The sequence below is a fragment of the Blautia sp. 1033sp1_1033st1_G9_1033SCRN_220408 genome (assembly GCF_040929965.1).
Classification (GTDB): Bacteria; Bacillota; Clostridia; order Lachnospirales; family Lachnospiraceae; genus Blautia_A; species Blautia_A ammoniilytica.
On record NZ_JBFKZO010000012.1, the window covers coordinates 57,672 to 107,037 of the forward strand.

Sequence of the window (49,366 nt, forward strand, 5' to 3'; positions counted from 1 at the left end):
AGGACACACACTTATCCTGATCGATCTCTGCCCTTCCATATTGATCTGAATGGATCGCTCCCATTCCACAAGCTGCAGCACAGGGGCGTTCCTGCTTGATAATAGCATTGTATGGGCAGGCACTAACGCATTTTCCACATTTGATACACTTTTCCTGATCAATATAAGAATGGCCCTTCACCATAGATATGGCCTTCTTGGGACAGACCTCCACACAGGGATGTTCCAGGCAGCCCTGACATCCTTCTGTTACCATCACTTTCTTCTCTGCACAGGAATTGCATGCAAACTTGATCACATTAATCAGCGGGGGTTCATAATACTTTTCCTCGATTACACTTGCCTCTACCCCCTGAGAAATAGGGGCATGCTCTGAAATACTCCGAAGGGACATTCCCATGGCAACACGAAGACGTTCGCCTACAACTGCACGCTCCAGGAAAATACTGTCCCTGTATGTGGCAATCTCGCCTGGAATGATCTTGTAAGGAAGCTTTTCCAGATTTTCGATTCCGTCTTCTTCATATGCCATGCGGGCAATTTCCGTGAAGATCTGATGTCTTATTTTCGTCTTAGACGAATATAATCCTCTCATTTAATTCTCCTTTTTGTTTAATATCCGCAATCTGTAGTAAATTATCCTCCGCTATAAAAATACTAACACATTTCTATCCGGTCTGACAAGGGCATCTGTTACATCAAAAGCATCACACCTGCAGCTTCATCTGACCGTCTTTAATATAGCCCATATTTTTCATGCCCCGATAGATCACATAGGAAACTACTGCTGGAAGAATGAAATGGAAAACAAGAATCTTCAGAAGTACCATCAAAGGCTCTTCTGCTGCAGTCATAGTCTGATAAGTCATGATCTGTCCTACCAGTCCGGAAGTACCCATTCCTGCGCCTGTAGGATTATTCGTCATATGAAAAGGCCCTATGATCGCAATCGGTCCTAAAATAGCAGATGCCAATGTAGGCGGCAGCCATATCAAAGGTCTGCGTACAATATTGGGAATCTGCAGCATAGACGTACCAACGCCCTGGGCAAACAGACCACCTACTCCGTTATCTTTAAAACTGGTTACAGCAAAGCCGATCATCTGACAGCAGCATCCTACGGTAGCTGCACCTGCTGCTACTCCGTTCAATCCCAGAATGATCCCAAGGGCTGCAGAACTGATGGGCAGTGTAAGAGCCATACCCATAAGGACAGAAACCACGATTCCCATAAGGATAGGCTGCTGCTCTGTACCCCAGTTGATCATTCCTCCGATCCAGCTCATAAACTGAGAGATACCAGGCCCTAACAGCATTCCAACAGCACCACCGGATATAATGGTCACTGCAGGAGTGATCAAAAGATCCAGTTTGGTCTTTCCTGCTACCAGATGTCCTACCATAATTCCTACATAAGCAGCAATAAAGGCACCTAAAGGCTCTCCAGGGCCGGACAGCACCATGGCTCCCTGCTCTGAAAAAAATGTACCTGCCAGAATATTGGCAGCATAAGCACCGATCATACCTGCAGCTGCCGCAGACAGAAGAACATAGGTGGATTCCTTAAACTTATAAGCTACTCCAATACCAATGCCTGCACCTGTAAGTCTCTGTGCGATCACTGCAAAGGCACTAAGATAATGGCCATAGGTTCCTCCCATCAGATCACCGATCTGTTTTAAAATGGTACCGATGATCAGCGTGGAAAAAAGTCCCAGCGCCATACCGCTTAATCCGTCAATAAAAATATTGGACAGGATTTTCTTAAATGATTTCATTTTTCTCTCCTTTTCCTAATTATCCGGCATTTTTGCCGGGAAATCCGTTTGATTGTATCATACTTTCTGCGGATATCCAATACTCAGTTGGCAAAGGAAAGAAGAGTGCTTGTGAATTGCTGATTTTTTCACATTTTTTATCTTGTACGAAAGCCTGATTTTTGCTAGAGTGTATAGGAAATGGTCGATTCAGCTGTTGTATTTTCATACAACCTTTTAAACTTACAGGAGGTTCTCATGATCATAGATTTTCATACCCATATTTTTCCGGATAAGGTGGCTGCTGCCGCCATCCCCAAGCTTGCTTCTGTTATAAATATCTCTCCCAGCATGGACGGTACCATCCAGGGGCTTCTTGATTCCATGGACAGGGCCAAGGTAGACACAAGCGTGATCCTGCCGGTGATCACAGATCCACATCAGTTTGATTCCATCATCCGCTTTGCTTCCAGTATCAATGAAAGCCAGGACAATACCCATCCCAGACTGATCTCTTTTGCAGGAATCCACCCGGCTATGGATAATTACAAAGATCTGCTCCACCTGATCGCAGCCCAGGGGTTTTCCGGAATCAAGCTTCATCCCAATTACCAGGACACATGCTTTGACGATATCCGGTATCTGCGGATCGTCTATACGGCTTCCGAACTGGGGCTGATCGTGCAGGTGCATACAGGAGAGGATCCCTATACTCCCGGAGAACAGTTCTGCTCCCCGGATATGGTCCTCCATGTAATAGAAGAAACAGCCCCGCCCAAGCTGGTGCTAGCCCATATGGGAAGCAACGAACACTATGACGAGGCTGAAGCCAAGCTGTGCGGTCAGAATGTATATCTTGATACCGCCTATTCTATTTTGCATATGTGCGAAGAGCAGCTGGTACGCATGATCCATCTTCATGGCGCAGACAAAGTACTGTTCGGCAGCGATGCCCCCTGGACAGACCAGAAGGCAGATATTGAACGCTTTATGTCTTTTTCAGGACTGTCCCTTTCAGAAAAAGAGCAGATCCTTCATGAGAATGCACAGCTTCTTCTGGGCATTTAACCAGACCTGCCATGTGGCAGCACAAAAAAAGAGCTGTTACATATGCAACAGCTCTGATTAAATCCGATTATTTTTTGTTCTCTTTCTATTACTTTACAATTCTTTCTGTTTTCTAACAATTCTCATAGCCGTAAGCAAGATCGCACCCATAGCCAATAATAATAACGTCTGCCACAAAGCGGCATCGCTGTCATCTCCTGTCTTGGGAGAATTGGTGCTGTAACCTGAGCCGCCATTTCCTGAACCACCGGCACCACCGTTTCCTGAGCCGCCGGATGGTCCTTCGGTCACAGTTACTGTAACTGTAGGCTCCGGAGTATCAGAGGGCTTTGGTTTTTTAGTAGGTGTGGGTGTCTTGGACACAGTCACAGACGGTATGGGTGTGGCAGATACTTCCGGTGCAGGTGTGGTTGTAATCTGCGGGGTTGGTGTATTCGTTGGTGTAATTGTTGGCTCGACCGGCGTTGGGGTTGGCTCCTGATACCGGTTGGTCACTGTCACATCACAGTCTGTCGGAAGAAGCTCTGTCACATTTCCTTCACCGCTCTTGCCATTTGTGGAGGCCCATCCTGCGATCCAGTTCCCCTGCTTTGTTTCAGTTACACGGTAAGCGGTGCACTCCTGCAAGGTGCTGAACTGGATGGGCTCTCCTGCTTTTAACTGGAACTGATATTTTCCTGTTCCGTTTTCTACAGGGGTACGCTTTCCATCCTTCAGCTGATACAGATTGCCGGTGTAGGCATTTCCCTGTCCATCCAGAAGCTCCATTTCAAATCCAAAGCTTTCCTGGGTATCTTTTCCTTCTACTGCCTTTGTCACTGCAAAATCCTTAAATACAGGAAGATTAAACTTAATGGAGCAGTCAGACAGGGTTCCTCCTCTTTCCAGGTAGAAGAAGCTGAAGGTATGCTTTGTTCCTGCTGCCCATGCAGAATCATCCCACTTGCCGATGGCTTCCGGATAATCTGCAAATACAGAGGATAATGCCTGTGTCCTGGTGTCTCCGGTAACACTGCTGGTCACAGTAAAGGTTCCCTTGGTAAAGTTAATGCTTCCGGATACCGCTTCATGGATACCGCCCATATCAAGCACCATCTGTCCGTCCACAAACAGCCAGGCATCATCATCACCGCTGAAAGAAAAGACCATATCTTTCTGTGCAGAAATATTTCCCTGAGCATCCGTAATAGCTACCGTGCCCTTTTCCGGAATGATAAAATCCTTCTCCATGCTCATCCCGAAATGGTAATCTACGGTTTTCAGCTGATCCAGCAGATAAATACCCTTAGTATTTTTCTCACTGGTTCCCCATACTCCTTCGTCCTCAAAGCTGTTGAATGGGAAAAAGCCTGCCCCTTTCTCATCCCAGCCCTCAATACCGATGGCCTTATCATACTGATAGATCTTGTTTGCTCCCGGATCATAACCGGCATGGTTGACGCTGCTCTGGTAGCTGTACTCATTGGTTGAAGGATCATATACAAAATCAAAGCCAACATTCTGGTATACGCTCTTGGTACCGCCGTTTACAGCAGCAGGCACCACTGAAGTATCAAACAATGAAAATGGCGTTGTGTAATTAAATACAGGCAGCCCGTCCTCTCCCAGCTGATTCTTCAGGATTCCTGGGAATATATTATTGTGCCAGGTATTTACTGCTGTGTTTTTAACATTTTTAGGATCATACCGGAATCTGTACTGTGCAGTCTGCGCCCCAAGTACAAAATGCGCCCATTCACCAAAATCATAGTCAAAAAGCGTAACCGGCAGGGATCTTACATTGGTCAGCCTGCTTACTGTCTCACTGCCTCCTGCATCCACATTTTTCGGGGAGGTAGCGATCACCAGATGTTCTGTCTTTGGACCTTCTGTCGGGAAATGGGAAAGTGTTCCGGCAAATTCATGTCTGCCAGGATGCTGTACATCCGAAGGGATCTGACAGGACCCATACACCACATCATACTCTCTGGTATTGCTCAGCCAGACCCTGTAGGAGAATGTATACAGATCAAATTCCGGTACAATAACGATAGCCTCGTTATCCTTCAGGTGAGCATGTACCCTATAACCATTCTTTGCATAAAGCCATCCACCTGTTTGATAGTTTTCTGAATCCAAAATATTAATCCAGTCACTGGTCTCGTTCTTTTTCTCTATCTTATGCCAGTTTCCTTCTTCATCCTGTCGATACAACCATGCATTGAAATACATAAATCCATAGCTTTCGTTGCCACAAACTCCATCCTCCGCCATATTAAGTTGTACATTAAATTCAGCAAGTTCCTTGGAACTTCCGCCAATATTTTTATTCTGTATTACAAGACCATTCTCTGGAAGACTATTTTCAGGAAGCGTCTGCTTAGATAATGACACTGTTCCTGTGTCTAAGCCCTGCAATACAACCAATCTTTCCTTTTCCGAAGTATAATTGACTTCTCCGGTCACTCCATAGGACACGTTTAGTGTATATACAGTTTCAGGTGATGTATTCTGCCAGTCTGTCGTGTGCCAGCGATTTGTCTTTTTCAGGTACGTATAATATTTTGGCTTGTTATCTCTTGATATTTTATTGATCAAATAAGCGTAACTTACTGTTCCAGTCTGAGGATAAATAACATTGCCATTCTTGTCTGTTGTCTCATATGCTCCATCTTTACGGTAATTATTCCACGACAGATAATTGTCATTTTTCATTAATGAAGTAGCTTTTTTACTTGGAAATATGGGGCGCAAAACCTGAATAACCTCACTACTGCTTTCTAAATAAATCGCCTTCTTTCCTTTAGGGATTCTATATATTTCCACTTTCGGTCCATAATCTCCTGAAACAATCGTATATTTGCCATCATCACTCAACTGATACTTTTCCTTTACATACCAGCTATATTTTTCTCCGTTATTCAAAGCTGGCTCAATATATGTTTCTCCGGACTCCCCAGGCAGAAAAATGAAGCCGTAATTAGGAAGACCATTCTCCAGAAGCCCACACCCCTGTATCTTTTCACCGGTACTTACTGATAAAACTGCTTCCTGTAAATATTTTCCATCATCACATACCGATTCTTTTCCATAAAAAACTTTTGCCTCGTTTTCAATTTCAGTTCCATTCTCACCGATAACAGATAAAATGTCTCCAGTTCCATTCAGAGAAAGACTGTAATCAAAATTAAAGTATCGGATCTTCTGCGTACTGCCATATAAAGTGTCTGGAAAGACTTTGTTATTATCCGGATCATTTGATTTTAATGCGCTTTCGTATTTTCCATAATACCCCTTTCTTGTCAAACCAGTGTATTCCGGTGAATATGGAATGATACACAAAATATCTCCTGTCTGTAAATCCATTTCAGCAAGATTCAGACTTCCTCCATTTTCAGCAGTCACAGAAGTATTTTGGGCATCCACTACAATGTATGTACCATCTCCTTGATTCCGGAATAATACAGCCGCCATTCTGGTTCCACCTTTTCCAGTGATTTTGTATGTCCAGTAAATCCCATATTTAAAATCTCGGTATTGATCATCTGTAGAATATCCCATGCCAGCCTCACCGTTTTTATAATCTTCCGGTACTGTAATATTAACCTTCAGCATTCCTGTCAAACCATCTGCCGGTATTTCTCCAATTTTCATCTGAAATCCTATATTAGGAAGACCATTTTCGCCCAATTCATATAGCCTACCATCCGTTTGAAGCTGTGTTGAAATTTCCAGATCCGCTCCCACTGTTCCTTCATGTTCTGCGGTTCCGTTTCCACAAGTAAGCCATGCTCCCTTTACCATACCATCTACCAGGGTGGGACTGCTCTGTCCATCCAGGGCTTTCACACCTGTGATTGACCATTCCTGTGTGCTGTTCAGAAAAACCTGATACTGGAAACAATAATTACGGCTTTGTGAATTTTCATATCTTTTTGCACCACTTACTCCGGATGTATAGTGATAAGTATAACTATCTCCCTTGCACCTTAATGGTATGATTGCTGCCACTTCATCAGGCTTGGGATTAACATAAAAACAATGATAATAATCGGACGTATCCTCATAGTTTTCAATATCCTGGATGATGTTCCAACCTCTATTTTCTCTATCTTCGTCGCTAACTTCATATTTTCCTGTATTCTGATTCCATTTGTAATAAAGGCACGCTGCCCACAGCCCTGGAGTTTGGTAATTTTCAGGCTGGGAATTATGCAGCTTTTCCCAACATGGGTTTACTCTTACAAAATATCCCGGATATCTGGTTTCATCGGCATAACCTGTCACTGCTTCCGTCTGTGCATTTCCGTGGATCAGAAGTGCATAATTAGGCAGACCATTTTCTTTGAAAGATGGAACTGCAGCCTCTTTTGACGTTACGTTAAGCTGTGGATTTGTTATATCGGTTACATCCGAAGATACCTCCGTGCTCCAGTATTGTCCCTTTTGTGTCCATTCTCCTTGCACAGCTTCCACGGATTCTGTGATAGTATCCTGACCGACATAATGGTTAAATTCCACCAACAGCTGATAATGATATATTTCTGAAACAATTGGATAAAGAACCAGGCATTCTCCAGGAGACAAATATCTTCTTGTTTCTGATCTGTATAATTGATGCCATTTTTGTCCGTTATCTGTATTTTTCCATTTTCCGTCTTCATTCTGTGAGTATTTTTCAGCACCAATCTCAAATCCATAATCGTCTGATTCGCATTCTTTAACAACGTCTTCATAGGCATAATGGTAGATATATTTACTCTTCCCTGTCAGATGTCCTGTCACCGACACAACTGTCCCTACCTCTCCTGCATTATGAATGACCACAGCTCCCTTAGGCAATCCGTTCTCCTGGTATTCAAGAACCTGTTTAGAAACAGCATTCCGTATTCTGATGACAGATCGTAGATTTTCTGTTGTCAGCTGCTCTATAGGGTGCTCCCCATCTCCTTCATATGTGGTCCACTGGCCTGTATCTGGAAGACTGCCCCCTTTTCCTCCTGCATCGGAAACCTGTTGTATTTCACAGGTCTTAATTTGTTCGCCTTGTAATTTGAAAGTTGCTTTCCCAACCCACGACGAACTGTTCTGTGCCAGTATACTATCGGTAAGAAAGTAAGATTTTCTTTTGTAACTATCCCAATAATAATACTTTGGCAAGACAACCATTCTTATGGAGCTATACTTTCCCACATAGCTTTTTGCTTCCCTTATCACATTGAAAGAAGAAGCACTATTCATTGTAATGTATTCATACCGGTTATCGATTTTCCCATATAGAAAACAATACCAATCGCCATCATAGCTTCCCTTGTACCATATATCATCCACTTTACCTTCATTGTAAGAAAAGTTGATCTTACTGTAAGCTTCCAGTAATGAACCATCCAGTGTAAAATCCACAATCATTCCGCAGGCCGGATTCGCCGGATCCTCTATAATCTTAGTGCTATCATTTACAGGCTGCAGATCCTCGCCCTCCAACAGATCTGTTTCTGCATTTTCTTCTTCCACATCCTCAATTTCCATATCTTCTGAAGCAGAATCTGAAGCATTATCATCAGCTTCATCCACATCCAAATTCTGGGATTCTGTCACATCCTGAAACTGCGGTTCATCACCTTCCGGAGTTTCTGCCTGGTTCTTATTATTACCGTCCTCTTCGTCTGTAGATTCTTCCGGAAGAACTACTTCCTCCGGTTCATCTTTACTTTGTTCCTCTGTTAATTCTGTCGGTTCATCTTCGCCTTGTTCCTCGGTTAATACTGCCGGATCCGCTGCTCCATCTGTAATCTCCCCACCATCGTAAAACTCGGCACCATAGCTTACATTTCCTGCCACTGCACCTTGGAAATTGCCGCCAATAACCATGGAAAAAACAATCGTCATAGCCAACAGCCTGCTTATTCCTTTCTTCCTCATACACCTTTCCTCCTTTATAATGCCTTTCTTTTTTAACTCATTCTCTGTTGCTGTCCCAGATTTTCATTTTAAATTATACGTCTTTACTATAATCTGTTCTATATCACATTTTTCATTTTTATAAAATTTTTTCGTATAAAAAGAGTACACAATCCATGTATTCACAATTTCCCGGCTAATTTACCTAGTACAGTGAATATTGGATACGTGGATGTTAAACTCGAAGCCTGGTACAGTTATTTGCAGAACGCTGTACCAGGCGAAATTCAAGAATGCCTCCGGCAGGATTGCAGAGGCTATATCAGCTGGGAGATGACTCCCAGCTGATATAATTGAAAAACCGTCCAAATATTCCTCCGAGCCATAAACACTCAGAGAAACCTGGACGGTTATTTTCATATCTGCTTATTTACTTAATCCTCATAATGTCCCCTGCAGGCAATAATCCACAGAAAACCATTCTCATCTATATTGTAAACCAGTCTGTTCACATCATCAATCCGCCTGCTCCATGCTTTTCTATGGCGTAATGGTTCCGGCTTTCCAATGCCTTCAGACAAGCCTTCTCTTTCAATAGACTTAATGAGTTCGTTTATGCGCTTCAAAGTCCTTTTGTCTTGTGTTTGCCAATAAAGATAATCATCCCATGCTCTGTCAGCCCATAACTTTTTCATTCATCTACCTCAAGCAGTTCATGTTCCTTCCCCATGCCTGCAGATAATTGTGCAATTCCTCTGTCAATCATAGCAAGATATTCTGCATTACGAGCAGCTTTTTCAAGCTGATTGTATCTTTCAAGGCTCATGATTACAACATTCTTTTCGCCTTTACGTGTAACAATAACAGTCTCGTGATTATCTGTTGCTTGATCGCAATAATCTTTTAAATGATTTCGGATTGTAGAATAATTCACAGCTAACATAATCTCACCAGCCTTTCATAATTATTCAACTTCTTGTACTATTTATTGTGCTATTTTCTGTACAATTATTTTACCCTATTATTCTATGGCAGTCAATCCAATTATTCTACATTTCTCTCATTTTTATGATTCCCCTGTCTGAAAACCTATCATATGAAAGTTCAAGAATGCCTCGGCATTCTTGCTGCGAGGTGCGCCGGAGGCTTATTTACTTAATCCTCATAATGTCCCCTGCAGGCAATCATCCCATGCCTCACTTGCGTTCAGCCTGCTGATCATCCGGCAAAGCAATCTTCTGCTTAACAGACACTTTCTCATCATAGCAGGTAAAGATCTGATCCACTTTCTGTTTGTTCAGCTTTGGTGTAAGCAGACTTACCACCGGCACAACGATCAGTCCGGCTACCATGGCAACAGCCCCTGCATTGATAGGGGATGCAATAAATTTAAAGAACATATTTGCAACTGTGATGCCTACCCCTGTGATAAAGCTTGTCCAGACAGCCAGCTTAGTGGTGCCTTTCCAGAAAAGCCCATACAAAAACGGTGCCAGAAATGCACCTGCCAGTGCTCCCCAGGAAATACCCATCAGCTGGGCAATAAATGTAGGCGGATCCAAAGCCAGGATCACAGAAACAGCAATAAAAAACACGATCAGGATACGCATAAGCAAAAGCTGCTTTTTCTCGCTTAAGTTTTTTGCAATATTTCCCTTGATAAAATCCAGTGTTAATGTGGAACTGGAAGTCAGCACAAGAGAAGACAGCGTAGACATAGATGCAGAAAGCACCAGGATCACCACAATACCAATCAGCACATCCGGCAGGGTAGATAGCATAGCCGGAATAATGGCATCATAAGCAACTGCACCTTCAGCCGTGTAGATCCCGGCTCCGTCAAAAAGTCTTCCAAAGCCTCCCAGAAAATAACAGCCGCCGGAAATGATCACTGCAAAAACAGTAGAAATCACTGTACCTGTCTGTACTGCTTTCTCGCTTTTGATGGTATAAAATTTATGTACCATCTGTGGAAGCCCCCAGGTTCCCAGAGAAGTAAGAAGGATCACGCCAAGAAGATTCAAAGGATCCGGTCCAAAAAAGGATGTAAAGGCTCCTGGCTGGCCAAGAGTAGCAGGCACATCACTGGACAGCTGGGACAGGCTTTTCACCGCATTCATAAATCCACCCTGTCCGGCCAGTACTGCCCCGATCACTGCAATGATCCCGAAGATCATAATGATTCCCTGGATAAAGTCATTGATGGCAGTGGCCATATATCCTCCAAGGATCACATAGATGCCGGTAAGGGTAGCCATAAGGATCACACACACAGAATAAGGAATGTCAAAAGCCATCCCGAACAGTCTGGACAGGCCATTATATAAAGATGCTGTGTATGGGATCAGGAAAATAAATACGATGGCAGAAGCAGCGATCCTAAGTGCATGACTGTCAAACCGCTTGCCGAAAAAGTCCGGCATGGTAGCTGCCTGCAGATGGTGGGTCATGATCCTTGTCCTTCGTCCAAGCACCACCCAGGCCAGAAGACTTCCAAGAAAAGCATTCCCAAGTCCGATCCAGGTAGATGCCAGTCCATATTTCCATCCGAACTGTCCAGCATATCCAACGAATACTACTGCTGAAAAATAAGAAGTACCATAAGCAAAGGCTGTGAGCCACGGTCCCACATTCCTTCCTCCAAGTACAAATCCTGTAACACTGGAAGCATGCTTCCTGGACATCACTCCTACTGCGATCATGATCCCGAAAAAGATCACCAACATGATCAGTTTTACAGCCATAAAAAAATCCTCCCTCATTTACCTGTTTGATGCTGCATTCTTGTTGCTGCACTTTTGTTATTTCATTTTTGTTGTTACATTTTTTATTGAACTTTTGTTATTTCATTTTGTTTTGTCGCGTTAAAGCGTTGCGCTTTTACTTGTTAAATTTCAAGTAGAAACAGTATACCATTGATCTCCTGGTTCCGTCAACTGTTTTTCTTCACTTTTTTGTGCATTTTATCTTGTTGAATCCATGATCCTGCCGATTCTTTTGTTGACATTTTGTGATAAATCGGATATGATTACTTCAATGAACCGACGCTTTAACGCGCGAATATTTTATAAAATGTTTTAAACAAAAAGGAGTTATTTGAAATGCCTATTACTGAGCTTCTGGAAAAGAATTGCCGTCTGTACGGAGATGAAGTCTGTCTTGTGGAGATCAACCCGGAACTGCCGGAGACCCGGCGGGTCACATGGAAAGAATTTGAACTGATCGAGCCGGAACGTGCCCCCTATTACAGACGTGAGATTACATGGAATATCTTCAACGAAAAAGCCAACCGCTTTGCCAACCTGCTTCTGGAACGTGGTGTCCAGAAAGGAGATAAAGTTGCCATCCTTCTGATGAATGGCCTGGAGTGGCTTCCTATCTATTTTGGTATCCTGAAAACAGGTGCACTGGCTGTTCCCCTGAATTACCGTTATTCTGCTGATGAGATCCAGTATTGCCTGGATCTGGCTGATGTGGATATCCTGGTATTCGGTCCGGAATTTATCGGCCGTGTAGAGGAAGTAGCTGATGAAATCGGGAAACACAGGCTTTTGTACTATGTGGGTGATAGCTGTCCTGGTTTTGCTGAGGATTATATTTCCCATACTGCCAACTGTTCCAGCCAGTCGCCCAAGATTGCTATTTCAGATGACGATTACGCTGCCATTTATTTTTCTTCCGGTACTACCGGATTTCCAAAAGCTATCCTGCACAGACACCGTGCTCTTTTGCATGCCGCCCAGACAGAACAGCACCATCATGGCCAGACACACCAGGATGTGTTCCTCTGCATTCCTCCCCTGTACCATACAGGAGCCAAGATGCACTGGTTCGGCAGTCTGCTTTCCGGCAGCAAGGCTGTGCTTTTAAAAGGTGCTAATCCTGAATTTATCCTGCAGGCGGTTTCCGAAGAAAAATGTACCATCGTATGGCTTCTGGTTCCCTGGGCACAGGATCTTCTTCTTGCCCTTGACCGTGGAGAATTAAAACTTGAAGATTACCAGCTGTCTCAGTGGAGACTGATGCACATTGGTGCCCAACCGGTTCCTCCAAGCCTGATCAAGCACTGGAAGGAATACTTTCCTCATCATCAATATGACACCAATTACGGACTTAGTGAATCCATCGGACCAGGCTGTGTCCACCTTGGAGTTGAGAATATCCACAAGGTTGGTGCCATCGGTGTGCCAGGCTATGGATGGGAGGCAAAGATCATTGATACACAGGGCAATACAGTCGCTCAGGGTGAGACCGGTGAGCTTGCTGTCAAAGGACCTGGCGTTATGGAGTGCTATTACAAGGATCCTAAAGCTACTGCAGAGGTGCTTCACGGAGACTGGTTATATACCGGAGACATGGCTATGGAGGATGAAGACGGCTTTATCTATCTGGTAGACCGTAAGAAAGATGTGATCATCAGCGGCGGTGAGAATCTGTATCCTGTACAGATCGAAGATTTCCTCCGCACAAATCCTGAGATCCTGGATGTTGCAGTGATCGGTCTTCCGGATAAGCGTCTGGGAGAGATCGCAGCTGCCATTATCCAGTTAAAGCCAGACAGTACCTGCACAGAAGAGGATATTAACCTGTTCTGCCGAAAGCTTCCAAGATACAAACGTCCTAGGAAGATCATCTTTGCAGATGTTCCACGGAATCCTACCGGCAAGATCGAGAAGCCGAAGCTTCGTGAGATTTATGGTGCCGCCCATCTGGTGGCTACCCAGAGTCAGGGATAATAAAAGGCTCCCCAAGTCCCTCAATAATTAAGGGATTTAGGGAGTCTTCTGCTTTGTTATATTACTTTATGATAGATTTCTTTTGGGACCCTGGCTTTCACATGGATCCCATTTTCAGTATATTCTTCTGACAAAAGCTGTCCGTTCTCACGGATCAGCTGTATTTTCCCGGCTTCCTGATATGGAAATACCCGTTCTACATAAAGCAGCTCCTCTGAGATCAGTTTTCCCAGCAGTTCCTGCAGTTCCTGCAGGCCTTCTCCTGTCTTTGCAGAGGTCTTAACTGTATAATCAGCCCGAAGATCGCGAACCGTCACGTCTCCGGCTACATCCTGTTTATTGAAAACAGTGATGGTCTTCTTGCCATCTGCCCCCAATTCCCTTAAGGTATCATAAACCACATGCATCTGCAGCTCAACCTGCGGATTGGAAACATCTGCCACATGAATAATATAATCTGCATACTTTGCTTCTTCCAAAGTACTTTTGAATGCCTCCACCAGATTGTGGGGAAGCTTACGGATAAAACCCACTGTATCTGTAAGAAGCAGCTGCTGCCCGTCTTCCAGGGTCAGTGACCTGGTGGTAGGATCCAGTGTGGCAAAAAGCTTATCCTGGGAAAGTACCTGGGATCCTGTCAATGCATTCAGAAGGGTAGACTTTCCTGCATTTGTATATCCTACAATAGCTGCAGTCTTCAGATTTCCCCGGCTTCTGCCTGTACGCAAAAGTTCCCGGTGGCGTTCCACCTGGGAAAGTTCTTCTTTCAGGGCAGTGATCCTTTTGCGGATCAGACGACGGTCTGTTTCCAGCTTTTTCTCTCCCGGGCCTCTTGTGCCAATACCGCCTCCCAGTCTGGATAAGGAAGCGCGAAGCCCCACCAGGCGGGCACTTCTGTACCGCAGTTGTGCCAGCTCTACCTGGATCTTACCTTCACTTGTGGTTGCATGCTTTGCAAAAATATCCAGGATCAGAAGCGTCCTGTCCATCACCTTGCATTCCAGTTCATGCTCAAGATTATTCATCTGTGCCGGGGACAGCTCATCATCACAGATAATGCCTGTGGCATCCACAGCCAGCATCAGAGAACGTACCTCTTCTATCTTTCCCTTTCCGATATACGTACCCGGATGAACAGCCTCACGGCTCTGGATGATCTTACCGGCGGCAATGGCTCCTGCTGTATCTGCCAGCTCTTCCAGTTCATCCAGGGACTGCTGTGTATCCTCATCCCCTACCTGTACACCAACCAGGATCACCCGTTCTTCAATCTCATTTATATATTCCATCTATGCTCCTGTCCTTGTTTTCAGAAAAGCCACTTCCTTCTGCCCATCTGCATCATCCGGATACATACCCACATAAGTCTGCGCCTTATCAAGGGCAGATGCAAAATCCAGTTTCTTTTCATAGGCGATCACTTCATTAAACAGAAGGCTTTGCAGATCGTCTGTATCTGAAACTGTGATCCCGCTGGATATATTCGTCAGTGCAGAATCATAATTACCCTCTGCAATATCGCACAAGGCAAGGCCATTGTAGCCTTTGGCCGGACTGTATCCATCTTTAGTGTCACCATCTCCCACAGAAGCTTCCACATAATTCTGGAACATGGTCCTTGCATTGGAAATATCATTCTGTGCCAGATAAACCATTCCCAGAAGAAGATCTGCTTCCTCTTCTCCGTCGTTTGCAGCCTGGGTCAGTTCCTGTCTGGCATTATCATAATCTTCCATGTAATAATAGATCCGGCCCTTATCACAATGACTTTCTGAATCCTTTGTTTCCTTTTTAAGGGCAGCTTCCAGATAAGTTGTACCGTCTGCTTCCATATCCTGATCAAGATAAATACCATAAATCCGGATTGCCCGGTCATAGGTAGGATCTGCATCAAAGGATTTTCCAAAATCAGAAGCTGCTTCCTCATAGGAGTCCAGCAGCAGGGCTGCATTACCGGCAAGAAACCAGGTATCTGCATCCATATCATGATCCTTGATCAGTGTCTGGCAGTCTGCCATTGCATCTTCATAGGATCCGGCTTTTATCTCTGCTGTCGCCTTATAAGCAAGGATATCCTTTGCAAGAGCCTTTCCTGTATCCTCACATGCAAGGGCACTGGCAAAATTCTGGATGGCATCCTGATAATCCCCAAGACGCAGGCTGGCAATCCCTGCTCCCCGGTAAGAAAGGGGCAGCTTTACTTTGTTCTTCACAGAAGTAAGATATCCTTCTCTGGCATATTCATAGCTTCCCTGTGCCAGGTCTTTATCTGCCTGTTCAAAAATTTTCTGATTGTCATCCCCGCAGCCTGCAAGAAGACTGATCCCCATACAGGCTGCCAGAATCGCTGCTGTTCTTTTTATTTTCATCTTATTCTACGATCAGCCCTTCAGCTTCTATCACCTTTACAACATCGTCTACATATTTGTGGCATGTTTCATCAGACTCAGCCTCCACCATAACACGGATCAAAGGCTCTGTACCGCTTTCACGGACAAGGATACGTCCGCCATCTCCCAACTCTTTTGCTGCCTTTTCAACAGCTTCTTTCACCTTTGGGTTCTCCCTTGCAGTCTGCTTGTCAGCCACACGTACATTTCTCAGCACCTGGGGATACACCTTCATCTCCTTTGCCAGATCGCAAAGAGTGGCTTTCTTTTCCACGCATGCCTCCATCAGCATCAGAGAGGTAAGGATACCATCTCCTGTAGCTGCATATCTGCTGAAAATAATATGTCCGGACTGCTCTCCTCCAATGCTGTAATTATTTTCCAGCATATTCTCTGCAACATATTTGTCACCTACAGCAGTCTGTTCATAGCCTATGCCTTCCCGGTCAAAAGCTTTGTAAAGGCCAAGATTGGACATAACCGTGGTCACAACCTTATTGCCATTCAGCTTTCCTTCTTCTTTCAGGTATTTACCGCATACATACATGATCTTATCACCATCGACCACATTTCCTCTGTGATCCACAGCGATACAGCGGTCTGCATCCCCATCATAAGCAAATCCGATATCCAGCCCTTTGTCTACCACAAATTTCTGTAAAACCTCAATATGGGTGGAACCACAGTTTGTATTAATGTTGGTGCCATCCGGTGTATTATTGATCACATAGGTCTTTGCCTGAAGAGCATCAAAAACACTTTTTGCAATGGCGGAAGAACTGCCGTTTGCACAATCCAGACCTACCCTTACATTCTTGAAATCACGGCTTGGGATAGAGATCAGATAACCGATATAGCGGTTACGTCCGGATGCAAAATCCACAGTACGTCCAATATCTGCACCGGTTGCCAGGGGAAGCTCCTCGATCTCTCCGTCCAGATATGCCTCGATTCTGGCTTCGATCTCTGCTTCGATCTTCTGCCCATTGCCGTTTAACAGCTTGATCCCATTATCATAAAAAGGGTTATGGCTGGCTGAAATCATAATACCACAGTCAAAATCCTCTGTACGTACTGCAAATGAAACACTGGGAGTAGTAGTCACATGAAGAAGATATGCATCTGCTCCTGAAGCTGTAAGTCCGGCTACCAGCGCATACTCAAACATATAACTACTTCGTCTGGTATCCTTGCCGATCACGATCTTTGCTTTGTGTTTCCGGCCATAATACCATCCTACGTAACGCCCAACCTTAAAAGCATTATCTACTGTCAGCTTAACATTTGCTTCTCCGCGAAAACCATCTGTTCCGAAATATTTTCCCATTGCTTAAGTCTCCTCTCAATACAGGCCGTTCGGATAAACGCCTGCTTCTGTCAGATCTTTGAATGCCTTCATAACCACTTCTTTGTCCTCCTGGTAGGTAACACCAAACCAGGTATCCCTGGATTCCAGTACATCTACCTGTACCTTACCTGCGTGAAGAAGTTCATCGATCAGCACCGGAAGAAGATATTCTTTTTTCAGCTCTCCCGGCTGCATATCTCCAAGGAATTCAATAAATCCTTTATGCAGGATCTCCATAAACTCAGGAGTCAGTCCCCACATATTCATAGACACAAGGGAGGACGTATCCAGCGGGGTAACATGGCCCTCTTCCCTGGATTCTGCTCCTGTCTCTGTTTTAAAAATGTTATGTGTTTCCGTTACACCGGTAAGCCTGCCATCCTCTACATGACATACTCCTCTGGTAACGCTTCCGTTATCACTTAAGGTATTGCCCAGCCTGAAGCCTGCCATACAGATATGGGTGGTCCCATCCTGCGGGTGCTCTGATACCAGATAATCATGTACCTTGATGTAGGCTTCTTTTCCGTAGTAATCATCTGCATTGATCACGGCGAAGGGCTCTGTAAGCACATCCTTTGCACATAAAACCGCCTGGCCTGTTCCCCATGGCTTTGTACGTCCCTCTGGTTTTTCAAATCCTTCCGGCAGATCGTCAAGCTCCTGGAACGCATAAGCCACTTCTGCGATCTTCTCTACTCTGGCACCGATGGTAGCCCGAAATTCTTCTTCCAGATCCCTGCGGATAATAAATACGATCTTGTTAAAGCCTGCCTCCAGTGCATCACGAATAGAGTAATCCATAATGATCTCACCTTTCGGTCCTACCGGGGCAAGCTGTTTGATCCCGTTGCCAAATCTGCTGCCAACACCAGCTGCCATAATTGCCAACGCTGTTTTCTTCATAATCAACCCTCCATGTAAATAAATATATCTGTTTCCGATTTCCTCATTGCCATTATAACAGAAAGCCAGCCTCTGTTCAGTTCTCTTCACTCATTTTGCTTAATTTAGCAGCCTGATCAGCCGCGATCAGACTGTCAATGATCTCATCCAGATCTCCTCCAAGGATACTGTCCAGACGATGAAGCGTAAGCTTGATCCTGTGATCTGTCACCCTTCCCTGTGGAAAATTGTAGGTACGGATCTTCTCAGATCTGTCTCCTGTACCGATCTGGCTTCTTCTGGCTTCAGCCTCTGCATCATGCTGCTTTGCCAGTTCCATCTCATACAACCGGGAACGCAGCACCTTTAAAGCCTTGTCTTTATTCTTCAGCTGGGACTTTTCATCCTGACAGGAAATCACGATTCCTGTAGGGATATGGGTAAGACGTACAGCAGAGTCCGTAGTATTGACACACTGGCCGCCATTACCGGATGCACGGAATACATCAAACTTACAGTCATTCAAATCCAGATGGAAATCGATCTCTTCTGCCTCCGGCATGATCGCCACTGTACAGGTAGAGGTGTGTATCCTGCCGCCAGATTCCGTTTCAGGCACACGCTGTACCCTGTGTACGCCGCTTTCATATTTCAGTCTGGAATAAGCCCCTGCACCATTGATCATAAAGGTAACTTCCTTAAAACCACCGATCCCGTTCTCATTCAGGCTCATCATTTCAGTTTTCCACCGTCTTGATTCTGCATATTTTACATACATACGGTAGATCTCAGAAGCAAAAAGTGCCGCCTCATCTCCGCCTGCTCCTGCACGGATCTCAACGATAACATTCTTATTATCATTAGGATCCTTGGGAAGCAACAGAATCTTCAGCTCATGCTCCAGTTCTTCGATCCTCTTCTTTGCCTCAGACAATTCATCTTTCAGCATTTCCCGCATATCCTCGTCCTTCTCCTCTTCCAGCATGGAAAGACTGTCCTGAACGGTTTCTTTATTTTTCTTATATTCTCTGTAAGCCTCAACGATAGGCTGTAGATCGCTCTGCTCTTTCATCAGCTTCTGGAAACGCTCCTGATTGGCTGTTACCTGTGGTTCTCCAAGCTCATTCAGGACCTCTTCAAATCGCAGAAGCAGATCATCCAATTTATCAAACATAGTGTCTCCTTACTCATATACCGTGTAAACAACAATTGCAGCTGTCCAATACATTCACAGTTACTTCCTGTCAAATAGTTACCAACAATTACCATTTTCCAAATACAACTCTGTCCAGACCGGACAGATCTTTCTTTCTCTGTACCTCAGAAAAACCGGCAGCCTCCATAAGCTCTGCCACATCCTTTCCCTGATCACAACCTATCTCAAAAAGGAGCCAACCTCCTTTTTTCAAATATATCCTTCCCTCTGTACAGATCTTTCTGTAAAAATACAGACCGTCTTCATGACCGTCAAGGGCAAGCCTAGGATCATGAGACTTTACTTCTTCCATAAGTGTGTCAATCTCTTTGGTAGGAATGTACGGTGGGTTGGAAATAAGGATGTCATACTGTCTGCCGTCCTTAAGCTCCTTTGCAGAGAACAGATCACTTTGTAAAAGCTCCGCCCGACCATCCAGCTCCAGCTGCCTTCTGTTCCTCCTTGCTACTTCAAGTGCCTCCAAAGACAGATCCACTCCTGTACCTGTGCTGTCCGGCTTTTCCAGAAGCAGACTGAATAAAATACATCCGGACCCGGTACACATATCAAGAATCTGCAGATCCTTCCGGCCTTGCATAGCTTCCAGTGCTGTCTCTACCAGCACCTCTGTATCCTGCCTGGGTACCAGCACATGCTGATCCACATAAAATTCATATCCCATGAAAAAAGCCTGATGAGTCAGATGCTGTAATGGAATATGGCTGCTTCTTTTGCGGATCAGTTCCTGATACCGGATTGCTTCCTTTGAATCTGCCATTTCATCTGAATGTGCAAAATACCAGGCTCTGTTTTTACCGGTCACGTATTCCAGAAGGAGCCAGGCATCCAGCCCGGCTTCTGTGATTCCGGATCCCCCCAGGATCTTTTTCCCATTTTTCAGTAATTCTTCAAAAGAACTCATGATTCTTTCTCTTCTGCCAAAGGTACATCCAGGCCAAACTCTTCTTTCAGATATGCTCTCCAGTCAAATACAGCTTCCACTGCCTTAATGGCAACCTCTGCCATATCTGCGGTAGGCTCCTTGGTTGTAAACTTCTGCATGGCCAGTCCCGGCTTGCTCATAATCTCTGCAAACTTGCTGTCTGTACGTCCTGCCCACTGGATGATCTCAAAGGAAACGCCTGCAACAATAGGCACCATCAGAAGACGTCCAAACAGGCGCATCCAGTAACCTGGTACCAGCACAAAAATAAAGTGCAGGAAAATACTTACCAGCATAACCAGAAACAAAAAGCTGGTGCCGCACCTTCTGTGCATTCTGGAGCTTTTCAGTACATTCTCTACTGTGAGAGGAAGCCCATGCTCCACACAGTTGATACATTTGTGTTCAGCTCCGTGATACATAAAGGTTCTCTGGATATCCTTCATCCTGGAGATCAGGAGCATATAGCCCATAAACAATGCCATCTTTACAAAAGCTTCTGCAATGGTTACAAGCACTTCCGATGCCCCTACCTTACGGATCAGGCTGGCAAGTGCATAAGGCAGAAGCATAAATGCAGCCACTGAAATCACCACAGATACCGCTACAGTTCCGTAAAGAAGCCAACGAAACTGCTTATCCTCTTTTACTTTCTTAGCTTCCAGTTCTTCTGCTGTCAGCTGCTGATTCTTCTTTGTCTCTTCCTCGTCTTCCTCATCTCCTGCAATCTCAGCTGAAAACATCAGGCACTTGGTACCTATCACCAGAGACTCCACAAAGCTGACAACTCCACGGATGATAGGTTTTTTCCAGATCTTCCCGTTACCGAAAATGCATTTGTAATCCTCAACCTTTAATTCGATTTCTTTATCCGGCCTGCGTACAGCGATGGAATACTTGTCCTTATGACGCATCATGATGCCTTCCATAACTGCCTGGCCGCCAATGTTGGATGATCTCATTATATTATTATATTCTCCCTGTAAATGTAAAATAAGAAGATGCCGGGGCAAAAAGCCCTGACAATAATCCCTGATAACAAAGAAAGGTTGAGATTTCCCAACCTCAACCTTCTCACTGTACCTTATTCTTCTAATTATTTGTTCAGGCCATATTTCTTATTGAACTTATCAATACGTCCGCGAGCCTGAGCAGCCTTCTGCTGGCCTGTGTAGAATGGATGGCATTTAGAACAGATTTCTACGTGGATATCTTTCTTAGTAGATCCTGTAACAAATGTATTTCCACAGTTGCAGGTTACTGTTGCCTGATAATAATTCGGATGGATTCCTTCTCTCATGATTTTCACCTCTCTGTATTCGTTCTATTTCCTTCTCGACTTCCACTGGTGGGAAATCGACAAATTCACTATTAAACAGCTTTTTGATTATATCATACTGAATCTGGAAATGCAAGTTATTTATAAAATTTTCTGTTTTTTAATGGTTTGGACAAATTCTGCATTTGTTTTCGTGCGTGCAAACATATTCAGAATCTGTTCTACTGCATCCTCGGACTTCATGCCGTTTAGGCCTTTACGCATAATATATACTGCTTCCTGTTCTTCACGGCTAAGCAGCAGATCCTCACGCCTTGTACCGGACTTCTGGATATCAATGGCCGGAAACACCCGCTTCTCCTGCAGCTTCCTGTCAAGAATCAGTTCCATATTACCGGTACCTTTAAATTCCTCATAAATCACATCATCCATCTTGCTGCCAGTATCCACAAGTGCCGTAGCAAGAATGGTCAGGCTGCCGCCTTCCCGCATGTTACGGGCAGCACCAAAGAACCGCTTCGGCATATGAAGTGCCGCAGGATCAAGACCGCCGGAAAGCGTCCTGCCGCTTGGCGGAATGATCAGATTGTAGGCACGGGCAAGTCTTGTAATAGAATCCAAAAGGATGGTTACATCTTTCTTATGTTCTACCAGACGTCTGGCACGCTCGATCACCATCTCGGATACCCTCTTATGATGCTCCGGAAGCTCATCAAAAGTAGAATAGATCACTTCCACGTTAGGTCCGTAGATAGCCTCCCGGATATCCGTTACCTCCTCTGGTCTCTCATCAATAAGAAGAATGATCAAATGCATGTCTTTATTATTTCTCAAAATGGACTTGGCTACGTCCTTCAGAAGTGTAGTTTTACCGGCTTTTGGAGGCGATACGATCATGCCTCTCTGGCCCTTGCCGATGGGACTGATCAGATCTACGATCCTCATGGCAACTGTGCCGCCTGGCCGTTCCAGGATGAGACGCTGATTAGGGAATATAGGCGTCATATCCTCAAAATTATATCTTTTGGGTCCTTCACTTGGATGTAATCCATTGAGGGATGTTACATAAAGAAGTGCGCTGAATTTTTCTCCCTGGGTCTTGATCCTTATGTTCCCCTGGATAATATCGCCTGTCTTCAGATTAAATCGGCGGATCTGGGATGGGGACACATAAATGTCATTATCTCCAGGCAGATAATTCTCACAGCGGATAAATCCATATCCATCCGGAAGGACTTCCAGGATCCCGTTAGCCTTCTCACCACTGTCCAGCTGAGCAGCTTCCCCTTTTCCCTCTGACTTTATTTCTGGTCTGCTCTCACTTCTGACCTCTTGCTTTGTCTCCGGTCTGCTCTCACTTCTGACCTCTTGTTTTGTCTCTGGTCTGCTCTCACTTCTGACCTCTTGCTTTGTCTCTGGTCTGCTCTCACTTCTGACCTCTGGCTTCGCCTCCGGTCTGCTCTCCTGCTTTACTTCTTCTCTTCCCTTGGGCGTATTTTCATTTTGAAGCGAGCTTTCTTTCTCATCTTCCTCTAACATCCGCTGGACCAGTTCCGGCTTCCGAAGTGCAGATACCCCTTTCAGGCCTCTTGCTTTTGCCAGTTCTTTTAGAGTTGCCAGCGACAACGATTCATATTTTTCTCTCATTACAATTCTTTACCTCTCAATAAAAAAATGGGGATGCGTCGTCAGAAGTGACATGGAATTTCTGATTAGGATATTCTACCACATTTTGCAATGTCTGTCCACCACTGTATTTGCAGGCTGCTACTTACTGTATTTTGGGGTAACTGTTTACAGGTAATATCACAGTAACAATTATACATTGAGTAGGTTTCTCTTTTCAATAAGATCTTATCGACATTTTTCGTTGAACGACAGGCTTTTTATTAATGAAAAAGCCGTAACTGTAAGGATACTGAGCAGTTACGAAAAGTCCTTATTTCTTGCGGACTGCAGCCGATTTCGTATATCGTCCGGCTACGATCCCATAAGGCTCTTTTACATAAGCCCTTACATAATAAGCATAGCTTTTTCCTTTTTTCACTGTATTGTCAAAGTACACTGAGCGCTTTCCGGAAGAAACTGTCCCGATTCGTTTCCATTTTCCCTTGCCTTCCCTGCGGTAAAGGAAATAACCGTCACACTTTGTCTGGGTCTTCCACCGGATCCGAAGTCCATATCTGGTATTTGTCACAGAAGAAACCTTCTGACGGGCGGCTGCAGACTTATATTTTCCAGAAGATTTATAACCGCTGGTCACATTCTTTCCATTGATCTTTCGATATGCACGAACAGCATATTCATAAACCGTTGTGGCCGAAATCTTTTTATCCTTATAGGAAAGTACAGAAGATCCTTTTAAAGTAGCGATCCGTTTCCATTTTCCTTTGGACACTTTCCGATATACAACATAGCCCTGAGCTCCATAGCTTTTTGTCCAGCTAACTTTATTATACATGCTACCGGATACTTTTACAGAAACCATTGGTACTGCCAGTGCTGCCTTTGCAGACTTTTCCCTGGAAAAGCTGCTGTACAGCTTCCCACTGCTTACACTCGTATAGGCCCGTACCTTATAGGTGTAGGTGACTCCATACCGTGCACTTCCATCTTTGTAGCTGGTAGTTCCATAGGAGGTATTACCCAGCTTCTGGTAGGATCCGCCTTTTGCCTTCCGATAAATCTCATATCCGGAAACACCACTTACTGCTGACCAGGAAAGATTGATCTGCTTATAGGAAGCAGAAGCAGCTGTAAGGAATCCAGGTGCAGCTATTGTTACAGGACCGGATAGGGTGCGTGTATGAGCTTTGATTCTCAGGCACATGCCATCTTCATACAGATCAGACCATCCGTCTTTACTGTTGTAGGCAAAGCTTTGTTCTATAGCAAGACCCGGCTGAAATCTTACCCAGCTGTAATTGCCTTCTGTTTCACATAAGAAATCAATACTGCTGCTTCCAAGATTAGTGATCACAACAGAATACATGGAACCCTGGGTCAGTGTAACCTCCGGAACCTTCACTGTAGAAATCCCTGCATAGGTCTGATAGAACTGTACAGGTGTGCTGTATGCCGGAATACCGCTGGTAGGATCCGCCGGATTAGTCAGGTTGGTATATACCTGTATACCAAAAAGCCCTGCATCACTGTGGGTGGCAAGCACCACCTCCCCCAGAACTTCTCCGTTTCCATTTCCTGCGGTTGCAGTAAATACATTGGCAGCCATGGTAGCTCCTGAAGATGCGGTCTGCTTTTTCAAAGACAGACTGCTTAAGGCACTGGATCCGTCATAAAAATAATTATTGGTATAAGCCGGTGCAACCGTTGCCCCTTCTGCCACAATATTATAATTGGATTTATTGTCATAAGAGATATAAAAATATCCCCCGTCTCCCCATTCACTTCCCCAGCTGTTCTTGGCGATCCAGGCGCCGTTCCTTGTCACCTTGGAAGCAGCAGGAAAATTATTTTTATCAAAGGAATCATCCCATCCAACCAGTGTTACTGCATGATTGGCACCGGATCCCTCATAGGGATAACCATACGTATAGTTTATAGCATCATAATAGGATCCATCCAGCCAAAGGGACATCCCTACTGCCCCATACTGATAGATCAGTTCCTTGATCTTTCCTACATCATATCCGGAAAATACTGCATCCGTCAGATATGCAGATGTCTGGTACGCCAGTGAAGTGGACGGCTTGGTATCGTACTGTTCCGTATGCGTTGCATCTGTAGGGTAAGGTGCCTGGGATTCCAGACCCATTCCTGACCATGTAGACAGAAAAAGGGAAGCAAGGACTTGATTTCCTCCCTCCCGGTAGCTTCCGGAAACAATATTTTTATCGTTCGCTGTATTTCCCAGCGGATCATTCAGCCTGTTTGCAAAAAAATAGGCAAGATGCTCTTCTGACAGATCATAAAGTCCCTGTCCTTTCATAAGAAGAGAAGTCTCCATACCTGCCGCAGTGGTAAATGCCCAGCACATGCCGTAAGGCTTCTGATTCTTCACCTGTGAGGTATATGCCCCTCTGGTATCATACCGTGAAGGCAGACTGCTTCCATAAGAACGGCTTCTCCCCGAAATCCCTGAGGAAGTGGAAAACGGATCCTCCACTACCAGAATAGGAGAAAGCTCCTCCATGGGTGCCTTTTGGGCTGCGATCTCTTCTTCGGTAAGAGCCTGGCTGTCCTCATCTGTCACTTCTCCGGAAGAAAAAAGATCCTCAGACTGCTCTTTAGCTGACTGAAATTCGCCGACTTCATTCTCTGCTTCTTCTGCTTCATCCTCAAAAACATCCTGAACCTGGTCTGTATCTTCTTCTGCAGGTACATCCTGAACCTGCTCTTCCTCCTCTGAAAAAGCCTGGGCTTCCTCTTCTGAAAAAACCTGCGCTTCCACGCCTGTATATAATGTATCTTCTGATTCTGAAAAAAGCTCCTCACCTGACACAGGGGCACTTCCCAGAAGCAAAACCCCGGAAAGTGTCAGGCTAAGAAGCTGTTTCCAAATATTCTTTTTTCTCATTTCATCTCCTTTACGCAAGATAGTCCTTAAGAAAACGGATCAGCTGCTCCATCTCTTCTCTGGTACCAATGGTGATCCTGAGATAGTTGTCAATCCTTGGTTTTGCAAAATATCTTACATAAATATGCTTTGCCCGCAGTGCTTCAAAAATCTGTTTTGCAGGACAGGTTTTATGAGAGGCAAAAATAAAGTTGGCTTTTGAATCCTGGAATGTAAATCCAAGTACTGTTAATTCTTTTTGCGTCCATTCCCTTGTATCCATGATCTTCTGACAGGTGTCTTCAAAATAATCCCGATCCCCAATAGCCGCTACACCTGCTGCCAGAGAAGTACGGTTCATGGTATAGGAATTAAAAGAATATTTTACATCGTTCAGATATTTGATCAGCACCGGATTGCCGCATGCAAAGCCAATACGCATACCTGCCATAGATCTTGACTTGGAAAAGGTCTGTACAACCAGAAGGTTGTCATATTTGCTGATCAGAGGCAATGCGGAATGTGCTCCGAAATCAATATATGCTTCATCTACGATCACAACGGATCCCGGATTGGCCTTCAGGATCTCTTCTATATCCTGAAGCGGAAGCTCTACACCAGTAGGTGCATTGGGATTGGGGAAAATGATTCCGCCATTTTCTTTGAAATAATCTTCTTTCTTAATATGGAAGCTGTCATCCAAAGCAGGTCTTTCATATGGGATCCTGAAAAGCTCTGCCCACACATCATAAAAGGAATATGTAATATCAGGGAAAAGGACAGGCTTTTCTCCGTTAAAAAAGGTAAGAAAGCTCATAGCCAGCACATCATCTGAGCCAACGCCTACAAAAACCTGATCTTCTTTCAAGCCATAATAATCTGCAATGGCTTTTACCAAAGCTCCTGCGCTTGGATCCGGATACAGCCGCAGATCCCCTGCATCCATTTCTTTAAGCACCTGCTGTACCTTTGGTGCAGGAGGATAAGGATTTTCGTTTGTATTTAATTTGATCATATCCGGCTGATTGGGTTGCTCCCCAGGTGTATATGGCACAACCTTCCGGATATTTCTTTCCCAGTTTGTCATCTGTCAACGTCCTTTCTTTATGCATGCCTGTTTATAACTGCTATTATTGGGTATTGTACCCATTAATCAGTTCTTTGTCAAACCGGGAACACAGGTTTTTGAAGGCAGGTAACTTCCAAAATCAGCTTTATCCTTTGATAGCGCCGCTCATCAGTCCGTTTTCAATTTTCTCCTGGAAGAAGATATAAGCAATGATTACTGGTATGGTGGTCAGACAGATTCCTGCCATGCTTGCACTGTAATCCGTACTGTATTCTCCAAAAAAGGCCAAAAGTCCCATGGAAATGGTTCCTTTATTCTTATCAGATACAAAGATCAGTGGGAATAGCAGGTTATTCCATACCTGGATAAAATTAAAAATGGAAACACTGATAATACCAGGCATAGATAACGGAATAATCATTCCAAAAAACACCTGTCCGATACCTGCCCCATCAATCACCATAGCCTCTTCCAATTCTGTAGGAATACTGTTCATAAATCCGGTAAGGATCAGGATGGTCATAGGAAAACAAAAAGCCGAGTATAAAAGAATCAAAACAGGATAATTATTCATTATTCCCAGCTTTCCAAAGATATAAGAAAGCGGAATCAACACAGCCTGGATCGGGATCATCATCCCTGCGATAAACAACAGATACCACTTAGATTTTCCTTTGAAAGTAAATTTTGCAAGAATATAGGAAGCCATAGCACCAAACAGACCGGACACCAGTAGTGTACCTGCTGCCAGAATCAGCGTATTCAAAAAGTATCTGCCGATATTTCCAATATTCCATGCAGTTGCATAATTTTCAATTCGCAGTTTCTTGGGAAGGGATGTAAAGGAAGAGAAAATCTCCAGATTTCCCTTAAAAGAACAGAAAATTGAAAATACCATAGGATATACATTCACCAGAGCAACCAGCACAAATAAGATAAATCCTGCATAAAATCCTGCGGAACGCTTTTTTTCTCTTTTCATGAACAAGTCCCTCCTTTAGTATTCAATGCTTTCCCGTCTGTTCATCAGCTTCAGACTGGCAATGGATACAAATGCGCTTAAAACAAAGATAACAGTTGCAATTGCACTTCCTGTTCCGTAATGTCCATACCGATAAGCCTCATTATACATCAGAAGTGCGGGTACAATAGTAGAATTGCCGGTTCCGCCGGTAGGTGTCAAAATATATACTGTATCAAAGATTTTCAGTACACCGGTAATGACCATGATGGTTGACATCTTCAGTGGTTCCCACAGCATAGGGATATACAGATATCGGATCTTTTTCCATCCTGTTGCCCCATCCAGACTTCCTGCTTCAAGCACGGAATCCGGAATAGAAGTGAGCCCCGCCAGACATATGATCATATAATATCCAACACTGGTCCAGGTACTTACAATAATCAGACAGATCAAAGATGTCTTAGGATCTACCAACCACTGATGTACCAGACCATCCAGCCCCAGCTTAATCAGAAAGCTGTTCAAAATACCTTTTTCTGTTGGAAAATAAATAAAGTTCCACAAAAGTGCTACTGCTGTGACAGACAAGATCATTGGAATAAAAAATGCTGCCTTAAAAAATCTCTGCCACTTTTTAAAGTGATGGATCAAAAGACCCAGTCCAAACCCGATTGGTACCTGAAGTACTACACTGATCACCATATAAATCAGTACATTTTTCAATGACTGCAGAAAAACGCCATTAGAAAACAATTTTTTGTAATTGTTCAGTCCTACAAATTTCAGTGGGATTGCCTGGATTCCCGGCCAGTCATTAAAGGAAAAATAAATGGACATGATCACAGGAATCACTTCAAAACAAAGATAGATCAGTACTGCAGGAAGCAGAAAAATAAAAATGATTTTTTTATTTTTTCTTATTTTTTCCACAAAATTCTCTCCCTTCACCTGTTTTTGGGTAAAAAGAAGAGAGGCCGCAGCCCCTCCTCTTTCTTTTTGTTATTGCGGACGGTTTGCATCAATGTCTGCCTGAATTGTTGCCGCTGTATCTTCTGCTGTATCAGAAAGCATCATATTCAGGATTCCATTTCTGGATGTATCCACTAATGTAGAGCATGTATCATAATCAAAATATTCACCCACAGAATCAGAAATTGTGCCTGTATACTCTACCATATCCTTAAAGATCTGAGGTGCATCTTCCGGTGCGTCAATATCTTTATACGGAGCCACGCGCATAGCCGCATTCATACGTTCCTGAATTGCATCCTTTGTAGTCATGTATTTTACCAGCTTCAGCGTTGCTTCTTTTTCTTCGTCACTCATAGTCCCTGAAATCATCCAGCCAGAAGTATAAACTACATGAGTATCTTTAAATTCTTCCTTGTCTGTAAAATATGGGAATGGGAAGAAGGAAATATCATCCAGAATCTCAGACTCAGTGTTCAGCATTTCCGGAATGATAGGGCTGCTGTGGGAGATCATTGCCACTTCGCCGGTAAGGAACTGATTCATCTGTGTATTGTAATCCATTCCTTCAAATCCCTCTGCAAAAGCACCTTTCTCTTTCAGATCTTTTGTGATCTGCAGACATTCTACAACGTCCTCATCTGTCCATTTCTTCTCACCTGTACCAAGCTGGATAATGCCTTCTCTGCCGATACGTTTTGCAAGGATGTTATTGAAAATGTGTCCCATAACCCATGTATTTTTGCCACCTACACCAAATGGAGTAATTCCTGCTGCTACCAGCTTGTCAATGGCGTCATAAAGATCATCCATGGTCTGTGGAGTTTCTGTAATACCAGCTTTTTCAAAAAGGGCCTTGTTATAGAAAATAGCGTCTACATTCAATTCATTTGGTAAAGCATAAATTCCATCTGCCCCATATGCGCTCAGATCATAGGTGTCCAATGCTCCATCCAGGAAAGAGTCCTTCCATTCCTGATCTGCATCCAGGGAATCTGTAAGATCCAAAAGAACACCATTCTGCGCCCACTCTGTCAGACCTGCGATTGCCGGATAATAGAAAATGCTTGGTGTCTCACCGGTAGATAAAGCAACCTTCAGTTTGTTATTGTACGCTGCTTCCTCATAGACAGAATCGTTCTGAACCTCAATGTCCGGATTCTCTTCCATAAAGCGGGCAATCTGATCTTCATATACCTTTGCAATTGGTGTATCTCCGCTATCACGGCTCATAAATACTACCTTGGTCTTGTCTCCGTCTGCCAGTGCAGGTACTGCACTTCCCAGTGTCATTGCAGCTGCCAGTGCTACGCTTAACATTGCTTTCCCTTTTCTCATGTTGTAAAATCCTCCTTTTTTATTACATTATTTTTTATAGCTTATTGCTGCCATAAAGTGTCCGTTTACTTTATCAATCTCAAAAAATACTCGGTTTTCTTTCTGAACAAATGGTATCTCTTTCTGATCAGGTACGGAATAGACCTTTTCCACCTTATCCACAGTTTCCACTTCCACCTTCAGGTTCTCCAGTGGAATCACATCTTCCACAATTTCCAGATTCTTACATTTTTTAACAGGTACATAATGAAGAACATGTAAAATATCACGGTTTTCTTTTTCCTGACGCAGCAGATTTACCTGTGTAGTAAATGGCCCATTGTGAGAAACCATTGGCTTTGGAAGAAGCCTTTTCAGTTCATTTGCTATCAGCTTTTTATACCAGGCAGGTGCCCAATTCTGATAGGTAGTAAATACCGGATGGATAAAATATGCCGTCTGTTTTGTTTCCACGATTCCCGGATATTCCTCTTTCCGTCCGGATGGTGAATGAAGATGTGAGCAAAAATGTTCATATGTCCGGTTAAATACCGGTGGGATCACCTTCTGTACAAATTCAGTCTCTCCGGACACTTCTACCAAAGTTCCCTTGTCATACATTACATGCTCTGCATCTGCAAGTCCTGCAGCCAAATGCTCCTTTGGCCAGATAAAATCCGGACTGTATGGAGCTTCTCCTTTATATGCAACCATCAGCTGGTGAAGACCAAATTCTTTTCCATCTGTGCGAAGTCCTGAATGATAAGAAGCAAGTATTTTACCGCCTTTTTCCAGGTATGAAGTCAGTTTTTCTTCCAGCTTTTCATCCACAGGAATCACATCTGGCAGGATCAGAAGCCTGTATTTATCAAAATCAAGAGTGCTGTCAATAAAATCAAACTGATATCCCAGTTCTGTAAGAATCCTTGCTGTTCCTTCAGAAGCTCCTACAATCTGTCCGGCTACACCGGTTGCATAAAACTCCTCAGCTGTAAATACACCGATCTCTGAAAGCGGAACTGCTTCCTTACACCAGGGCTCTTTTGCCTCTACAGAAGCGTAAACCCGTCCAATCTGCCGGTACATATCTTTGTTTAATTTTCCCCAGTAATCCATCTGATCTCCGATGGTACATTTACACCCCTGGGCCAGCATGGAAAAAACCTCATACTCCATAGCTGCTTCATTGCGGAATGCGTGGAAATCGCCCCATTCAGTATGGAAACGGCTGGTAAGTCCCAGACATTCCTTTCCAAAATTTCTCATATATTTTGCAGATACAGGGAAATCCATATATCCCCATTCAACACCTGGCAGTGACTCAAAAGAGAAATAAGAATAGTCATCAATTACCGGTTTATCCAGATAGCCTACATGACCTTTGTTATAGCATACGTGGAAAGAAGCGTTATAAGATTTTGCAAATGCAGTCAGATCACGAACCATATCGTAATAAGTCCATCTTGCAAATTCCTGACGATCTTCTTTTACTGCAGGATTCAGACCCTGTTCCCTCATCAGCTTCTGGCATGTAGGACAGCAACATTCATTCATAAACGCTGCATCATACCAAACACCATCTCCTGGGATTGTTTCCAACACTTCTCCGAACTGCTCTTTCAGAAAATCCCGGTAAGGTGTATTCACACAAAGATTTTTATAAAAGCCTGCTTCAAAATATCCTTTTCCCTTGTAATCCTGAAGTGCTCCATTTTCGTCAATGCAAATCCATTCCGGATGCTCATCAGCCACTCTTTTATTCCATCGGATAGTTGTGTACAGATTTACCTGGATTCCTCGCTTCCGGCAAGCCTGTGCCTGTTCACGAAGAAGATCCTTATGTACCAGTCCCGGATGAATCATTTCCGGAAATTTTTTGGAATTGTAATAGAGATTTCCATGATGTCCACATGAGAATAAAGTGATAGAATTCACATGAGCATCTTCCAGTGTCTGTGCAAATTCTTCTGCATCAAATTCCCCACATACCCCCTGGATTTTCTCACTTGTATGAAAATCCAGATGAATCTGTCGAAATGGGATTTCTTTTTCTTTCATGGATGTTCCTCCTCATTAAGTTCTCATTTCTTATGTTTCTTGAGTTTGTATCTCTCAACTTCTGAACATATCTTATCATCTGGATTTTTCAATGTGAATGTAGATTTTTTGGTCAGACAGGAAATTATTTGGATTCCTCAAAATATTTTGAGGGTGTTATCCCATACTGATTTTTAAAGCTCTTACTGAAATAATAAACGTCTCCATATCCAACTTCCTCAGAAATCTGAAGAAGAGTTTTGTCCGGATACTTCCGGATCATTTTTCTTGCCTCTTCCAGCCGAACGGAAGTAATATATTTGCTTAATGAACAGCCCTGTTCCTTTTTAAAAATATTGCTGAGATAGCTGGCATTTACTCCAATGGCATCTGCTACTAAATTCAGACTCATATCAAATCTGAAAAAATTTTGATCAACAAACTCTTTTGCATCTGATACCTTTTTTCTGGTTGCAGGCACTTTATGGCTTTCCAAAAGAATGCGTCCTCTTTCCAGGATCATCCAAAGGATGTCCCGTATTTCCTCTGTACTGCCGTAATCCTGTAATTTTGCCAAGGCTCGCTGATCCACCTCTACCTGGGTTCCCACATCGATTCCCACTTCTGCCAAATACAGAGAAAAATGTACCAGTATATCCATCGCCACATAATAGGCTGCCTGTTGGGTCACATTTTCCTGTTTCATCCGGTCAAAACATGCTTCCACACAGTCCATATATTCCTGATATGATCGTTTTTTCAAAAGACTGTTAATTGTTTCTGATTCATATGAAATTATTCCCAGAAACGTGGTCATGTCCATTGGTTCAAAAATATGAATTCTTTTTTGCTGTCTTCCCTTTCTTCCTGCTGAATAAGCCTCCTGATAAGCCTCTTTTAATTCTGTAAAAGCAGTTCTGGGCTGACTCGCTCCGCCCCAGAATACAGCACTCTGGTTCATTTCCTCCTGCAGATAGCCCCCCAGAAGCTGTACCTGATATTCCATTTGGTTCTCCCCATATAATAAAAATACTGCATCCTGCTGGTTGATCTCCAAGCACTCATACTCTGGGAAATAATCCTGCATCATATCCCCGATTTCTTCCAGCTGTTTTTCTTTTCCCTCTTTATCCCGAAAGCGTAGAAGGAGGACCACATAACACACTGGTTTCCGAATTCCCAGGATCTGACGAATCCTTTCTTCTTTTTCCATGCCTCCGATGCCGGACAGACATTCCAGCAGATACTGTTCTTTTTGATGCTGGTTGATCTCCTCTCGCATTTTCTGAAAAGAATTATTCTGATGGTGTATCTTTTCCAGCTTTTCCTTACACTTGATCAGTTCCTCTGTCAGTTCCTCCGGATTTACCGGTTTCAACACAAAACTTGCAGCTCCCAAGGACAACGCCTGTTTTGCATATTCAAATTCCCCATAAGCAGTAAGAATAATCACCTGAGTATCCGGCAACACCTGTTTTACTTTTTCCGAAACCTGAATTCCGTTGATGTAGGGGATATTAATATCCATAATCAGAATATCCGGTTTCTCTTCTAGTATTTTATCCAGTGCCTCCTCACCATCCTCTGCTTCCCCGGCAATCTCCAGTCCAAGTTTCTCCCAATTCACTGTCTTTTTTACCAGCTGTCTCTGTAAAAATTCATCATCTACAATAAAAACCTTCATTTCTCATTCCTCCCTGACGGAATACAAATTGTGGTACAAGTTCCTGCTCCTTCATGACTTTCTATATGCAGCCCATATTCCTTGCCAAAATAAATCTGGATTCTTTGTTGTATATTATACAGCCCGTAAGAATACCTTTTTCCACCGCTGTCGCCCAAAAGCAGCTTGTCTATTTTATCTTCAGGGATTCCAGCTCCATTATCCGATACCTGAAGATATACCAGACAACCTTCCTTCCATCCCCGAATCCTGATCAGTCCTTTTTTTCGCATGGCTTTTACTCCATGGTAAATGGAATTTTCCACCAGCGGCTGCAGCGTCAGCTTAACGATCCATTCCCTGTAGATTTCAGGATCAATTTGGATCTCATAATCAATTTTATCACCGTAACGTACTTTCTGAATCTGAATATAATTTTCAATATTGGTGATCTCCTGCTCCACAGGAATCAGGGTTTTACCATCACTTAAAGAAGTGCGGTAAAACATTCCAATAGCATGGATCATGGTAAACGCCTCATCCGTGCAATTCATTTTGATTAGGGATGACACGCTGCTTAATGTGTTATAAAGAAAATGTGGATTGATCTGTGCCTGCAGAGCAGCAAGTTCTGACTTTCGTTTTTCCTTTTGTTCTTTGTAAACCTGCTCCACCAGCCTCTGAATCTGTTCTGTCATTTTATTAAATTCTTCTGACAGCATACCGATCTCATCCTGATACCATACAGGTGCATGAACCGACAGATCCCCTTTTCCAAACCTCTCCATTGTCTGTGAAAGCTTTGTCAGCGGCTTTGTCACGCTATGAGCCAAACGGAAACTTACATATCCACTGATCAGTACCGCACAACCCCCCACTACATACAAAATACGGACGATATTTTTCCCCTGTTTGGTTAGTTCATCCACAGGAGTGATCCCTATCATCATCCAGTCCAGCTTTGGAATCATATCTGTGGTCACTAGGCATCTTTGCCCATCCACCTGAAACACTTTCCCACCTTGCGGCTCTGTCAGTGCCCACTGAAAGTATGACTCTTTTTCGATCATTTTTTTGCTGTCTTCATTATTCTCGATCTTTACATTTCCTTTCTGATCTGTGATCAGATAGCTTCCTGTTTCTCCATATTTTACATGAGTAAAATTACTGATCAACAGTGGAGAGCGGTATTCCGCTATAATATAGCCTTTAATCTTTCCTGTAGCATAATCCCGAAAATAACGGAGAAAAGCAATGCCCGTTTCCTGATATCCTGGTACATTCAACTCATACAGATCCAACCATCTATTTTTTCCCTGTTTTTCCTTAATAATGTCAAAAAACTGACGATACACTGATGCTTTCGACCGAATCCTGTTGGAATTGACCATATCTCCTTGTTCATCAAATACAGAAATGCTGCTGTACTGATCTTCCGGATAAAGAGCATCCAGGTAATCCAGCCTCTGTTCCACTTGTAACTTCTGACGAAGTCTTTTAGCTTCATCTGACTCTTCCTCCAGAAGCCACTCCTGCACAGACTTATCTGTAAGCAAAACCTTAGTGATTCTTTCTCCATCCTCCAAAATCTTCTGGCTGCTCTTTGATGCAACGTCAAATTTCTGTCTGTACCCTTCACCTGTGATCTCCAGCACGGATTTTTCAAAGAAAAACTGCACAACAACTGTCAGTACAAAGATGGAGAGCACGATAATCATAATACTGGTAAATGAAATTTTTTTTGCCAGTGACAGACTATGGTATTTATCTTTGATTTTCTTCAGCATATCCTCTGTCCCCTCATTTCTTTTGTATTCGACTTTTCTGGTATCATCATATACACAAAAAGTTGGTTTCTTCAACTGTTTTTTTCCAGTTGATATAAAAAGTCAGCCTGCTTTCACAGGCTGACCACATAATGCTAAATATTCTATTGTTTATAGGTGGCTTCCTTCCCTGAGGACGCACCCGTCAATGGCCCGGATTCCATTAATTACTTCTTCATAGGTGTTATACATTTCCTTCCAGTCATCGGAGGCATCCTCAGAATACTGACTAATGGTTGCTGTCAGGTCATACTGCTTGCCATCCAAAGCTTCAATCCGTCCAAGATAGCCTTGCCATACACTGTCAAGAGGCTGATCCGTCCCATCATAGACCCGAACCTCCAATGTGAGCACTGGTACGTCTTCACAATAATAAATCAGCTTATAGCCACCGTTTTCCGTTTCTTCTGTCTCATAATGGCAAAGATATTTCCATCTTTCCGGGGTAAGTACCTGAAAAAAATCTGTACTGGCCATATCTATCCGTTCTGCATATATCAGATCTGCTGTTTTAATCAGTTCCACATTTGCCTTTTTAATATTATCGTCATAATCCTTAGGCTCTGTCAGAATAAATAAGCCAAAGGAATAGTCATCTGTCAGGCATACCAGAGCATCAATTTCCCGGTCCTCATCATTGATGGAGCCCTTGTATTGATAGCGCATTGCAGGATAGGATGCTATCGTCATGGCTTCTTCATAAGCAATAGATCCATTGCCCGGGTAATATTCTGCCATGAAATCCTCTGGTGTGGAAACGGTATTTTCAGGTTCATTTTTTACTTTTAAAAGAACCGCCATGCTTTTATTTTCATTGACAGAACGAATCTCTGAATAACCTAATTTACCATCTGGCATAGATTCCATGATCGTATCTTGCAGTTTGAAATCTGCCAGCATGTAAAGCTCTCCTGTTTTTTCTGCTTCCTGATCCTCTGAATCACCGGCTGACGTCTCCGACGCTGTGTCTGCTCCATGATCTCCTGATGCCTTCCCTGAGATTTCACAAAGCTGTCCATTATCATCAATATAATACTGGTCTGTGGATCCGATATAGTAATCATCGTCCCCCTGTTCAAACCACACACCACCCTTTCCATCATAGTGATAATGTGGCTCAAAATAGCCTTCCTCTTCTGTCCATCCTGCATTATTGGCTTCCATCCATTCTCCGCTGTCAGGATCCTGTCCGTAATTCCCTTCCCCGATATATTCGTCTTCTGTACCATTGCGATACCAGAAATCTCCGTTCTCATCCTGCCAGATATACTGACCTTCATCTGTAGGTGCGTCTGATGCATAGACAGCTACAGGCGCCAGAATAAATGTTGCCGCACATATTGCGAATATTTTCTTTCTTTTGAGCATAATTTTCTCCTCCCCGTATACAGAAAAAACTCATCATATATTAAGCATACGGTGAGTCTTACTGAAAAGCAATTAACTATTGGTTAATTACATGTTTAGCTGATCCAAAAGCTTTTTTCTTTTAATCCGGGTATCCCCTTCAATATGAAGTTTGGAATAAATCTGATTAATATATTGCTTGATGGTCCCCTCAGATAAAAACATCTGAACCGCAATCTCCTTATTAGTTAACCGTTCTGACATCAGTTCTACGATCCTCAGCTCCTGCTGTGTGAGAATACCAAATTGTGCAGGATAGGCTGCCTCTTTACAAAGCATTTCCCTTTGCCGTTCAAAGCCTTCTCCAAGCCCTATAATCCGCTTGATAAACTGCATTTCCTTTGCCGGGGCTGCTTCTGCAAATGTCATCGTTTCTTTATATGATCCGCTTTCCTGCCGCTTCTCTGCAAGCAGCAGTCTTTCTCTCAGCAACTCCGATATATAGGGATAATTCTCTGCAAAAGGCATCAGGAGCTGATCCGGAATCGCTTCCTTAAAGGCCTGTGAAATACACCTTCTGGCTTTTTCACGCTTTCCAAGCTGCTCATAGGCTGCTGCTGTCTGAATCTCAATATATAACGCTACAAGTCCATAATGAAAATTCCGGCACATTTCCAAAAGAGTATCACTTTTCCCGATCACCTTAATATATTCTCCCTGGGCCAGATAAACCTGATTCTCAATCATCTCCATCATAGGCCTGCCTGGTGCCAGAAAGTTCACCTGATAAAGCATATGCTCACGAAAAAGAGAGGGAATCCGATCATTAACACCTGCTAACGCATAATAATATCCACATGCACTGTCAAAAAGATTCAGCCATGCTGTATTATGCCTTTTAAGAATCTCTTCCCGTCTTTGCTCTATGGTCTGCCTGACTGAAAAGCCTGCCAAAAGAGCCAGCCTTAATGCAAGAAAATCGCAGCACAGTCTTATATTTTCCTGATTGTTTCCTTCAATATGCGAATAAACCTGCTCCAGTTCTATCTGTGCATCCACCATATGTCCCTGCATATATTTTGCTTCTGCAGCCATCAGCATTTCCGCACCCTGCCCATGTCCATTGGTAATCTTGTAGTAATGAGGCATACACTCATTCATTTCCTTCAACTCCTGATCCAGGCTGCCTGCGTCCCTGTGAAACATCATAAGGACAGACGGAGAACCAAACGTCCATCCACCATTACTTTGAATACTGATGGCAGGACGTGACATCTGGGCGCTTGCGCTGCGATGCAGCTGGCTCATTTTGGAAATATCATTGTACATCAGAAAGCTTAAGATAAGATCGCATTCCCCTAACAGATTTCCACGTTCTTCTCTGGTCATTTCTGTATGCTCTTCCACCGACTGAAGCAGTATTTCTTTTAATTTCATCATTTGAGGAATCTTTTTCCAGTTAAACATACTTCGCATCAGAACCAGAATAGCAAAGGGGTGTTCTTTTAAAATCTCCTCAGGGCATTCTACAAGCAGCTCTTCCACAGTCTCTGGCTTCAATGATGCCAGCAAAATCCCTGCATCCTTTTGTATCACTTGAAGCATTGCATGAAAATTACCACTCTTCTTATAGGAAGACAGGGCATGGATGTACAGCCCTTTATCCTCATACCAGGCTCCATAGCGATTCAGGTACAGAGTCTGCTTTTCCTTCTCAAATGATGAAAACAGCTGCTCTGCGCACTCCTTCATCATATGATGAAAGCGGAAAATACTACGGTCCGCAAAATAGCTGACAAAGGCATTTTTTTCTGTCATAGAGGAAAGAATATCTTCTGCATTCTCCATGTCTGTAACTGTCCTTGCCATCTCTGCGGTAAATTCATCTGCCAGTCCCATCACCGCCAGAAAATTCTGCTGCTCCTCAGTTAAAGGCCGGATCATGGTAGATACAAGCATTTTATAAATATCTGCCTTTTTATCTGGAAAAGTACCATATTCCTCTAAATAGCAAAAATTCAGATAAACAGCTGAAAACCATCCCTCGCTGGATCTAAACAGCTTATCCAGCTGCTGTTCACTTAGTTCCATCCCGCATTTTTGCGCATAAACCATTAGCTCCTTCTCGTTCAGACGCAAATGGCGCAAGCTGATCTGATTTAGATTTCGTCCAAGCCGGATAACTATTCTGTCAGAAAAGATCTGCTCACGGCTGGATATGATCAAATGTACATTTTCCGGAAGCCTGCTGCCAAGTTCTCCAAGATAATCCGCAGCCTTCCTGTTTGCCAGCAAATGAAAATCATCAATAAAAATATAACTGTCCGTTTCTCCTTTTAAGGTACGACAGAGCAGCTCTGATAAAAATGCTGCTGACGCTTCATCTGTAGGGCATTCACAGTCATCCAGCATATCATAGCCGGCATAGGAAAAAGCGCTTTGCACACTCTTCCAGAAAACAGGCAGGCTGTCAGAATAGGTGCTGATCCTAATTACATCTGTGTTTTTCTTTTTTTCCATTCTTGCCAGATACCAGCTTACGGCTGTTGTCTTCCCATATCCCATAGGCGCTGTTACAGTAGTCATCACACATTGTGAGATAAGGACCAGACTGTTCTTTAAATAATCTGATATGTATATATTCCTAAAATCTTTCTTCAACCTTTTTAGTCCTTTTGTATTTCTTTTTTTCTATTATACAGGTCTTTCCTCTCTTTAAGCAAGCCTTCTCTGGTCATACCTGAATATTTATAAAACAAGGCGCCTGCCCTGGTTATTTCCAGAGGAAGCGCCTCGTTGATTTTTTTTAGTTTTTAATTATTCTTCTACAACCTCAAGTACATCCATTGGACATGCTTTTGCACAGATACCGCAGGCAATACACTTGGATGCCGGATTGCCTTCTGTCTTTACAATCAGGCCAAACGGACATGCTTCTGCACATTTGCCGCAGCCAGTACATTTCTTCTTGTTGATCATATATACGCCTTTTGCGTTCTGTGTGATCGCTCCTTCTGGACATGCCTCTGCACATTTTCCACATTGTGGACATGCTACTGGACGAACAGTCTTTTTTTCTGTAATCTGAAGACATGCTTTGTCTGGATCAAATTCCTTATAAAATGCCTCTGAACAGGCACGTACACATTCCAGACATGCCATACAGGTACTGCCCTTTTTAACTTTCAGTTTCTTCATGATGTAATCCTCCGTGTTTTTTTCTATTATTTTAACATTAATGTAAAAATTTCTCAATAAAAACATATCTGCTGATAACAGTGACCGTACAATGAAATCCACCACAGATTCCAGTTATTCAACTTCCTTGTATTCCTTCCTCTGACAGAAATGCTCGGATCTCTTCCGGCGTCAGCAGCGCATAAATACTTTTGTGAAAGGTTGCTGCAACTTCCAGTTCACCATAATACCCGGTACGTACATCGCAGTTTCCATGAAGTGCTTTATCCAGGGTTATTTTCAGATCATTTCCTTGGGGACTGTCCATAAAATGTTTCAGCATCCGACAGCAGGTGTGGGTATTTTCGTAATAACGTCGGTATGCAGGATGAAATTCCCGCATCCATCCACTAGATGAAACACAGAAAAGTGCTACCGGATGAATAACCGGCTGGTACAGAAGATTCCATTTTTCCTGCTGCAATGAATCTGACGCAAATGCAAGAAGGGAGTGCTTCAATTCTTCTACAAAATTCGGATACTCTGCTTCCGTCAGGGAAATAATTTTCTGGTTACGGAAATATTGATTAATATTGGTTGCATCAATTTGCTCAGGTGAAAGAGATTGCAGATACCGTGACATGGTTTTCAGATCCGTTTCCGCATGTTCCAGAGTATGATTAGTGATCTTTTGCCAAAGAAACTGCTGATATTCTGTCACAGGTGTGTCAAGATAAGCCATCCAAAGATACTGGGCCAGCAGCTGGGCATCTCTGGTTTTCATCTGATACCTGACCGAATCATCTGGATGAAAATGGGTTTCCTCAAGCATATCTGTCAATTGATCCAGAGACTGACAAACAGGCAGCTGGCTGGCCAGACGATCCATCTCACTGATTGCCTTCTGGATAGACATCAGCTGCTTCTGCAAAACATTCAACTGCTTATGCAAGTAAAATGGCGTTGTGCGAGGCTGCTTCAATATAGAGCGGATATCTGCCAGCGGAAGATCTGCTTCTCTCAATTTACGGATGAGAAAAAGCTTCTGTATATCTTTTTCTGAAAAATCATGATATCCGTTTGTGGGATTGACACGGGGAGTGATCATATTCTGATCAATATAATAATAAATGGTCCGCCGCGATAAACCTGTTTTTTGAATTACTTCCTGTATTCTCATCCTGATCTCCTCAAAAGTGTTCACCTGGTGTACGCTTTTTTTATTTATTATACCTTGTGTACCAAAAGAAATCTATAAAATTTGTAAAATTCACCTGAAATCAATTCCGTCAAAGGGAATTGAGATGAAACTTTTTGTGAATAATTTAACATTGACTATCCACCAACTGCACCCACTATAATAAAATCAAGAAAAATCTAAGATGAGGTGATAAATTATGTTAAAAAATAAAGTTGCAATTGTCACAGGTGGAACTCGCGGAATTGGCTATGCTGTGGTAGAAAAATTTTTACAAAATGGAGCAACTGTAGTATTATTCGGCTCCCGGCAGGAAACAGTAACAAAAGCGGTGGCTTCCTTAAAAGAGAAAAATGAGAACTGGGAAGTTTCCGGTGCATGGCCAACCCTGACGGATGCTGACTCCATGACAGCTGAAATGTCCAAGATCAAAGATAAATATGGCAGAATTGACATTCTGGTAAACAATGCTGGTATTTCTGACAGTGCATCTATTGAGAAATATACTGCCGATCATTTTTCCAAAATCATGGATCTGAATGTAAATGCTGTAATGAACGGGATCCTTCCGGTGGTGGAGATCATGAAGCAGCAGGGCGGCGGCTGTATTCTGAATACCAGCTCCATGGTAAGTATCTGTGGACAGCCCAGCGGGGTTGCCTACCCAACCAGCAAATGCGCTGTGAATGGTCTTACCTGGTCTCTTGCCAGGGAATTGGGGCCTTTCCATATCCGCGTGAACGCTGTAGCTCCTGGAATCACCAGAACCGATATGGTAGCCGCACTCCCAAAAGAAATGATTCAGCCGCTGATCAACCGGATTCCTCTGCGCAGAATCGGTGAAACTGAAGATGTCGCTAATGCATTTCTGTTCCTGGCAAGTGATATGGCCAGCTACGTCACAGGGGAAATCCTGTCAGTTGACGGTGCAATGCGCTCCTGAGGAAGACTCTGCGTTACGCAGAGTGCTCCCCACCCCACCTCATAATTCGGATATTGTTTATACTCTGGCAGGGGTCTGGCGCCGCGGCGCAGGTATGCTTTTACTTTTTCCCCATACAGATATGGATCATTGCCTTTTATGATTCCCCATTCCATCAGAAGCGCAGCTGATCCGGAAACAAAGGGAACAGCAAAGGAAGTTCCTGTATAGCTTCCATAGTCTCCGCCAGTCCTGGGGGCGGTTATACCCACACCAGGTGCTGTCAGATCCGGTTTTCCATATGGAAGTTCACTGCTTCCCCTTCCGGAAAAGGCGGCATATGACAAAAGCCTGGAATCATATGCACCCACGCTGATCAGACGCCTGGCAGTGGCTGGTATGGTAAGCGTTCCATGTACTCTTGGCAGATAGAAGCCAGTTCCCGGATTCAGGGTTTTCCCACCTGGAAGCCATAGAAAATAATCACCATTCTTTACATTTATTCCTTGTAAAACAAGCTTCCACACACCACTGTCCACATAAAGAGCATCAGGCAGAAATTCAAAATAAATTTCCTGAGTCACATGATAGGGAGCCGGTTTTCCATAATAGATCAGCAAATTTGTATTTCCGGCCCGCCATCTTTGCGCTCCCATCCGTTCTTCCAACGGCCCTATGCGGATTCCTGATGGGTTTTCCACATAAATCTTTATTTCATCCTCATATGCCTTCCATAATTGCAGATTTAATGCAGGTTCATAAGGCCCAATTCCCAATTCGATCTCCTGGATCTCTCTGTTTTCCAGTTTTCCTCCAAAATGCAGGGCATCATCTCCATTATTCCCCATTCCTGTACAGATCACGTTTCTGCCCATAGCAGATACACTGTCCAGATAGGTTTCCAATAAAGAATCGCCCTTATGTGACCATTATAACTAAGGGATTTTTTCATCTACTACCATAAACATAAATTATAAGACTGATATACCGCAAATCTTTGCAGAATATCAGTCTTCCCATGTAAATATATTCCTACCAATCAATAATCTCAAACATTTCCCTTATATTTGATCCCCTTTTATTTTCATTATCCCAAATCACGTCCGTCTTTGTTATTCGAATATCAAAATTTGACTTATTAATATTATAACTGTTTTTAACAATATATTCTTTTAACCTGTCCAACATAATGTTATATGAATTTCCTTTTGTATTAAGATATTCATAAACGTCTTTTTTAGCCTTAAAATTATCAATATTTTTAAATCCCAACGTCTGCTCTATAAATTTTTTTACATCCTGTCCTTGATATTCAAGGATATGCAAACACGCAATATACTCGAAATCAGGGTTATCTAATATAAGAAAATGAGGAATCCTTTTATTACTATTTTGCAACTTACAGTATTCTATTATTTCTTTTAGCTTTGCCAACTCTCCTGGGTGTTTTTTTACACGATCATAATCAATAACAATAAATTTCGCCAAACAATTATTATTAGCTTCTTTTTTTATCACTTCTAAAAAGTTCGAATACCCGCCACCATGCATATTAATTGGTTTAAGTGCTAGTTCTACGCCTTGATTTAATCGCATTGTATCAATATAATTGTACTCTGTATCGCCCTCACAGAATACAATAAATTTTTTTCTTAGCTTTCTTTTTTCCCTACTCAAACGCAGTGCCTCCTAAAATCCCCTTCATATAAAATTCATATATCTTTGTTGTTTCATATCTTATCTCTGGAAAATCTGCCAAAGAATACAATTCAGAATTAAGGGTATCCCGATTTTTTGTCACGAAATAAATTTGTTCTTTCATATAATTCTTTAAATCCAAATGTAAGATATTATGACTTGAAAAAATGAACTGTCCCCGGTGCTTGTTTCCATTAATAAATGCAACAATTCTCTCAGCCAAAATAGGATTGATAACCCGATCCATTTCATCTGCAAAAACTGTTTTATCCTCATATACAACCCTAAAAAGTTGAACTGCCCATGCAAAAAATTCTCCAACTCCTCCAGAATCCATGCCAAGTTCTCTTGAAAAATATTTTCCATTTTTCATTTTTCTAACAACTTTGGTTTTTCTAAAAGGTTTTTCATCGTCAATTTCAATATTGCAAATACTGTAGTCTACCATTCTCAATATATCTAAGAAGCGATTATCTTTTATGATTCTCAAATCGTCATCTTGCGTTTGGAGGTTCTTGTAAAGATAGTAGTTAAAATTTTTACTTTCTACTATCAATTCTTCGTTCATCCAATTAACAAACTCGATTGCATACATGTCTCCCAAAATAGCCAGTTTAGATACAAAAAGGCCTAATTCTCCTTTGTTAAAAAAAGACTGATCCAAAATTTTTTTAACGTTTTCATCGCAATTATCCATATTTAAATCATATGAAGCCGCAATAGATTTTTTTTCTTCCATTCTATTTAACTGTTCTCTTTTTACATGAATAACCACTTTTTCCTGATTACTTTTTTTGCTTCTATAAGTAAGTTTCTCTTCTACAATACAAAATTCATCAATTTGTAGATTATAATGATATATTAGTTCACTTTTTCCGATAATACAAATATCAAATTCTTGCTTTGTATTGCTTTGAGCAGGACACTCTGATTTTAAGTTATTAACGTTAATTAACGGACGATATGAATGCTTTGCTTTAGTATCTTCAAACATACTTTTTAAATATGAAAGACTATTAATAAAATTAGTTTTTCCTCCTGCATTTTCACCAATTACAACTGCTACTTTCAATACATCATACCCTGCATCTGTTACTACATAATTATCTGGAAAACGATTTTTCACCTTATTACTCGGTGCAAGTAACTCAAACTCTGCATTTTCATCGAAAGAACAAAAATTATTAAACTTATACGATAATAGCATTTAGCACCTCCAAATTTTATTTTTGTTTTTATTATACTATTTTTCCAGTTAAAATCAATTATATTCTTGTAACAAAACATTTTTTTGTTTTAATCTCCGTTTTTATTCATACTTCGCAATATAGTTTAATATATTTCCGTATATTACACTGCCCTTTTCTCAACTGGATAAGGGGATTGATACTTAAATACAATATCAATGCTCTTATCTCCGTTCACAACAATTTTCTCAATCAATTCTGTCACAATTTCTCGCGTCACTTCGGATAGCGTTCCATATTTAATAAATTTCTCTATCCAGTTCTCATAGGATTCTTCTGCCTCTCCAAAGCTGTCTTTTTCCTGTTCTGCCATCTGGATTTTCTCTCTGATAACTTTATCCTGCTTTTCATATTCTGCTTTATAGGAAAGATATTCTTCTTTGTCCAGAACACCATCCACATAATTCTCATACGTCTTCTTTTTGTATTTCTGAACTGCTGCAAGCTCTTTTTGCAGTTGTTCTATCTGCTGTTCCGCTTCTGCACATCGTCTCTGCACCTCCTTTCTGCGGTCTGCTGCCTTTAGTATTTCATCCTTATCACTTTCTTTCAGTGCCAGTTCCGCCTGTCTCTGGATTTCATTTATTACAATGAAATCCAGTATCTCTTTCTTAATAAAATGAGAATAACAAATTGTGTTTCCCTTTTTATGGTAAGTTCCACACTCATAGCCATCCCTGCAGGTAACACGCTGAAGATTATATCCACAGTCCCCACAGACAAGAATTCCTGCGTACGGATTCACCTTTCTCACTTCACTGTGAAAGCCCGGTGTTCTTGTTCTTTTCTTCATAATTTCCTGTACCTGTTCAAAAGTATCCTTGCTGATAATTGCTTCATGCATTCCCTCAACAATATATTGTTGTTCCTCTGGAATGTAATAGTATTTTTCCACTTTATATGATATTTTTTCTGACTTATGCTGTACCATAGCACCTGTATAAACTCTGTTTCGTAAAATCACATTGATCGTAGGATACGCCCATCCTTTTCCGCCGGATTTTTCCAAAGCATTCGTATAGTTCAATCCCTGAACCTTTCTTTTATACTCTGATGGTGTCATAATACCTTCCTGATTCAGCTTTCTCGCAATACCATCTCTGGAATATCCCGCCAAACTCATATAAAAGATTCTCCGAACTACCTTGGCAGCTTCTTCATCAATAAGAAAATGATGCTTATCTGCCGGATCTTTCATATAGCCATACGGAGCAAAGCCCGACATAAACTGCCCACGTTTTTTCTGTGCAGAGAGGGCTCCCCTGATCTTCTTGGATATATCACGACTGTACATATCATTAAACAGCGTCTTAAACTGTGCCAGTTCTTCATTACTGTGATGAGCAGAATCCACGCCATCCAGAATTGCAATGTATCGGACTCCCAACGATGGAAAAACACGCTCTATGTAATTACTTGTCTCAATATGCTCACGTCCAAGACGGGAAATATCTTTTGTAATCACACCCTGTATTTTTCCTTTGTAAATATCTTCCATCATCCGCTGAAATTCCGGTCTGTTTGCAAAATAAAGTCCGGAATAACCATCATCAATATAAATATCAGCGATTTCCAGATCATTTGACTTACCTACATATTCTCGAATCAACTTCATCTGATTCTCAATACTCTCACTGATTTTATTCTCCCCGTCATCCTTTGACAGACGACAATATGCAGCCATCTGATACATCACATCACCCCATCTTTCTGTATTGTTACATCCACTGAATTATTCTCCGAAGCAAACTTAAAATAAATGTCTATCTTCTGATCCGGATAAACATAAATTTTATTAATCAGTTCTTCAAGTACTTCTCTGGTCAACTGTTTTACCGTCAGTTTTCCCCGACTAAAATTGTTCAGCCATACCTTTGTCGTATTCACAGCAGTCTGCTGTTTCTGTTCTTCCTGCTTCAGCTTTTCCAGTTCTTTCTGATATTGTCGATTCTCATTTTCATACATCTGCTTTAATTCCAGAAATTCTTCCTTGGAAAGAATTTCATCCATGAGTTGTTCATATGCCCGTTTCCTGTATTCTGTATTTCGCTCTATTTTTGCCTGCAAACGGGTAATTTTACTATCTACTTCCGGCTTTCTTTGCCCAATCTGAGTTTCCAGATTTTTCAGATCTGTGCGCATTTGTTTCAACTGTTGATTGATAGCAAACACCACTAATTCATCCAGTTTTTCAAACGTAATATGATTCAGTTCACAGTAATTCTTCCCCATCTTTTGATGGAAACCGCACATATATCCATCATAACCATTATGTGATGCCAGATATCTCTTACGCATAGCGGTTTTGCATTTTCCACAAAACAGTAATCCTACATACTTATGTGGTTCCTTATTTCTGTCAAAATACGAAATTCGTCGTTCCTGTCTGATCTGCTGAACTTGATCAAATTCTTCTTTGGAAACAATTGCTTCATGTGCATCTGGTACCAATTCCATTTCTTCCAATGGAATTGCCTTTTTATATTTAAGTTTATAAGATGGTCTGTTAGATTTTCTGATTACAACGGCACCGGTATAGATCGGATTCTTCAGAATCCCACGCACAGTAGCCGGTGTCCATAATCCTTTACCCACGTCCCAGGCATAACCGTTTTTTAAAACTTCTTTTTTATATTTTGCCGGGCAGGGAATCTGATCCTCATTTAAAACCCGACAGATTACACTACAGCCAAATCCATTTCGATACATCTTGTATATTCTTCCAACTACCTCTGCGGCATAAGGATCAACTTCCAGATGATTATGAACTGTCTCGCTCTTTATATAACCAAACGGTGGTTGTTTCGGTGTGTATTCACCCATGCTTCTTTTCGTTTGGATTGTAGTTTTTATCTTTCTGGATGTATCTCGCAGATACATGTCATTAAATAAAGTTTTAATTTCCAGCAGCTCATCATAAGTACTGACCATTGAATCGTAATTATCCAAAAGAGAAACTACTCGAATCCGTTTCTCAGGAAAATATTTGCCCAGATAATAATTGGTATCAATATGCTCTCTTCCAAGTCGTGATACATCCTTGAAAATCACCATATTGATCGTCCCCAGTTCAATATCTGCCAGCATTCTTCTGAATTCTGTTCTGTCAAAATTGCTTCCGGAAAATCCATCATCTGCATAAACTCTTGCTTCTGTAATATCATTCTGTTCTGCAATATAATCCCTTGCCATCTGGATCTGAGAGTGAATACTGTTGCTGTATTCACCCTCTTTGTTTTGCTCCTCAATAGAAACACGGCAATAAATTCCTGCCTGATACATTCTATTCTTCCCCTCTTTTCATTTGTCTTACATAGTCATTGTCTTTCATTGTCTTTATCTTACAATAGGAATCATAGAAAATCAACCTGCAATTTTTCGTTCTGCCAGATTCTGAATGCATTGTGATAACGTTTTATCGCCATTAAAGTGGACTCGAACCTGATATCCTGCATGTTCGTAGCTTACAGCTTCTTTCTGGATTTCTTTTTCTGCTTCCAGATTTTCTATATTCCCAGAACTAAACCGTGTATTCATGCTATATGCCTCCTTCAACATACAGACTTCTTTACATCCTATGCCGGCAGGATTGTACAAAAGTTCTGTATGAATTGAATTCAGCTTTCGAAAGCCTGATTATATTCTAAATTCTTATTGTATAAACCACATTGAATTGAAATTGACAGCAAATTGAGTATTTTTTAGTTGCGTTTATTCATATTTTGCACCAATGTTCTATTGTCCAGAACTTATGTTCGTGTTATAATTAAAAAAATTCAGTACAACCATCAAAAATTTACGAAATACGAAAGGGGAATTGCTTTTGGATCGATGCGATTTTTCATCTATCAGCACCTACTTAAAAAATCATATCAGCGAAAGTAATCAAATGAGTCAGCCTGATTTTTTATACGAATTATTTGAAGATTTTATGG

The 49,366-nt window shown here is 42.4% G+C and carries 36 protein-coding genes (1 of these 36 running past the window's edge); 3 read left to right on the forward strand and 33 right to left on the reverse strand.

Annotation, left to right across the window (positions count from 1 at the left end; translation table 11 throughout):
- Both AB5916_RS10345 and AB5916_RS10350 read right to left on the reverse strand, forming a co-directional pair.
- Window positions 1-595: the start of a 4Fe-4S dicluster domain-containing protein gene (locus AB5916_RS10345; protein ID WP_368190685.1), read on the reverse strand. It extends 920 nt beyond the left edge of the window; 595 of the gene's 1,515 nt are visible here — the first part of the coding sequence; its start codon is at window positions 593-595; its stop codon lies beyond the left edge, outside the window.
- 112 nt (window positions 596-707) lie between these two features.
- Window positions 708-1,778, reverse strand: coding sequence for a PTS transporter subunit IIC (locus tag AB5916_RS10350; protein WP_173728280.1), 1,071 nt, complete (start codon window positions 1,776-1,778; stop codon window positions 708-710).
- Between the two features lie 237 nt (window positions 1,779-2,015).
- Here AB5916_RS10350 and AB5916_RS10355 point away from each other — a divergent pair, with 237 nt between their 5' ends.
- Window positions 2,016-2,825: an amidohydrolase family protein gene (locus AB5916_RS10355; protein WP_368190687.1), complete on the forward strand. Its 810-nt coding sequence runs from the start codon at window positions 2,016-2,018 to the stop codon at window positions 2,823-2,825.
- Window positions 2,826-2,918: 93 nt separating this feature from the next.
- Here AB5916_RS10355 and AB5916_RS10360 read toward each other — a convergent pair whose 3' ends face one another.
- The 4 genes from AB5916_RS10360 to AB5916_RS10375 all read right to left on the reverse strand — a co-directional run bounded on the left by AB5916_RS10360 (window position 2,919) and on the right by AB5916_RS10375 (window position 11,449).
- Window positions 2,919-8,726 (reverse strand): hypothetical protein, encoded by a 5,808-nt coding sequence (locus tag AB5916_RS10360; protein ID WP_368190689.1) that lies wholly within the window; start codon window positions 8,724-8,726, stop codon window positions 2,919-2,921.
- 413 nt (window positions 8,727-9,139) lie between these two features.
- Complete coding sequence (locus AB5916_RS10365; protein ID WP_173728285.1) at window positions 9,140-9,400, reverse strand: Txe/YoeB family addiction module toxin; 261 nt, start codon at window positions 9,398-9,400, stop codon at window positions 9,140-9,142.
- The gene (locus AB5916_RS10370) at window positions 9,397-9,648 is read right to left on the reverse strand and encodes a type II toxin-antitoxin system Phd/YefM family antitoxin (RefSeq protein ID WP_158421811.1); all 252 of its coding nucleotides are present in this window, start codon (window positions 9,646-9,648) and stop codon (window positions 9,397-9,399) included. Before AB5916_RS10370 ends, AB5916_RS10365 begins: the two co-directional genes overlap by 4 nt.
- A 253-nt stretch (window positions 9,649-9,901) precedes the next feature.
- Complete coding sequence (locus AB5916_RS10375) at window positions 9,902-11,449, reverse strand: sodium/solute symporter (protein WP_368190692.1); 1,548 nt, start codon at window positions 11,447-11,449, stop codon at window positions 9,902-9,904.
- 357 nt (window positions 11,450-11,806) lie between these two features.
- Here AB5916_RS10375 and AB5916_RS10380 point away from each other — a divergent pair, with 357 nt between their 5' ends.
- Window positions 11,807-13,441 (forward strand): class I adenylate-forming enzyme family protein, encoded by a 1,635-nt coding sequence (locus tag AB5916_RS10380; RefSeq protein ID WP_158421813.1) that lies wholly within the window; start codon window positions 11,807-11,809, stop codon window positions 13,439-13,441.
- 56 nt (window positions 13,442-13,497) lie between these two features.
- Here AB5916_RS10380 and hflX read toward each other — a convergent pair whose 3' ends face one another.
- The 21 genes from hflX to AB5916_RS10485 form a co-directional block, all read right to left on the reverse strand.
- Complete coding sequence (hflX, locus tag AB5916_RS10385) at window positions 13,498-14,730, reverse strand: GTPase HflX (protein ID WP_368190693.1); 1,233 nt, start codon at window positions 14,728-14,730, stop codon at window positions 13,498-13,500.
- A complete protein-coding gene (locus AB5916_RS10390; RefSeq protein ID WP_368190695.1) occupies window positions 14,731-15,810 on the reverse strand; it encodes a tetratricopeptide repeat protein in 1,080 nt (359 codons plus the stop codon).
- A gap of 1 nt (window position 15,811) precedes the next feature.
- The gene (gene glmM, locus AB5916_RS10395; RefSeq protein ID WP_368190696.1) at window positions 15,812-17,158 is read right to left on the reverse strand and encodes a phosphoglucosamine mutase; all 1,347 of its coding nucleotides are present in this window, start codon (window positions 17,156-17,158) and stop codon (window positions 15,812-15,814) included.
- Between the two features lie 15 nt (window positions 17,159-17,173).
- A complete protein-coding gene (locus tag AB5916_RS10400) occupies window positions 17,174-18,085 on the reverse strand; it encodes an NDP-sugar synthase (protein ID WP_368190697.1) in 912 nt (303 codons plus the stop codon).
- A 76-nt stretch (window positions 18,086-18,161) separates the two neighbouring features.
- Complete coding sequence (gene prfA, locus AB5916_RS10405) at window positions 18,162-19,238, reverse strand: peptide chain release factor 1 (RefSeq protein ID WP_158421817.1); 1,077 nt, start codon at window positions 19,236-19,238, stop codon at window positions 18,162-18,164.
- 88 nt (window positions 19,239-19,326) lie between these two features.
- On the reverse strand, window positions 19,327-20,181 hold the full coding sequence (prmC, locus tag AB5916_RS10410; RefSeq protein ID WP_368190698.1) for a peptide chain release factor N(5)-glutamine methyltransferase: 855 nt from the start codon (window positions 20,179-20,181) through the stop codon (window positions 19,327-19,329).
- Complete coding sequence (locus tag AB5916_RS10415; RefSeq protein WP_368190700.1) at window positions 20,178-21,164, reverse strand: DUF1385 domain-containing protein; 987 nt, start codon at window positions 21,162-21,164, stop codon at window positions 20,178-20,180. The genes prmC and AB5916_RS10415 overlap by 4 nt, the downstream gene beginning before the upstream one ends.
- A gap of 134 nt (window positions 21,165-21,298) precedes the next feature.
- Window positions 21,299-21,502 (reverse strand): 50S ribosomal protein L31, encoded by a 204-nt coding sequence (gene rpmE / locus AB5916_RS10420; protein WP_015541906.1) that lies wholly within the window; start codon window positions 21,500-21,502, stop codon window positions 21,299-21,301.
- Window positions 21,503-21,622: 120 nt separating this feature from the next.
- Window positions 21,623-23,128: a transcription termination factor Rho gene (rho, locus tag AB5916_RS10425; RefSeq protein WP_368190702.1), complete on the reverse strand. Its 1,506-nt coding sequence runs from the start codon at window positions 23,126-23,128 to the stop codon at window positions 21,623-21,625.
- A 292-nt stretch (window positions 23,129-23,420) separates the two neighbouring features.
- A complete protein-coding gene (locus AB5916_RS10430; protein ID WP_368190703.1) occupies window positions 23,421-26,018 on the reverse strand; it encodes a C1 family peptidase in 2,598 nt (865 codons plus the stop codon).
- Between the two features lie 10 nt (window positions 26,019-26,028).
- Complete coding sequence (gene hisC, locus AB5916_RS10435; protein WP_158422595.1) at window positions 26,029-27,084, reverse strand: histidinol-phosphate transaminase; 1,056 nt, start codon at window positions 27,082-27,084, stop codon at window positions 26,029-26,031.
- A 127-nt stretch (window positions 27,085-27,211) separates the two neighbouring features.
- On the reverse strand, window positions 27,212-28,048 hold the full coding sequence (locus AB5916_RS10440) for a carbohydrate ABC transporter permease (RefSeq protein WP_158422594.1): 837 nt from the start codon (window positions 28,046-28,048) through the stop codon (window positions 27,212-27,214).
- Window positions 28,049-28,063: 15 nt separating this feature from the next.
- Entirely contained in the window at window positions 28,064-28,960 is an 897-nt protein-coding gene (locus AB5916_RS10445; protein ID WP_158422593.1) for a carbohydrate ABC transporter permease, read from the reverse strand.
- Between the two features lie 69 nt (window positions 28,961-29,029).
- Window positions 29,030-30,337: an ABC transporter substrate-binding protein gene (locus AB5916_RS10450; RefSeq protein WP_158422592.1), complete on the reverse strand. Its 1,308-nt coding sequence runs from the start codon at window positions 30,335-30,337 to the stop codon at window positions 29,030-29,032.
- A 27-nt stretch (window positions 30,338-30,364) separates the two neighbouring features.
- Entirely contained in the window at window positions 30,365-32,374 is a 2,010-nt protein-coding gene (locus AB5916_RS10455) for an alpha-amylase family protein (RefSeq protein WP_158422591.1), read from the reverse strand.
- Window positions 32,375-32,498: 124 nt separating this feature from the next.
- The gene (locus AB5916_RS10460) at window positions 32,499-34,037 is read right to left on the reverse strand and encodes a response regulator (protein ID WP_368190706.1); all 1,539 of its coding nucleotides are present in this window, start codon (window positions 34,035-34,037) and stop codon (window positions 32,499-32,501) included.
- The gene (locus AB5916_RS10465) at window positions 34,034-35,878 is read right to left on the reverse strand and encodes a sensor histidine kinase (protein ID WP_368190708.1); all 1,845 of its coding nucleotides are present in this window, start codon (window positions 35,876-35,878) and stop codon (window positions 34,034-34,036) included. The genes AB5916_RS10460 and AB5916_RS10465 overlap by 4 nt, the downstream gene beginning before the upstream one ends.
- 75 nt (window positions 35,879-35,953) lie before the next feature.
- A complete protein-coding gene (locus tag AB5916_RS10470; RefSeq protein WP_368190709.1) occupies window positions 35,954-37,210 on the reverse strand; it encodes a hypothetical protein in 1,257 nt (418 codons plus the stop codon).
- An 87-nt stretch (window positions 37,211-37,297) separates the two neighbouring features.
- Window positions 37,298-39,850: a LuxR C-terminal-related transcriptional regulator gene (locus tag AB5916_RS10475; RefSeq protein WP_368190711.1), complete on the reverse strand. Its 2,553-nt coding sequence runs from the start codon at window positions 39,848-39,850 to the stop codon at window positions 37,298-37,300.
- Between the two features lie 156 nt (window positions 39,851-40,006).
- Window positions 40,007-40,387: a 4Fe-4S binding protein gene (locus tag AB5916_RS10480; protein WP_158422586.1), complete on the reverse strand. Its 381-nt coding sequence runs from the start codon at window positions 40,385-40,387 to the stop codon at window positions 40,007-40,009.
- Window positions 40,388-40,505: 118 nt separating this feature from the next.
- On the reverse strand, window positions 40,506-41,546 hold the full coding sequence (locus AB5916_RS10485) for a MerR family transcriptional regulator (RefSeq protein WP_368190713.1): 1,041 nt from the start codon (window positions 41,544-41,546) through the stop codon (window positions 40,506-40,508).
- A 217-nt stretch (window positions 41,547-41,763) separates the two neighbouring features.
- Between AB5916_RS10485 and AB5916_RS10490 the strand changes: the two genes are divergently transcribed.
- Window positions 41,764-42,507: an SDR family NAD(P)-dependent oxidoreductase gene (locus tag AB5916_RS10490; RefSeq protein ID WP_368190714.1), complete on the forward strand. Its 744-nt coding sequence runs from the start codon at window positions 41,764-41,766 to the stop codon at window positions 42,505-42,507.
- On the opposite strand, the gene AB5916_RS10495 is transcribed toward AB5916_RS10490, so the two are convergent.
- The 6 genes from AB5916_RS10495 to AB5916_RS10520 all read right to left on the reverse strand — a co-directional run bounded on the left by AB5916_RS10495 (window position 42,459) and on the right by AB5916_RS10520 (window position 48,968).
- Window positions 42,459-43,391, reverse strand: coding sequence for a S8 family serine peptidase (locus AB5916_RS10495; RefSeq protein ID WP_368190715.1), 933 nt, complete (start codon window positions 43,389-43,391; stop codon window positions 42,459-42,461). The genes AB5916_RS10490 and AB5916_RS10495 overlap by 49 nt on opposite strands.
- Window positions 43,392-43,518: 127 nt before the next feature.
- Entirely contained in the window at window positions 43,519-44,163 is a 645-nt protein-coding gene (locus tag AB5916_RS10500; RefSeq protein ID WP_055058177.1) for an RloB domain-containing protein, read from the reverse strand.
- Complete coding sequence (locus AB5916_RS10505) at window positions 44,156-45,391, reverse strand: ATP/GTP-binding protein (RefSeq protein ID WP_055058178.1); 1,236 nt, start codon at window positions 45,389-45,391, stop codon at window positions 44,156-44,158. The genes AB5916_RS10500 and AB5916_RS10505 overlap by 8 nt, the downstream gene beginning before the upstream one ends.
- A gap of 143 nt (window positions 45,392-45,534) precedes the next feature.
- Window positions 45,535-47,115, reverse strand: a complete 1,581-nt coding sequence (locus tag AB5916_RS10510; protein ID WP_368190717.1) for a recombinase family protein — start codon at window positions 47,113-47,115, stop codon at window positions 45,535-45,537.
- Between the two features lie 8 nt (window positions 47,116-47,123).
- Entirely contained in the window at window positions 47,124-48,713 is a 1,590-nt protein-coding gene (locus tag AB5916_RS10515) for a recombinase family protein (RefSeq protein WP_215727216.1), read from the reverse strand.
- Window positions 48,714-48,794: 81 nt separating this feature from the next.
- On the reverse strand, window positions 48,795-48,968 hold the full coding sequence (locus tag AB5916_RS10520) for a hypothetical protein (RefSeq protein WP_242856358.1): 174 nt from the start codon (window positions 48,966-48,968) through the stop codon (window positions 48,795-48,797).
- Window positions 48,969-49,366: the final 398 nt, after the last annotated feature.

Coding starts and splice junctions, on each gene's coding strand:
- AB5916_RS10350 (WP_173728280.1), bottom strand. CDS start 1,778: ATGAAATCATTTAAGAAAATCCTGTCCAATATTTTTATTGACGGATTA.
- AB5916_RS10355 (WP_368190687.1), top strand. CDS start 2,016: ATGATCATAGATTTTCATACCCATATTTTTCCGGATAAGGTGGCTGCT.
- AB5916_RS10360 (WP_368190689.1), bottom strand. CDS start 8,726: ATGAGGAAGAAAGGAATAAGCAGGCTGTTGGCTATGACGATTGTTTTT.
- AB5916_RS10365 (WP_173728285.1), bottom strand. CDS start 9,400: ATGAAAAAGTTATGGGCTGACAGAGCATGGGATGATTATCTTTATTGG.
- AB5916_RS10370 (WP_158421811.1), bottom strand. CDS start 9,648: ATGTTAGCTGTGAATTATTCTACAATCCGAAATCATTTAAAAGATTAT.
- AB5916_RS10375 (WP_368190692.1), bottom strand. CDS start 11,449: ATGGCTGTAAAACTGATCATGTTGGTGATCTTTTTCGGGATCATGATC.
- AB5916_RS10380 (WP_158421813.1), top strand. CDS start 11,807: ATGCCTATTACTGAGCTTCTGGAAAAGAATTGCCGTCTGTACGGAGAT.
- hflX (WP_368190693.1), bottom strand. CDS start 14,730: ATGGAATATATAAATGAGATTGAAGAACGGGTGATCCTGGTTGGTGTA.
- AB5916_RS10390 (WP_368190695.1), bottom strand. CDS start 15,810: ATGAAAATAAAAAGAACAGCAGCGATTCTGGCAGCCTGTATGGGGATC.
- glmM (WP_368190696.1), bottom strand. CDS start 17,158: ATGGGAAAATATTTCGGAACAGATGGTTTTCGCGGAGAAGCAAATGTT.
- AB5916_RS10400 (WP_368190697.1), bottom strand. CDS start 18,085: ATGAAGAAAACAGCGTTGGCAATTATGGCAGCTGGTGTTGGCAGCAGA.
- prfA (WP_158421817.1), bottom strand. CDS start 19,238: ATGTTTGATAAATTGGATGATCTGCTTCTGCGATTTGAAGAGGTCCTG.
- prmC (WP_368190698.1), bottom strand. CDS start 20,181: ATGAGTTCTTTTGAAGAATTACTGAAAAATGGGAAAAAGATCCTGGGG.
- AB5916_RS10415 (WP_368190700.1), bottom strand. CDS start 21,164: ATGAGATCATCCAACATTGGCGGCCAGGCAGTTATGGAAGGCATCATG.
- rpmE (WP_015541906.1), bottom strand. CDS start 21,502: ATGAGAGAAGGAATCCATCCGAATTATTATCAGGCAACAGTAACCTGC.
- rho (WP_368190702.1), bottom strand. CDS start 23,128: ATGAGAGAAAAATATGAATCGTTGTCGCTGGCAACTCTAAAAGAACTG.
- AB5916_RS10430 (WP_368190703.1), bottom strand. CDS start 26,018: ATGAGAAAAAAGAATATTTGGAAACAGCTTCTTAGCCTGACACTTTCC.
- hisC (WP_158422595.1), bottom strand. CDS start 27,084: ATGACAAACTGGGAAAGAAATATCCGGAAGGTTGTGCCATATACACCT.
- AB5916_RS10440 (WP_158422594.1), bottom strand. CDS start 28,048: ATGAAAAGAGAAAAAAAGCGTTCCGCAGGATTTTATGCAGGATTTATC.
- AB5916_RS10450 (WP_158422592.1), bottom strand. CDS start 30,337: ATGAGAAAAGGGAAAGCAATGTTAAGCGTAGCACTGGCAGCTGCAATG.
- AB5916_RS10455 (WP_158422591.1), bottom strand. CDS start 32,374: ATGAAAGAAAAAGAAATCCCATTTCGACAGATTCATCTGGATTTTCAT.
- AB5916_RS10460 (WP_368190706.1), bottom strand. CDS start 34,037: ATGAAGGTTTTTATTGTAGATGATGAATTTTTACAGAGACAGCTGGTA.
- AB5916_RS10470 (WP_368190709.1), bottom strand. CDS start 37,210: ATGCTCAAAAGAAAGAAAATATTCGCAATATGTGCGGCAACATTTATT.
- AB5916_RS10480 (WP_158422586.1), bottom strand. CDS start 40,387: ATGAAGAAACTGAAAGTTAAAAAGGGCAGTACCTGTATGGCATGTCTG.
- AB5916_RS10485 (WP_368190713.1), bottom strand. CDS start 41,546: ATGAGAATACAGGAAGTAATTCAAAAAACAGGTTTATCGCGGCGGACC.
- AB5916_RS10490 (WP_368190714.1), top strand. CDS start 41,764: ATGTTAAAAAATAAAGTTGCAATTGTCACAGGTGGAACTCGCGGAATT.
- AB5916_RS10505 (WP_055058178.1), bottom strand. CDS start 45,391: ATGCTATTATCGTATAAGTTTAATAATTTTTGTTCTTTCGATGAAAAT.
- AB5916_RS10510 (WP_368190717.1), bottom strand. CDS start 47,115: ATGGCTGCATATTGTCGTCTGTCAAAGGATGACGGGGAGAATAAAATC.
- AB5916_RS10515 (WP_215727216.1), bottom strand. CDS start 48,713: ATGTATCAGGCAGGAATTTATTGCCGTGTTTCTATTGAGGAGCAAAAC.
- AB5916_RS10520 (WP_242856358.1), bottom strand. CDS start 48,968: ATGAATACACGGTTTAGTTCTGGGAATATAGAAAATCTGGAAGCAGAA.